Source organism: Amycolatopsis sp. NPDC004747 (assembly GCF_053601335.1).
This window is the reverse complement of the sequence record NZ_JBSGBQ010000005.1, coordinates 280,079-335,598: the sequence shown is the minus strand read 5'-3', so window position 1 is coordinate 335,598 and position 55,520 is coordinate 280,079. Positions and strand designations below refer to the sequence as shown.

Genomic DNA, 55,520 nt, shown 5'->3' with positions numbered 1-55,520 from the left:
CTGCGCGGCGACCTGCGGGAGACCATGCAGGCCCTGATCGACTGGCTGACCCACCCGCTGTTCTCGCGGATCCTGCCGGACCTGGTCGCCGAGGACGCGCGGAACCCCGAGCGCAGCCGCCGCACCCGCGAGAGCATCGGCGGGCAGCGGCGCGAGGTCGGCGAAGCGATGCTGCGCCGGGCCATCGCGCGCGGCGAGCTGCCCGCGGACCTGGACATGGAAATGGCGCTCGACGTGCTGGCCGCGCCGATCTACTGGCGTCTGGTGGTCCGGCAGGCCGAAGCCGAGCCGGACTACGTCGACCGGCTCGTGGCGTACGCCCTGCGCGCACTGGGCGCGCAGGGCGGGTGATTCACTTCCGGTCGGGTTCGCCCGCAACGCGCTTGATGTTCGCGCCCAGGCGGTTCAGGTTCTCGACGAAGTGCGGGTACCCGCGGTCGATGTGGAAGACGTCCCAGACCTCGGTGACGCCGTCCGCGCACAGGCCGGCGAGCACCAGCCCGGCGCCGGCGCGGATGTCCGAAGCCCAGACCGGCGCGCTCGAGAGCTTCTCGACGCCGCGGACCACCGCGTGGTGGCCGTCGGTGCGGGCGTCGCCCGACAACCGGATCATCTCCTCGATGAACCGGAAGCGCGCCTCGTAGACGTTCTCCGTGATCATCGACGTGCCTTCGGACACCGCAGACAGTGCCACCGCGAACGGCTGCAGGTCGGTCGCGAAGCCGGGGTACGGCAGCGTCACCCAGTCGACCGCCTTCGGGCGCTCCGGCTGGGCCACGCGGAAACCCTTGTCGCCGAACGTTTCGACGTCCGCGCCGGCCAGCTGCAGCTTGTTCAGCACCAGGTCGAGGTGGTGCGGGTTGACCCCGCGCACGGTGATGTCGCCGCGGGTCATCGAGGCGGCGAACGCCCAGGTCGCGCCCACGATCCGGTCGCCGATCACGCTGTGCGTGGTCGGGTGCAGCTGCTCCACGCCGTGCACGGTCAGCGTCGAGGTCCCGGCGCCTTCGATCTTGGCGCCCATCTCGGTCAGCATCGTGCAGATGTCGACGATCTCCGGCTCGCGCGCGCAGTTGTCGATCACCGTGGTGCCCTCGGCCAGCACGGCCGCCATCAGGATGTTCTCGGTCGCGCCGACGCTCGGGAAGTCCAGCCAGATCTGCGCGCCGACCAGCGTCTCGGCCTTCGCCACGACGCAGCCGTGCTCGATCGTGCTGGTCGCGCCCAGCTTGCGCAGGCCGTTCTGGTGCATGTCCAGCGGCCGCGAACCGATCGCGTCACCGCCCGGCAGCGCCACGACGGCCTGCTTCAGCCGGCCGACCAGCGGCCCCAGCACGCAGACGGACGCGCGCAGCTTGCCCATCGCCGCCGAGTCGGCGCGGTGCGACAGCTCGGCCGGCGTCGTGATGGTCGCCGTGTCGCCCTCGATGACGACCTCGCAGCCGACGCTCCGCAGCACGTCGCCCATCAGCGGGACGTCGAGGATCTGCGGGCAGTTCGTGATGGTCGTGGTCCCCTCCGCGAGGAGGGCGGCGGCCATCAGCTTCAGCACGCTGTTCTTGGCGCCGACCACGTCGACCTCGCCGACCAGCCGGGCTCCGCCATGCACGTCGAAGTGCTCGCTCATGGCCGCCAATCATGCCCTCTCGCCCGGATTCGGCCCGGGCGGGGGCCGCTATGGTGGGTCCATGGTCGTTCGCATCAACCGCGTGTACACGAAGGTCGGCGACGGCGGCACGACCGCGCTCGGCGACGGGTCCCGCGTGCCGAAGACGTCCCCGCGGCTGGGCGCCTACGCGGACACCGACGAGACGAACTCGGTGCTCGGCCTGGCGATCGCGGTCGGCTCGCTGCCGCCGGAAGTGACGGACGTCCTGCGTGCGGTCCAGAACGATCTCTTCGACGTCGGAGCCGACCTCTGCCTGCCGATCTCCGACGACCCGCCGTACCCGCCGCTGCGGATCACCGAGAAGTACGTCGAGCGCCTGGAAGGCTGGTGCGACGAGTTCAACGAGCGCCTGCCGAAGCTGACGTCGTTCATCCTGCCGGGCGGCACCCCGGGGGCGGCGTTCCTGCACCAGGCGCGCACGGTGGCGCGCCGGGCGGAGCGGTCGGCCTGGGCCCTGCACGAGGCGGAACCCGAGGCGACGAACCCGATCGCGGTGAAGTACCTGAACCGCCTGTCGGACCTGCTGTTCATCCTCGCCCGGCTGGCGAACCCCGAGGGTGACGTGCTGTGGCAGCCGGGCGGGCAGCCCTCCTAGATCCCCCAGCTCTCCCGCAGCGCGCCCAGCGCCTGGTGGAAGCCGGGGAACGTCTTCTTCACGCAGTCCGGGTCGTCCAGCGTGATGCCTTCGGTCAGCAAGCCCGTGATGCTGAACGCCATCGCGATCCGGTGGTCGCGGCGGCACGCCACCAGGGTGCCCGTCGGCCGGCCCGGCTGGATCTCGATCCAGTCGCGGCCCGTCTCGACCTCGATGCCCATCGCGCGCAGGTTCTCCTCGCACGCGTCGAGCCGGTCGCACTCCTTGATGCGCGTGTTGTAGACGTCCTCGATGCGCACCGGGCCGGACGCGAACGGCGCGATCGCCGCCAGGGTCGGGACGGTGTCCGAGATGTCGCGCATGTTCACCGTGATCCCGCGCAGGCCGTCCGACGGGCCCGCGACCGTCACCGAGTCCGGTGACAGCTCCACGTGCGCGCCCATCTCGCGCAGCACGTCGGCGAACTTCACGTCCCCCTGGAGGGCGTCCGAACCGAGGCCGGGGATGGTCACCGTGCGGCCGGTGACCGCGGCCGCGGCCAGGAAGTAGCTCGCCGTCGACGCGTCCGGCTCCACCGGGTACTCGCACGCCTGGTACGGCTGCGCCGGCACCACGAACGTCTGCCCCTCGCGGCGGACGTCGACGCCGAAGCGGCGCATCATCTCGAGGGTGATCTCGACGTACGGCACCGACACGAGGTCGGTCACCGTGATCCGCAGCCCCTCCGCGGTCAGCGGCCCGACCAGCAGCAACGCCGTCAGGAACTGCGAGGACAGGCCCGCGTCGAGGGTCAGCTCGCCGCCCTTGATGCCGTTCGCGCGGACCGTCAGCGGGTGGTGCCCCGGCTCGCCGCCGAACTCGAGGTCGACACCCAGCTCCTGGAGGGCGTCGGTCAGCGGCCCGAGCGGGCGGCGGCGCATCTGGCCGGACGCGTCGAAGCGGAACGTCCCGGTGCCGGCCGCGGCCAGCGCGGGCAGGAACCGGGCCGTCGTGGCGCCGTCCCGGCAGAAGACGTCGGCCTCGGTGACCCCCGGACCCGACGGCCTGCCCTCGATGGTCCACGCGTCCGCCTGCCGGTCGACGCGGTAGCCGAGCTTGACCAGGCCCTCGGCGAAGCCCTCGGTGTCGTCCGAGTGCAGCGGACGGCCGAGGGTGGTGGTGCCGTGCGCGGCGGCGGCCAGGAACAGGCCGCGGGCGGTGACGGACTTGGAGCCGGGGATCTCGACGAGGGTCACACCCCGAGTTTAGTGCGGCGAGATTTCGGCCATCGGGCCCCAGTCGGAGGCGTCCTGGACGTTGATGATCTGCGGGTTGTCGCTGATGTAGGCACCCAGGTTCTCGACCGCCCACTTGAAGTGGTCGGAGCCGACGTGCGCGACGGCCGCATCCTGGCCGTCGAAGCCCTCGACCAGCACGTACGTGTTCTTGTCCTCGAGGCTGCGGGACCATTCGAAGAACCGGTTGCCGGCCTCGGCCCGGGTGTTCGCGGTGTAGTCCGCGACGATCTCCGGCCAGTTTTCCGCGTGCTCCGCTTTGACCGGGAACTTGACCACGATGAGAATCATGCGCTCAACCGTAGGCGAAAGCGGCGGCCGCGGCTGTCTCGGAATGAGACAACCTCAGGAGGCGCGAGGCAGGCGTCGCCCGGGAGGGGCGGATTCGAGCCACGAAAGGAAGCCGGTCAGCGCGCCCGGGCCCATGGCGATCTCGATCGCTTCCTGGGTCTCCGACTCGCAGCGCAGCACGGTCGAGCCCTCGGGAACGGCGTAGGCCTCGGTGCCGGACGGGTCGCGGCGGTCGGCGATCTGCATGCTTTCCCGCTGGAAGACGCGGTCGGCGCCGGTGCGCAGGCTCCACACCCGGTACCAGACGAACTCGTCGCCCTCGTACCGGCCCAGCCCCAGGTGCCAGCTGGACCGCGGGTTGTCCGGACGCCACCGCAGCGCCACGCTCACGCCGCCACCGCGGCGCATCCGGATCCACCGCTGGCCGTACCAGGCGGCCAGCACCGCGAGCACGATCAGGAGCCCGACTACGACCACGGTGATCTTCACGGCCCGGCTCCTGCCCGTCTCGCGCTCAGGCCGTCTGGCCCGCTGCGCGGAGCTGGGCCGAGGCCCTCGCCCGCTCGGTCTCGTCGTCCCCGGTCAGGGCCGCCTTCGCCGCCTCGACGTCGATCTCGTCGGAGAGCTCGGCGCTCTCGGCGAGGATGCTCACCCCGGTGCCGGTCACGGAGAGGAAGCCACCGTGCACGGCCGCGCAGACCGTCTCACCGTCGGTGGTCGTCACCTTGACCACGCCACCCTCGACCAGCTGTCCGAGCACGGGCTCGTGACCGGCCATGATGCCGATCTCACCCTCGGTGGTCTGGGCCACCACGAAAGTGGCAGTACCCGACCAGAGACGGCGCTCGACGGCCACCAGCTCCACGGACATCTCAGCCACGTAGCACTCCTTCGCTCGGGGTGTTACCACCGAGTGTAATAGGTCTGACTCGAGTTACGAGAACGGCGGGGGCCCGAGTCCACAGTGGACACTGCCCCCGCCGCGCTCGCGAGCTCACTTCTTGGTGATTTCCTTGTACTTCTTCTCGAGGTCCTCGAGGCCACCGATACCCAGGAACGCCTGCTCCGGGTAGTGGTCGAAGTCACCCTTGGTGATGCGGTCGAACGACTCGATGGTCTCCGACAGCGGCACCGTCGAGCCCGGAATCTGCGTGAACGCCTCGGCGACCAGCATGTTCTGCGACAGGAACCGCTCGATGCGGCGCGCGCGCTGAACGGTCAGCTTGTCCTCTTCCGACAGCTCGTCCATACCGAGGATCGCGATGATGTCCTGCAGCTCCTTGTACTTCTGCAGGATCCGGATGACCTCGGAGGCCACCCGGTAGTGGTCCTCACCGACGATGGCCGGGTCGAGGATCGTCGACGTCGACGCCAGCGGGTCCACCGCCGGGAAGATGCCCTTCTGGAACACCGACCGGGAGAGCTCGGTGGTGGCGTCCAGGTGGGCGAACGTCGCGGCCGGGGCCGGGTCGGTGTAGTCGTCCGCGGGGACGTAGATCGCCTGCATCGAGGTGATCGAACGGCCACGGGTCGAGGTGATCCGCTCCTGCAGCTGCCCCATCTCGTCGGCCAGCGTCGGCTGGTAACCCACGGCCGACGGCATGCGGCCCAGCAGGGTCGACACCTCGGAGCCGGCCTGGGTGAACCGGAAGATGTTGTCGATGAACAGCAGCACGTCCTGGTTCTGAACGTCGCGGAAGTACTCCGCCATGGTCAGCGCCGACAGCGCGACGCGCATACGCGTGCCCGGCGGCTCGTCCATCTGGCCGAAGATGAGGGCGGTGTCGTTGATGACGCCGTCCTCGGACATCTCCAGGAAGAGGTCGTTGCCCTCACGGGTGCGCTCGCCGACCCCGGCGAACACCGACGTACCACCGAAGTTCCGGGCGACGCGGGTGATCATCTCCTTGATGAGCACCGTCTTGCCGACGCCGGCGCCGCCGAACAGGCCGATCTTGCCACCCTGGACGTACGGGGTGAGCAGGTCGACGACCTTGAGGCCGGTCTCCAGCATCTCGGTCTTGCCCTCGAGCTGGTCGAAGGACGGGGCGCTGCGGTGGATGCCCCAGCGCTCGAGGTCCTCGCCGTAGCCGGGCTCGTCGAGGCACTCGCCAAGGGCGTTGTAGACGTGGCCCTTGACCTTGTCGCCCACCGGGACCGTGATCGGGCCGCCGGTGTCGGTGACCTCGGCGCCGCGCACCAGGCCGTCCTGCGGCTGCAGGGAGATGGTGCGGACGAGGTTGTCGCCCAGGTGGCTGGCGACCTCGAGGGTCACCGTCTTGCGCAGCTGCTCGAACTCGATCTCGACCTTGAGCGCGTTGAACTGGTCGGGCACGGAACCGCGCGGGAACTCGACGTCGACGACCGGCCCGGTCACCGAGACGATGCGCCCCTTGGCGCGCGGGGCTTCAGTACTGGTCATCAATCATCACTTCCTGCTGCGGTGAGCGCGTTCGCGCCACCGACGATTTCGGAGATCTCCTGGGTGATCTGCGCCTGGCGGGCCTGGTTCATCTCCCGCGTCAGGTTGCCGACCAGCTCGTTCGCGTTGTCCGACGCTGCCTTCATCGCCGTCCGGCGGGCGGCCAGCTCGGACGCCGCGGACTCGAGGAGGGCCGCGTAGAGCCGCGTGTTGATGTACTTCGGCAGGAGTGCGTCCAGCAGCTTGTCGGCGCTCGGCTCGAACTCGTAGCTGGGGAGCAGCCCGGCGGGCTTCTCCTCTTCTCCCTCGGAGTACTCGACCTCGAGCGGCGCGACGCGCTTGGCCGTCGGCCGCTGGGTCAGCATCGACACGAACTCGGTGTAGACGATGTGGATCTCGTCGACACCCGTGATGCCGTCGGCGTTGCTGTGCTCGTCGTCGACGCCCCGCATGAACGACTCGACCAGGGCGTCGCCGGCCGCGACCGCGTTCGCGTAGCCCGGCTGGTCGGAGAAGCCCGTCCAGCCGTCCACGACCTCGCGGCCCCGGAACCGGTAGTAGTTCAGCCCCTTGTTGCCGGTGACGTAGATCTGCGGCTCCTTGCCCTCCTCGCGGAGGAGGGCAAGCAGTTCTTCGGTCGCGCGCAGCACGTTGGAGTTGTACCCACCGCACTGGCCCTTGTCACTGGTCACGACCAGGACCGCGGCCCGCTTCGGGTTCGGGCGCTCGACCAGCATGGGGTGGTCGAGCGTGGTGGCCGCGCCGGCCAGCGCCGAGAGCACCTTGGTGATCTCGTCCGCGTACGGCCGGGAAGCGGCGACCCGAGCCCGCGCCTTGGTGATGCGCGCGGTGGCGATGAGCTCCATCGCCTTGGTGATCTTGCCGATCGACTTGGTCGCCTTGATGCGCGACCGGAGTTCCCGGAGTTGTGCGGCCATGAGCTACCAGCTCACTTCTTCGGCGCGGGCTTGTTGACCTTGACGGTCTCCTGCCCGACCTTGTCGGCTTCCATGGCGTCCGCGTTCTCCTCGAGCGGCTTGCCCTCGGAGGTGGTGAACTCCTTCTTGAACTCGTTCACCGCGGCCACCAGCTTGTCGGCGGTCTCGTCCTCGAACTTCCCGGAGTCGCGGATCGCGCCCAGGATGTCGTCGTGCTTGCGGCGGAGCGAGTCGAGGAACTCGTGGTTGAAGCGGCGGACGTCCTCGGTCGGGACCGAGTCGTAGTGGCCGTTCGTGCCCAGCCACACCGTGCAGACCTGCTCCTCGACCGGGATCGGTGAGTACTGCGGCTGCTTGAGCACCTCGTACAGGCGGGCGCCGCGCTCGAGCTGCGCCTTCGACGCGTCGTCGAGGTCCGAGGCGAAGGCCGCGAAGGCCTCCAGCTCGCGGTACTGCGACAGGTCGATGCGGAGCGAGCCGGAGACCGACTTCATCGCCTTGACCTGCGCGGCACCACCCACGCGGGACACCGAGATACCCACGTCGATGGCCGGGCGCTGACCGGCGTTGAACAGGTCCGACTGGAAGAAGCACTGGCCGTCGGTGATCGAGATGACGTTGGTCGGGATGTAGGCCGACACGTCGTTCGCCTTGGTCTCGATGATCGGGAGACCGGTCAGCGAGCCGGCGCCCAGCTCGTCCGACAGCTTCGCGCAGCGCTCCAGCAGGCGGGAGTGCAAGTAGAAGACGTCGCCGGGGAACGCCTCGCGGCCCGGCGGGCGGCGCAGCAGCAGCGAGATCGCGCGGTAGGCGTCGGCCTGCTTGGTCAGGTCGTCGAACACGATGAGGACGTGCTTGCCCTCGTACATCCAGTGCTGGCCGATGGCCGAGCCGGTGTACGGCGCGATCCACTTGAAGCCGGCCGAGTCGGACGCGGGGGCCGCGACGATCGTGGTGTACTCCAGCGCGCCGGCGTCCTCGAGGGACTTCTTCACGGCGGCGATCGTGGAGCCCTTCTGGCCGACCGCGACGTAGATGCAGCGGACCTGCTTCTTCGGGTCGCCGGTCTCCCAGTTGGCCTTCTGGTTGATGATCGTGTCCACGGCGACGGCGGTCTTGCCCGTCTTGCGGTCACCGATGATCAGCTGGCGCTGGCCGCGCCCGATCGGCGTCATCGCGTCGATGGCGGTGATGCCGGTCTGCAGCGGCTCCGACACCGGCTGGCGCTCGACCACCGAGGCGGCCTTCAGCTCCAGGGCACGGCGGTCGGTGGTCTCGATGTCGCCGAGGCCGTCGATCGCCTGGCCCAGCGGGTTGACGACGCGGCCGAGGTAGCCGTCGCCGACCGGCACCGACAGGACCTGGCCGGTGCGCTTGACCTGCTGGCCCTCTTCGATGCTTTCGAAGTCACCGAGGATCGCGGCACCGATGGAGCGCGCGTCCAGGTTCAGTGCGACGCCCAGGACGCCGCCGGGGAACTCGAGCAGCTCGTTGGCCATGGCCGAGGGCAGGCCCTCGACGTGGGCGATGCCGTCACCGGCGTCCACCACGGTGCCAACTTCTTCCCGGCTCACGTCCGGGGCGTAACTCGAGACGTAGTTCTCGATCGCGCTACGGATCTCATCCGAGGAGATCGTCAGCTCGGCCATGTCTTTCCCGCTCTCGCTTCGTTCTTGCCAGTATGCAAAGTCTTGTGTGACCTGGGGCTATGCCCGGGCCAGCCGCCTGCGCAACGCCGCGAGCTGCCCCGCCGCGCTCCCGTCGATGACCTCGTCGCCGACGCGGACGACGAGACCGCCGCCGAGCCGGGGGTCGACCTCGACGTGCAGAGCGATCGGCCGCCCGTAGAGGGCGTCGAGCTTCGCGCCCAGCTGGGCGACCTGCTCGTCGGACAGGGCGTTCGCGCTGGTCACGTAGGCGACCGAGCGCTGGCGCCGCTCCGCGGCCAGCTTCACCAGCTTGTCGAGCCCGATGCCGACGCCACGGCCCTTGGCCCGGCGCACGACCTGCTCGACGAGGGTCTCGGTGACCACGTCCACCTTGTCGGCGAACAGCCCGCGCACCAGCGTGCGCTTCGCGTCGGCGGAACCGGTCAGGTCCGACAGCGCCTTCTCGAGCTCGGGGTGGTTGGCCACGACCCGCGCGACCTGGAAGAGCTGGGATTCGACGGTGTCGACGTTCCCGGTCTTCTCCGCCGCGGTGAGCAGGGCCGAGCGACCGAGCGACTCGAGGCCGTCGGTCAGCTCGCGGGGGCTGGACCAGCGGCTGCCCGCCACGGTGTCGAGCACCTTCAGGGCCGGCTCGGACAGCTTGCCGTCGAACAGCCGGCGCACCAGCCCGGTGCGCGCCTCCGCCGTCGCCGACGCGTCGCTCACCGCCCGGCGCAGGCCGATCTCCCGGTCCAGCAGGTCGACGACGGAGAGCAGCTCGTCGCCGACCGTGGCGGCGTCGGCGCCCGCGTCGGCCAGAACCTCGCCGAGGCGTTCCTCGGCGAGGCCGAGCGCTTCACGGCTCGCAGCATGCAGCGTCATCCTGGTCTACTTCCCCGCTCCGTTGGAGGCACCGGCGGTCTCCAGCTCCGCCAGGAACCGGTCGACGGTGCCGCGGCGGCGCGCCTCGTCCTCGAGCGACTCGCCGACGATCCGGCTGGCCAGCTCGACGGCGTTGCGGCCCATGTCGGCCCGCAGCTCCGCGATGATCTGCGCCTTCTGGGCCTGCAGCTGGGCCTGGCCCTGGGCGACGATGCGCTGGGACTCGGCCTCCGCCTCGGCCCGCAGCTCCGCCTTGATCTGCTCGGCTTCGAGCCGGGCGTCGTCGCGGATCTTCGCGGCTTCGGTGCGGGCTTCCTGCAGCTGGGCCTTGTACTTGGCCAGCGCCTCTTCGGCCTCGGCCTGGGCCCGCTCGGCCTTCTCGATGCCTCCCTCGATCTTCTGCGCACGCTCTTCGTACGCGGCCTCGAAGCGAGGGACGACGTACTTCTTGAGGATGAACAGCAGGATCAGGAAGGCGACGATGCCGAGGATCAGCTCCGACCAGTCGGGGATGATCGGGTTGTGCGCCTTACCCTCTGCGGCGAGGACCAAAGCACTGTTCAGCACGGCGTCTCCTTAAGCGAGATGAGCGAGACTCAGCCTGCGGAGGCGATGAAGTAGATGACGATGCCGATCAGGGCGAGCACCTCGGTCAGAACGAAGGTCGAGAAGCCGATGCCCTGCAGCTTGCCCTGCGCCTCCGGCTGGCGGGCGGTGCCGTTGATGACGGCGGCGAAGATCAGACCCACACCGATGCCCGGGCCGATCGCGCCCAGGCCGTAACCGATCGCGGCGAGGCCGGGGTTGAGGTTGACAGCCTGCTCCGCGGCCTGGGCCAGAACGATGTTGCTCACGTGCATTTCCCTTCACTTCGGTCCACGCGCTCGCGTGGATCGGGGGCTTGTGTTCTCAGTGCTCCGACGCCAGCGCGGCGCCGATGTACCCGGCCGACAGCAGGGCGAAGATGTAGGCCTGCAGCACCTGGATGAAGGCCTCGAGGAACGTCATCCCGATGGCGAAGATCCACGCCACCAGGGAAACCGGCTTCAGCGCCCAGCCCGAGGTCTCGGTCAGCAGGAAGGTGCCGCCGAGGGTGAACACCGCCAGGATCAGGTGACCCGCGAACATGGCGGCGAAAACACGGATGGCGAGCGTGAGCGGGTTGAGGAAGAACTTCTCCGCGAACTCGATCAGCGCGAAGAGCGGCAGCACCGGGCCCGGCACGCCCGGCGGCGCGAGTTCCTTCTTGAAGTAGCCCTTGAAGCCGTGCCGCTTGAACCCGACGTAGTGGTACACCGGGTAGACGACGAGGACCGCCAGTGCGGCCGGGAAACCGAACCGCGCCATGGTCGGGAACTGCAGGAACGGGATGATCCCGTAGAGGTTGTTCACCAGAACGAAGGTGAACAACGAGAAAACGAGCGGCACGAACGGCTTGAAATCCTTCGAGCCGATCTGCTCGCGCGCGATGTTGTTGCGGCTGAAGTCGTAGATCGACTCCGCGATGAACTGCCCCTTGCCCGGCACGACCTGTAGCTTGCGGGTCGCCAGCAGGAAGTACGTCGCGATGATGACAACCGAAAGCACGACGAGCAGCATCGGCTTGGTGACTCCGCCGAACAACGCCGGCAACTCGAAGCTTTCGGCGCCGGGCGGCGCGAACGTCGCACCCTCGGCCAATACCAGCGCGCCCACTGGGCTCCTTCCGGTTCTCCCGGCCGGCGTTCACTCCGCCGGGGGAATCGTCACGATCTGGACTTAACGTACCCGATACGTATCGGGACGTCGGAGGCGGCTACCCCACCGTCCGCAGAACACACCTTCACGTTCTGCACACGGGGTTGTCTCGCGTGAACACTGCCCTGCGGTCTACTTCGGACCAGCGGCCGGACGGCGGACTACACGGTCGCCACACTGCTGATCGCGGTTCGTCTCGGGAAGCGCGCGGCCGAGGCCGCCACCCTTGACGCGGACCATACCAGCAGGTCAATCCGTGCCGGACAGCTGTACTCCTAACCAACCGATCAGCCCAGGACTTAGGTCCCGGGTCATCCCGGGACCCAGGTCCGGCGCGGGCCGGGACCCGCTCGGGATCACCGCAGGCGACGGGTCCCGGTCACCGTCCGCAGCGCGCACGAAAGCGCACTGGTGTGGCACCGGTCACACTCAAGCGGCCGCAGGCGAGTGCACGAAGAGTAACGGAAGTCCGCGGCAAAACGGACGGCGTCAGGAGGGGATGATCGTCGGGATCTTGGTCTTGCGGAACGCGGCGAACTCGGCCGCGGCGGCGAGCATGATCGCCACGATCATCGTGATGCCGAGCGACATCGGGTGCAGCGCGGTGACGCCCTTCAGCAGCGTCAGCGCCCCGAAGAGCAGGACGACCTTCACCACGTACCCGCCGAGCGCGATGACCATGACAAACATCGGATCCTGGCCCGCGCTGAACTTCATCATGCCCAGTGTGGACAGCGAAGCCAGCATCGCCAGCACGCCGCCGACCAGCGAACCGAGGAAGCCCGGCAGGCCGTTGAGGATGCTGAACAACGCGATGCAGACCAGCACGGCGGGCGGGGTCACCAGCAGCGAAGCCTTCGTCATCGCGCGGGCGGCCTGCAGCACCACCTTGGCGTGCGGGTTCTCCTGCTCGTGCGTTTCGGCTTCGCTCACACCTGGCTCCCTGCTCGGTTGCCCCCGAGTGTAGAGAACCCCGCGGGTCAGGTCCCCGGCTGGTTGCGCGAGCGCAGCCGCGGGACGATCGAGACGACCACCGCGAACACCAGCCCGGCACCGATGATCCACAGCGCCGCGGCGTCGTTGAACAACGTCACCGAGACCGCGCCGAAGGCGAGGATGCCGGCCCACAAGTAGATCAGCAGGACCGCGCGGCGCTGGGAGTGGCCGATCTCCAGCAGGCGGTGGTGCAGGTGCATCTTGTCCGCGGCGAACGGGCTTTCGCCGCGGCGCGTGCGCCGGACGACGGCCATGATCAGGTCGAGCATCGGCACGAACAGCACCGCCGCCACGACCACGAGCGGCGAGAGCAGCGCGATCGCGTCCTTGCCGCTGAACTGCGGGTACGGCACGCGCCCGGACGCCGACGTCGTCGCGCCGGCGAGCATCAGGCCGATCATCATCGAGCCGGAGTCGCCCATGAAGATCTTCGCCGGCTGGAAGTTGTACGGCAGGAACCCCAGACAGGCACCGGCGAGCGTGGCCGCGATCAGCGCGGGCGGGTAGGTGCCGACGTCGCCGCCGGAGCTGTCGAGCAGGCCGAGCGAAAACGCGCAGGTGGCGGCGGCCGCGATGAAACCGAGGCCGCCGGCCAGCCCGTCGAGGCCGTCGACGAAGTTCATCGCGTTGACCATGACCACGACCATCACGACGGTGAGCAGCGCACCCTGGTTCTTGTCGAGTACCAGCACCGAGCCGAACGAACCGCCGGTGCCGCCCCACGGCACCCAGAACGACACCCACTGCACGCCGAAGATGACCAGGATGCCGGCGCACATGACCTGGCCGGCCAGCTTCGTCCAGGCGTCCAGCTCGAACCGGTCGTCGAGCGCGCCGATCAGCGAGATGACACCGGCGGCGAGCAGCACGCCGACCGAGTCGAACGAGGCGTCGAAGCCGTGCGACAGCGCGGGCAGCTGGTGGGCCAGGCCCATCGCGCCGGCGACGCCGAGGTAGATGCCGACCCCGCCCATCCGCGGGATCGGGGCGACGTGCACGTCACGCGCACGCGGGTTGGCGATCGCGCCGACGCGGATCGCGACCCGGCGCACGACGCCGGTGAGCAGGTAGGTCACGGCCGTCGCGGTCAGCGCGACGAGGATGTATTCCCGGATGGGGAGGAGACCGGATGTGGGCGGCACGGGGACGTCACGCTCGCGGGGTCGGGGTCACCCGCGACACGCTATCGTGCCGCGGATCCGCCCGTGATCCGGCTTCAGGCCAACGATTCCGCGGGCACACCGAGCACCTCCGCGATGGCTTCCTTGCCGACGGCGCCCTCGCGCAGCACGACCGGTTCGGTGCCGGTGAGGTCCACGATGCTCGACGCGACGGCCGCCCCGCTCGACCCGCCGTCGAGGTACACCGCGACCGAATCGCCGAGCTGTTCCTGGGCTTCCTGAGCGGTGCTGGCGGGCGGGCGGCCGGAGACGTTCGCGCTCGAGACGGCCATCGGGCCGACGTCGCGCAGCAGCTCGAGGGCCACGGGGTGCAGCGGCATCCGCAGCATGACGGTGCCGCGGGCGTCGCCGAGGTTCCACTGGAGGCTCGGCGCGTGCGGCAGCACGATGGAGAGATCGCCGGGCCAGAAGGCTTCGATGAGCGCCCGCGCCTGCGGCGGCATGCCGAGCACCAGTCCGTCCACAGTGGACCACGAGCCGACGAGCACGCCGACGGGCATGTCCGGGCCGCGGTTCTTGGCGCGCAGCAGAGCTTGGACGGCCCCGGCGTCGAAGGCGTCGGCCCCGATGCCGTAGACGGTGTCGGTCGGCAGGACGACCAGCCTGCTGGACCGCACCGCCCCGGCCGCGGCGGCCAGCCCGTCGGCCCGGGTCTCGCGCTTGCTGCAGTCGTAGACCACGCTCATGGGGGCCAAGCGTAGTCCCGCCGGTCAGGAGGGCGTTCGCGGCGTCACACCGGCGCGGGCCGCGGGCCTCACCGCGCGGGCTGCGGGGCCGATTCTCCGGGCGGGCCTTGGGGCGCCCCCCGTCTTCCACGCTACCGGTGGGCACCGACGGTTTCCGGCGCTCCCGGCCCCTGCGGCCGGAGTTGTCCACAACGCTCGCCGGGCTGACAACCGGTCAGACTTTCGTCGTGGGGCAAGCGGGTAAACCTCGCCGCGAGGCAGAACCGCGACAGCGGGGCTCAATACGGTCGATCTTCGGGAACCACCACCCCCGTGGGTTCCCAGTGAAGGAGCCGCACATGCGCCCCAGAACCCCGAAAGCGCTCGCCCTGCTCGCCGCCGTCGCCGTCCTGACCGGGCTCGGTACCGGGACCGCCGCCGCCGAGCCGCTCACCCGTGGCTGGCCCGCCCCGATCGATGCCGCCCACTGGGAGAACCAGGACCACATGACCTGGTCCGACTACCGCAAGGTCCCCGGCACGAACTGGGCCGATCCGAACCTGAAGCCGACCCAGCGCACCTTCAAGGGCGCCGTCGTCCTCGCCGACTACCCGGACCAGGACTTCGTCGTCACGAAGCCGGCGAAGTCGACCATCTTCGGCAACCCCGGCCCCGCCGCCGCGAACATCCCCCGCGCCCAGGTCGCGCAGTACTACCAGGACTTCCTCAACAAGCCCGAAGCCCTCAACAACGGCCACACGATCAACGAGTACTGGATGGAGGACTCCGGCGGCCGGTTCGGCGTGCAGCTGACCGCGTTCGGGCCGTACCGGATGCCCGGGAAGTCCTACGAATACGGCATGGAGTTCCAGCCGAGCGCCTGCCCGCCCGGCGCGAACTGCTCCCGCGACATCCGCAAGGACGCCGGCGACGCCTGGCGCGCCGACGTCGGTGACACCGCGAAGCAGTTCGACTTCGTCTTCTACCTCTCCGCCGGCCAGGACGAGAGCTCGACCTGGCAGGAGTTCGGCGAGATGAAGTTCGGAACCAAGGAGAACGTGCCGGACAGCTTCGGGCCGCCGAACCACGACCTGCCCAACTTCGCGGCGACCCGGTACGTGCCGTGGACGTCGTGGGCGTCGGCCGCCAGCATCTGGCCGAACGCCCAGGACGGCAGCTCGGTGCAGGCCGAAAGCTCCGGCCAGTCGACCTACGCCCACGAGTTCAGCCACATCCTGGGCATCGGCGACAACTACAACAACCCGTTCGGCAACCCGCCGTCGCGCAGCTACAGCGGGCCGTGGGACATGCTGTCGCGCGGGACGTTCAACGGGCCGGGCGGACCGCACACGCGCTGGCAGATCCCGGCGACGCAGGGCAGTTCGATGGGGGCCCAGCACCAGCTGCGCAACAAGCTGAAGCTCGGCATCGTCGACCCGGCGGACGTCCTGCAGCTGGACCGGAACGAGCTGGCGTCGACGGGCCCGGTCTCGGCCCGGTTGACCGCCCGCGAGACCGAAGCGCAGCCCGGCGCGTTCACCGGCCTGAACATCAAGCTGACCGGCGGCGACAAGGCGCCGGCGTGCGACCGGTCGAAGGACCCGTTCTGCGACGGCGGCGGCTACGACAACTACACGGTCGAGGTCGTCGACCGGATGGGCGCGGACTCCTTCGCGCCCGACTCCGGCGTGCTGATCACCAAGACGAAGAACAAGGACAACGCGCCCTTCGACTGGGTGATCGACGCGAATCCGCAGGACATCGGCATCACCGACTACACGAAGCCGGACGGCACGCCGGTGAAGATCACCATCGGTGACTACCGCCAGCTCAACGACGCCCTGTTCAAGGCGGGCACCGAGGCCTCGAGCCCGTACGAGTACACCGACCAGGCGAACCGGCTGCGGTTCCTGATCACCGACCTGGCCCGCGACCGCCGGGGAGTCCTGTCGTACACGGTGACAGTGGCCTCGCTGGACGGCGCGGGCAGCCAGGCCCGCGGCGCGGCGCTGACGCCGGCGCTCCCGGCCATCGCCCGCGGCGGCCTGGCGACGTGCGACTTCGGCCTGCTCAACACGGGCTCGGCCCGCGGCGCGCGGGCACCGTACGACACGGACACCTACCGGCTGAGCGTGTCGACGGACGCCCGCGGCTGGGAGGTCCGCCTGCCGAACGAGCTGGCGACGGCGAAGTTCGGCGGCCAGGTGAAGGTGCCGGCGTACGCGAAGCGCGGCCAGGGCGGTGACCTGGCGGCCAGGGTGAAGCTGACGGCGACATCGGTGAGCGACCCGTCGAAGACCGCGACGGCGAGCTGCACGGCCTTCGGCTTCTAGCGAGTGGCCCGGAGGGGTTGTGGACAACTTGGTCCGCGCCCCTCCGGGCCGCCGGAAACTGTCGGTGGCTGCCGGTAGCGTGGAAGACGGGGGGCGCCCCCAAGGCGGCCCCTCAACGCGGCTGACACGGCGGCTCCGCACGGCGGCCCCCAACACGGCCCCGCCCGGCGGCCCCCAACACGGCCCCACGGCGGCTCACACGCAGCCGAGGCGGCCCCCAACACGGCTCACACGCAGCCGAGGTGGCCCCTCGCTCAGCCCAGCCGGCGCGCCGTCACGAATCGTGCTCGTCCGGTCAGGTCCGCGTGGTCCTCGACGCCCGTCAGCACCCGCCGGGCCCGGACCAGCGCCGGGACCGCCGAACCGTGGGTGTCGTCGTGCTCGATCGCCAGGCCGCCTCCCGGGCGCAGCAGGCGGGCTCCCGCCGCGATCGCGTGGCGGATCACCGCCAGGCCGCTCTCCTCCGCGAACACCGCGCGCGGCGGGTCGTGCTCCGCGACCTCCGGGGGCACCGGGGTGCCCTCCGGGACGTACGGCGGGTTGCACAGCACCAGGTCGACCAGGCCGTCGAGCTCGGCGAACATCGTCGGGTCGCCGATGTCGCCCGAGTACAGCCGGATCGGGGTGTTGCCCGCGTCGGCGTGGACGTCCGCGTTGTGGCGGGCCCAGGCCAGCGCCTGCGGGTCGATGTCCACCGCGTAGACCACCGCGTCCGGGCGGGCGTTGGCCACCGCCAGCGCCAGCGCGCCGGAGCCCGTGCACAGGTCCACCACCACCGGGAACTCCCGGCCCTGCAGGAACTTGATCCCCCACTCGAGCAGCAGCTCGGTCTCCGGCCGCGGGACGAACACGCCGGCGCCGACCGCGACCGTGATGTCGCCGAGCGCGGCCCAGCCGGTCAGGTACTGCAGCGGGATGCGCTTGGCGCGCTGCTGGACGAGCTGGCCGATGGCCTCGATGACCGGCGGGTCGACCAGCGGCACCATCGGCAGCCTGCCGCGTTCGACCCCGAGCACGTGCGCGGCGATCACCTCGGCGTCGAACCGCGGGGAGGCGACGCCCGCGCGCTCGAGGATCCGGGTGGCCTCGATGATGGCCAGGCGCAGCGGCTGCCGATTCACTCGTCGTCCTTCACCTCGTCGAGCCTGGCACACCAGGCGGAACTCCCCCGTGAGGACACGCGCCGGTCCTACGCCGTCCAGCGTATCGAGGCACCCCCGCGGCCGGGCCGACAACTACCCCGCCGGCGCGGCCGCGGCGTCCCGGTCCGGCCGTCCGCTCGCGGCGCGGCCCGGCCGGCTGACCGGGCCGCGGAACCCGGCCGGGCCCGATCTTCTAGGATGCAGGGCACCGGGACGGGGATTCGCCTGCTCGACGGCGTCGCCCGAGCCCTTCACACCGAAACTCCGGGGAGCCCAGCAGTGCCCACAGAGCCGATCACCCGCCGGGTGGCGTTCATCTTCCCGATCTACAACGAGGAAGAGAACATCGACCTGCTGCACCGGACCGTGGACGAGGTGACCGCCCCCCTCGCCGGGAAGTACGACTTCAGCTTCCTCTACGTCGACGACGGCAGCCGGGACGGCTCGCTGGCCAAGCTCACCGAGCTCAGCGCCCGCGACGAGCGCGTCACCGTGGTCGAGCTGTCCCGCAACTTCGGGCACCAGATGGCGGTCACCGCCGGGCTGGACCTGGTCGACGCGGACGCCGTCGTGATCATGGACAGCGACATGCAGGACCCGCCGCGGGTGGCGCTCGAGCTGATCGAGAAGTGGGAAGAGGGCTTCGACGTCGTCTACGCGCAGCGCCGCTCGCGCCAGGACTCGGCGTTCAAGAAGCTCACCGCCGGCGGCTTCTACTGGTTCCTGCGGAAGATGGCCGCGGTCGACATCCCGAAGAACACCGGCGACTTCCGGCTGATCGACCGCAAGGTGGTCGACGAGCTGCGCAAGTACCGCGAGCGCGACCGCTTCCTGCGCGGGCTGGTCAGCTACATCGGCTTCAAGCAGACGGCCGTGCTGTTCGACCGCGACAAGCGGCACGCCGGCGTCACGGGCTACCCGCTGCGCAAGATGCTGCGCTTCGCCGCCGACGGCATCCTGGGCTTCTCGGTGACGCCGCTGCGGATGATCACCCGCATGGGCTACCTGATCTCGTTCCTGAGCTTCCTCGGGATCCTCTATGTCGGCGGCGTCAAGCTGTTCGCCCCGGCCACGGCGGTGCCCGGCTGGGCGTTCCTCGGGATCGCGATGTTCTTCCTCGGCGGGATCCAGATCATCATGCTCGGCGTGCTCGGCAGCTACATCGGCCGCACGTACTCGCAGGTGCAGAACCGGCCGCTCTACGGCGTCGCGTCGGTCCGCACCGGCCCCGGGACGCCTGCGGAAGCCCGTGAAAGCGCCGAAGCGGGAAGAAGCGCCCGGTGAAGCTGATCTCGGCGACCCAGCTGCGCTTCGGGATCGTGGGCGTGGCGAACACCCTCGTCGACGCCCTAGGCTACGCGCTGCTGGTGACGCTGGGCGTCCCACTGTTCGTGGCGAACTTCATCTCGACGACCACCGGCATGCTGCTCAGCTTCACGCTGAACCGGAACTTCACGTTCCGCGCCAAGGACGGCGACGTCCGCCGCCAGGCGCTGCTGTTCTTCGCCGTCACCGCGTTCGGGCTGTGGGTCGTGCAGGCGGCGATCATCTTCGCCGTCACCGCGGCGTTCCCCGGGGTGAACGTGCTGATCCCGAAGTTCGCCGGGATCGCGGTCGGCCTGGTCTGGAACTACGTGCTCTACAACAAGGTCGTCTTCCGGCACCGGCCCGCCGTGGTCGAGCCGCCGGTCGCCGAGGCCACGCATGACTAGCACCGCCGTGCCGTCCCGGGTCGCCGAGCAGGTCGAGCCGGAACGCACGGAGGAGGCCCGCGCCGGTCGCTGGGCCTGGGTGAACGGCGACTACGCCCGCGTGTTCGCCGTGGTGCTGGCCTGGAACGTGGTGCTGATCGCGCTCGCGTACCTGTTCGCGCCGTCCAGCCCGGTCGACGAGGGCATCCCGAAGACCGGCATCGGCTCGACCATGAGCCTGCTGGCGCACACCTACCGCTGGGACGCCGGCAACTACGGCGAGATCGCCGTGCACGCCTACACCGGCAGCTACGCCCCGACACGGGCGTTCTACCCGGTGTTCCCGCTCCTGGTGTGGCTGGTGCAGACGGCCAGCTTCGGCACGCTCGGCCTGCTCGCCGCCGGGTTCCTCGTCAACCTGGTGGCCACCTGGCTGGCCGCGGTCGCGCTGCTGAAGATCGGCCGTCACTTCTTCGACGGCGAGCGGGCCCCGTGGCTGGTCGTCGCGGCGTTCCTCACCGCGCCCGCCGCGTTCTTCCTGCACTCCTTCTACAGCGAAGCGGTGTTCTGCGCGCTGGGCTTCTGGGCGTACCTGTTCGCCCTGCGCCGCCAATGGCTCTGGATGGGCCTGACGCTCATCCCGCTGACGGCCTCCCGCATCACCGCGGCGGTGTTCGTCGGCCTGTGCTTCCTGGAGTTCTGGCGGTCGAAGGACTGGAAGCCGCGCGGCCTGCTGTCGTGGCACCTGCTGTGGTTCCCGGCGGCGTTCGCCGGCCTCGGCGCCGTGATGGTCGCCATGAAGATCCAGACCGGGGACTTCTTCGGCAGCTTCAACGCGCTCAAGGGCGTGCGGGAGTGGTCGTACCACAAGTTCAACCCGGACATCTTCGAGACGCTCTGGTTCGAAGCCAAGCTCAGCGGCCACGCGCTGCTCGGGGACACCCCGATGGACGCGTGGACGCTGATGAGCCACGTGCTGCCGATGATCGGCCTGGCGCTGCTGTTCGCGTCCTCGGTGTACGTCCTGGTGGCGCTGCGCGCGAAGGGCGTCCCGCTGGCGCTGTTCGGGTTCGCGTCGATCGTGATGCTGACGATGAACAGCAACGTGGTGTCGGTGCACCGCTACCTGCTGCCGTGCCTGGTGATGTACGTGGCGCTGGTCCTGTTCGGGGAGCGCCGCCCGAAGCTGCGCGGCGCGGTGCACCTCGTGCTCTACACGAACGCGCTGGTCTGCGGAATGATCTACCTCCGCTTCATCACCGGCTTCTGGTCCGGCTGAGGCCCGGGGAGCGGCATCGCCGGCCCCCGGGCGCTCGACGTCAGCCTGACTGGGCCGCCAGGCGCTCTTCGCGGTCCGCGGTGGCCAGCGCGTCCAAAACGCCGTCCAGCTCGCCGTCCAGGACCTGGTCGAGGTTGTACGCCTTGTAGTTCACCCGGTGGTCCGAGATGCGGTTCTCGGGGAAGTTGTACGTCCGGATGCGCTCCGACCGGTCGACCGTGCGGACCTGGGACTTGCGGGCGTCCGACGCCTTCGCCGCCGCCTCCTCCTCCGCGATCGCCTGCAACCGGGCCTGCAGCACCTGCAGGGCGCGGGCCCGGTTCTGGATCTGGGACTTCTCGTTCTGGCAGGACACCACGATGCCCGTCGGCAGGTGGGTGATCCGGACCGCCGAGTCGGTCGTGTTGACGCTCTGGCCGCCCGGGCCCGAGGAGCGGAACACGTCGATGCGCAGGTCGTTCGGGTCGATCTCGACCTCGACCTCCTCCGGCTCCGGGTAGATCAGCACGCCGGACGCCGACGTGTGGATCCGGCCCTGCGACTCGGTCGCCGGCACGCGCTGGACGCGGTGGACGCCGCCCTCGAACTTCAGCCGGGACCACACGCCGTCGACGTCGGCCGTCTTGCTCTTGATCGACAGCGTGACGTCCTTGAAGCCACCCAGGTCGGAGTCGACCGAGTCGAGGACCTCCGCCTTCCAGCCGTGGCGCTCGGCGTAGCGCAGGTACATGCGCAGGAGGTCGCCGGCGAACAGGGCCGACTCCTCGCCGCCTTCGCCGGACTTGATCTCCATCACGACGTCAGAGCCGTCGTACGGGTCGCGCGGGAGCAGCAGCTCGGTGAGCTTCGACTCCAGTTCGGGGATCTTCGCAGCCAGCTCTTCGGCCTCCGCCGCGAACCCGGCGTCTTCGGACGCCAGCTCGCGGGCGGCCGCGAGGTCGTCCCGCGCCGTGTCGAGCTCGTGGACCGCGCGGACGACCGGCGTCAGCTCGGCGTACCGGCGGCCGAGCTTGCGGGCGCGCGCCTGGTCGGCGTGCACCGCGGGGTCCGCCAGCTGCTGCTCCAGCTCCGCGTGTTCGGCGAGCAGCCCCTTGAGCGAGCTCGAATCCACCTCTGCCACCTCTCAGCCCGGGAAGAACCACAAAAAACGACGCCCACCCGCGCGTGCGGGTGGGCGTCGTCGGAAAAGCTACTTGGCGTCGGCGTCCTTCTTCTGCCGCTTGCCGTAGCGAGCCTCGAAGCGCGCGACCCGGCCACCGGTGTCCATGATCTTCTGCTTGCCCGTGTAGAACGGGTGGCAGTTCGAGCAGATCTCGACGTGGATGTTGCCGCTGGTCTTGGTGCTGCGCGTGGTGAAGCTGTTGCCGCAGTCGCAGTTCACGTTCGTGACCACGTACTCAGGGTGAATACCGCTCTTCATGGTGTCCTCTCTCGTTGGCTCCGGGTCCCCAGTCGTTCCACGGGGTGAACCGGCGCCGGACTTCAGCGGGTAATTCTGCCAGACGGGCAGACGCTCACTGGAACGCACCCCGCTGACCAGCTATTCCCACCGCGAAGGGGGCCTCCCCGGCGTACCGGGAAGGCCCCCTTCGAGACGGGACTCAGTCGTCTTCGCCGCCGCCGAGGGCGGTCTTCGAGACCTGCATCAGGAACTCGACGTTGGTCTTCGTCTTCCGCAGGCGCGAGATCAGCAGGTCGATGGCCTGCTGCGAGTCGAGCGCGTGCAGCACCCGGCTCAGCTTCACGGTGACCGCGAGTTCGTCCGGCGAGAGCAGCAGCTCGTCCTTGCGGGTGCCGGACGGGTTGACGTCGACCGCCGGGAACACGCGGCGCTCGGCGATCTTCCGGTCGAGCTTGAGCTCGGCGTTGCCCGTGCCCTTGAACTCCTCGAAGATGACCGTGTCCATCGTCGAGCCGGTCTCGACCATCGCCGTGGCGAAGATGGTCAGCGAGCCGCCGTTCTCGATGTTGCGCGCCGCACCCAGGAACCGCTTCGGCGGGTACAGCGCGGTCGAGTCGACACCACCGGACAGGATCCGGCCGGACGCCGGGGCCGCCAGGTTGTACGCGCGGCCGAGGCGGGTGATCGAGTCGAGCAGCACGACGACGTCGTGGCCCATCTCGACCAGGCGCTTGGCCCGCTCGATCGACAGCTCCGCGACCGAGGTGTGGTCGGACGGCGGCCGGTCGAAGGTCGAGGCGATGACCTCGCCCTTCACCGAGCGCTGCATGTCGGTGACCTCTTCCGGACGCTCGTCGACCAGGACGACCATCAGGTGGCACTCGGGGTTGTTCGTGGAGATCGCGTTCGCGATGTCCTGCATGATCGTGGTCTTGCCGGCCTTCGGCGGCGACACGATCAGGGCGCGCTGCCCCTTGCCGACCGGCATGATCAGGTCGATCACGCGGGTGGTGAGCTTGTGCGACTCGGTCTCCAGGCGCAGGCGCTCGTTCGGGTACAGCGGGGTCAGCTTGGTGAAGTCCGGACGCCGCTTGGCCTCGTCCGGCTCCAGGCCGTTGATCGAGTCGACGCGCACCAGCGGGTTGAACTTCTGCCGCTGCTGCTCGCCGTCACGCGGCTGGCGCACGACACCGGTGATGGCGTCACCGCGGCGCAGGCCGTACTTGCGGACCAGCGACAGCGAGACGTACACGTCGTTCGGGCCGGCGAGGTAGCCGGAGGTGCGGACGAACGCGTAGTTGTCCAGCACGTCCAGGATGCCCGCGACGGGCAGCAGGACGTCGTCCTCGCGGATCTCGGTGTCCGGCGAACCGCCTTCGCCCCGGCCGCCACCGCTGCCCCGGCGACGGCGGTCGCGGAAGCGACGGCCGCGACGGCCGCCTTCCTCGTCGTCGTCCGGCTGCTGGTTGCGGTTGTCACCGCGGTTGCCGTCGCCGCGGTTGCCGTCCTGCTGCTGGTTGCGCTGGCGGTCGCCGCGGTTGCCGTCCTGGCGGTTGTCACCCCGGTTGTCGCCGCGGTTGCCACCGCCCTGGCGCTGCTGGTCGCGGTTGCGGTCGCCCTGCTGGCGGTCGCCCTGCTGACCCTGCTGGCGGTCGCCGCCCTGCTGGCCGTCCGGGGCGCCGGCGGCGCGGTTGGCGCCGCGGCGACGCCGGCTGCGGCCGCCTTCCTCGGGCTGGCCGTCCTGGCCCTGGCCGCCGTCCTGCCGGTCCTGCTGCGGGCGCTCGGCCTGCGGCCGGTCGTCCGACGGCGCGGAGGCGGGCGCCTCGGCCTTGGGCTCCGGCTTGGTCTCCGCCGGGGCAGCGGGCGCTTCGGCCTTCGCCTCGGCCTTGGGGGCCTTCGGCGGCTCGCCGACACCCTCCAGTGGCAGCGTCTCGGCCGCCGCACGCGGCTTGCGGGACTTGCCCTGGCGCTCGCGGATCGCGGCGATCAGGTCGCCCTTGCGCATGCCCGTCGTCTCGCCGACGCCGAGCTCCCCAGCCAGCGAACGCAGCTCCGCGACGGTCTTACCGGTCAGCCCGCCGACCGTCCGCTTGGGAGCGGGGGCGGTGCCGTTCGTCTCGGCCGTGCCGCTCACGTCGCTCAAAAGATCGGTGTTGCTCACACATGTCCTTCCTGACCGATCCACGCCTCCAGGTGGATCAGCGGACTGCCGCTCGCTTCTGATCGCGAACCGGCGTAGTTGCCCCCCGATACGCGAGATGAGCTCTTCGGCCGTGCGAAACACAGCTGGAGCGCCTCCACCACAGGGGTTTGCGTCCTCCAAACGGAGGACGCGGAATTCGGCACCGCCGAGACCGGAAACCCGCCTGCGTCCCTCCGCGTTACCCCGCGTGCCAGGCGGTGCGGATTCGGCGGATCGACGAAGGATGCGATCCGGGGATTCCCCGGGACCGGCATCGGGTGCGGAAACGCACGGTGATCGAACGCCCCCGAGGGTAGACCGCAGCGGTGCCGGGTGCAACAACCACCCCCCGCGTGGCGGCTACCCCGTCGGCCACGTGACCCAGCCTTTACTGAGCCGCAACCTGCACGCCCGTGAGATCCACGGGCAGCTCCAGGACGTCGAAACCGTCAACGCCGGCGTCCGGCGGGAGTATTCCCGCGGTCGTCAGCGCGAGCACCGTGGGACCGGCGCCGGAGATCGCGGCGGCCACTCCCCGTGCACGGAGCGTCGCCACCAGCTCCGCGCTCGCCGGGTACGCGGGCGCGCGGTAGTGCTGGTGCAGCCGGTCCTCGGTGGCCGTGAGCAGCAGCTCCGGCTTCGCCGTCAGCGCGTGGACGGCGAGCGCGGCGCGCCCGGCGTTGTGCGCGGCGTCGGCGTGCGGCACGGTCGAGGGCAGCAGGCCGCGCGTGGTCGCGGTGGCCGAGCGCACCGACGGCACGGCCACGACCGGCCGGATCGACGGGTGCGGCGTGAACCGCTCGGCGTGGAAGCGGTCGCCTTCGCACCAGGCCAGCACCAGCCCGCCCAGCAGGCTCGCGGCGGCGTTGTCGGCGTGGCCTTCGAAGCCGGCGGCCAGCTGCAGCGCGTCGAACGCGTCGATCTCCCGGCCGGCCAGCGCGTACCCGGCGGCCACGCCGGACACCACCGCGGCCGCGGACGAGCCGAGGCCGCGGGCGTGCGGGATCGCGTTGAAGCAGCGCAGGTGCAGGCCGGGCGGCTCGAAGCCGAGGTGCGCGCAGGTCTTGCGGATCGCGCGCACCAGCAGGTGCGTCTCGTCGGTCGGGACGTCCTCGACGCCACCGGCGCCGGCGTCGATGACCTCGACCTTGAGCCCGGTGTCGGTGACCCGCACCTCGACGACGTCGTACAGGCTCAGCGCCATGCCGAAGGCGTCGAAGCCCGGCCCCAGGTTCGCCGTCGACGCCGGGACGGTGACCTTGAAGGCCTTCACCGCAGGTCCAGCGCCGCCGCGACGGCCGAGGGGTCCACGGCGAGGGGTTCGACCTCGACGTTGCCCGCCAGGGCCGTCTGCGGGTCCTTCAGGCCGTGCCCGGTGACCGTGCAGACGACCCGCGACCCGCGCGGGAGCCGTCCGTCGGCCGCCGTGGCCAGCAGGCCCGCCACGCTGGTGGCCGACGCCGGCTCGACGAACACGCCTTCGCGGCCCGCGAGCAGCCGGTACGCCTCGAGGATCTTCTCGTCGGTGACGGCTTCGAAGAGCCCCTCCGACTCGTCCTTCGCCTTCACCGCGGCCGTCCACGACGCCGGGCTGCCGATCCGGATCGCGGTCGCGACCGTCTCCGGGTCCGCCACCGGCTCGCCGTGCACCAGCGGCGCCGCGCCGGCCGCCTGGAAGCCGAACATCCGCGGGGTGTTCTTCACCACACCGTCGGCCGCGTACTCCGCGTACCCCGCCCAGTAGGCGGTGATGTTGCCGGCGTTGCCGACCGGCAGGCAGTGGATGTCCGGCGCCGCGCCGAGCACGTCGCAGATCTCGAAGGCCGCGGTCTTCTGGCCCGCGATGCGCACCGGGTTCACCGAGTTGACCAGCGTGACCGGGTAGTCGGCCGCGGTCTTGCGGGCCAGCTCGAGGCAGTCGTCGAAGTTGCCGTCGACCTGCAGGATCCGCGCGCCGTGCAGCACGGCCTGGGCGAGCTTGCCCATCGCGATCTTGCCCTGCGGCACCAGCACCGCGCAGGTGAGCCCGGCGCGGGCGGCGTAGGCGGCGGCCGAGGCGGAGGTGTTGCCGGTCGACGCGCAGATCACCGCCTTGAGGCCGCTGGCCAGCGCGTGCGTGATGGCCACGGTCATCCCGCGGTCCTTGAACGAGCCGGTCGGGTTGGCCCCCTCGACCTTGAGGTAGACCTCGCAGCCGGTCAGCTCGGACAGGTGGTGGGCGGGCAGCAGCGGCGTGTTGCCCTCCCCGAGCGTGACGACCCGCGCGCCCTCCGGGACCGGGATGCGGTCCCGATAAGCCTCGATGATCCCCGGCCAGGCCTGGCTGCTCATGCGATCGCCTCGCTCCGCGAGACAGTGTCTGATTCTTTTCGGCGCATGATGTCCATGGTTCGCTCGCAAGCGTCGCTCACTGGTCTTCGCCTTCCACCCGCATCACGCTGACAACTTCGTGCACGACGTCGAGCCGCGCGATCTCGTCCACAGTGGACTGCAGGGCGGCGTCCGGCGCCTGGTGCGTCACCACGACCAGGCTCGCGCGGTCGCCGACGTCGCTCTGCCGCACCGCCGCGATGCTGACGCCGTGGTCGGCGAACGCCTGCGCCACCTGCGCGAGCACACCGGCGCGGTCGGCGACGGAAAGGCTGACGTGGTACCGGGTCGGCGTCTGGCCCATCGGCCGCACCGGCAGGGCCGCGTGCGCGGATTCGCGCGGGCCGCGGCCGCCGGCCACCCGGTTGCGGGCCACCGCGACGAGGTCGCCGAGCACCGCGCTCGCGGTCGGCGCCCCGCCGGCGCCCTGGCCGTAGAACATCAGCTCGCCCGCGGCGTCGGCCTCGACGTAGACGGCGTTGAACGCGCCGCCGACGCCGGCCAGCTGGTGGCGGCGCGGGATCATCACCGGGTGCACGCGGGCGGAAACCGACTCGACGCCGTCGTCGTCGGTGACTCGCTCACAGATGGCCAGCAGCTTCACCGTGCGGCCCAGCATCCGGGCCGCCGCCAGGTCCGCGGCGGTCACGTCGGCGATGCCCTCGCGGTGCACGTCCGACGCCGTCACGCGGGTGTGGAAGGCGAGGGAGGCGAGGATCGCGGCCTTCGACGCGGCGTCGTAGCCGTCGACGTCGGCGGTCGGGTCGGCCTCGGCGTACCCGAGCCGGCTGGCTTCGTCGAGCGTCTCGGCGTAGCCGGCGCCGGTGGAGTCCATCGCCGACAGGATGTAGTTCGTGGTGCCGTTGACGATGCCCATCACGCGGGTGATCCGGTCGCCGGCCAGTGATTCCCGCAGCGGGCGCAGCAGCGGGATGGCCCCGGCCACCGCGGCCTCGAAGTACAGGTCGGCGCCCGCGGCGTCGGCCGCCTCGAACAGGTCCGCGGAGTGCTCGGCCAGCAGCGCCTTGTTCGCCGTGACGACCGACTTCCCGGCCTTCAGCGCGGCGAGCAGCCAGCCGCGCACCGGCTCGATCCCGCCGACCAGCTCGACGACGACGTCGACGTCTTCGCTGGTCACGAGCTTCTCGGCGTCGGCGGTCAGCAGCTCCGGCGGCAGCTCGGGGTGCTTGTCCGGGCGGCGGACGGCGATGCCGGCCAGCTCGACCGGCGCGCCCGCCCGCGCGGCCAGCTCCTCCGCCTGCTCGGTGAGCAGCCGGGCGACCTCGCCGCCGACGGTCCCGCAGCCGAGCAGGGCGACCCTGATCGCACCTCGTTCTGGGGCAGACACGGTGTTTCAGACCTCCAGGCGCAGCATGTCGTCGGTCGTCTCCCGCCGCAGCAGCAGCCGGGAGCTGCCGTTGCGCACGGCGACCACGGCCGGGCGGGGCATCCGGTTGTACGTGCTCGCCATCGAATAGCAGTACGCGCCGGTCGCCGCGACCGCCAGCAGGTCGCCGGGAGCCAGCGTGTCGGGCAGCCAGCAGTCTCGTACGACGATGTCGCCGGACTCACAGTGTTTTCCCACGACCCGGGACAACACGGCCGGTACCGGCTGATCGTTGTCGCCCGCGGAACGGGAAACCAGCCGGACGTCGTACACGGCGTCGTAGAGCGCGGTGCGGATGTTGTCGCTCATCCCGCCGTCGACGCTGACGTACCGCCGCGCCGACTCGTCGCCGAGCGAAACGTCCTTGATGGTGCCGACCTCGTAGAGCGTGATCGTGCCGGGACCGGCGATCGCGCGGCCCGGCTCGCCGGCGATCCGCGGCACCGGCAGGCCCGCGTACGCGCACTCCTTGCGGACGATCTCGCGGATCTGCGTGATCATCTGCGCGGGCGGCGGCGGGTTGTCCTTTTCCGTGTAGGCGATGCCGAAGCCGCCGCCGAGGTCGACCAGGCTCAGCTGGTCGAGCAGCTCGGTGCCGTGCTCCTTGGCCAGGTCGGCGAGCAGGCCGACCACGCGGCGGGCGGCGACCTCGAAGCCGTCGGCGTCGAAGATCTGCGAGCCGATGTGGCTGTGCAGGCCGACGAGCTTGAGCGACCGCGCGTTGAGCACCCGGCGGACCGCCTCGGCGGCGTCGCCGCTGGCCAGCGAGAACCCGAACTTCTGGTCCTCGTGGGCGGTCGCGATGAACTCGTGCGTGTGCGCCTCGACGCCGACGGTGACCCGGATCAGCACCGGCTGCACGACCTCGTGGCGCGCCGCGATGTCGGCCAGCCGGGCGATCTCGAAGTAGGAGTCGAGCACGACCGTGCCGACCCCGGCGACGACCGCGGCCTCCAGCTCGGCGGGCGACTTGTTGTTGCCGTGGAAGGTGATCCGCTCGGCCGGGAAGTCCGCGCGCTGGGCCACGGCCAGCTCGCCGCCGCTACAGACGTCCAGGCTCAGCCCCTGCTCGGCCACCCAGCGGGCGACCTCGATGGAGAGGAACGCCTTGGACGCGTAGTGCACGAGCGACGGGTCGTCGAACGCCTCGGCGTAGTCCGCGCAGCGCGACTTGAAGTCGGCTTCGTCGACCACGAACAACGGCGTGCCGTGCTGCTCGGCGAGCTCTCGGACGTCGACGCCGGCGATCCGGACGACGCCGTCGGCCGCGCGGAAGGTGTTGCGCGGCCACACTTTCGCGGGCAGCTTGTCGAGCTCCTCGACCCCCGACGGCTGCAGCCCGGAGGTGTCGGCGTGGGGGTAGACGTCGGCGTGCCTTGGGCCCGCGGGGTGCGCCATCTGTTACATCCGTTCCGGAGCGGAGACACCGAGGAGGGCGAGGCCGTTCGCCAGCACCTGGCGGGCGGCTTCGCACAGCGCGAGCCGGGCGAACGTCAGAGGGGTCGCCTCTTCGTCGCCCATGGGCAGCACGCGGCCGACGGTGTAGAACTTGTGGTAGGCGCCCGCGAGTTCTTCGAGGTAGCGCGCGATCCGGTGCGGCTCCCGCATTTCGGCGGCGCGGCGCACGGTTTCCGGGAACTCGCCGATGGTGCGGATCAGGTCGCCCTCGGCGGGCAGCGTGAGCAGTCCGAAATCGACGTCCGAAGTGGACTTGAGGCCGAGATCGGCCGCGTTGCGCTGCAGGGACGCCAGCCGCGCGTGGGCGTACTGGACGTAGTAGACCGGGTTGTCGTTGGAGTGCTTGCGCAGCAGGTCAAGGTCGACGTCCAAAGTGGAGTCCACCGAGTACCGGATCAGCTCGTAGCGGGCCGGGTCGACGCCGACGGCCTCGACGAGGTCCTCCATGGTGATCACGGTGCCCGCGCGCTTGGACATCCGCACCGGCTTGCCCTCGCTGACCAGGTTGACCATCTGGCCGATCAGCACCTCGACGGTCGCCGGGTCGTCGCCGAACGCCGCGGCCGCGGCCTTGAGGCGGGCGATGTAGCCGTGGTGGTCCGCGCCGAGCATGTAGATGCACAGGTCGAAGCCGCGGTTGCGCTTGTCCTTGAAGTAGGCCAGGTCGCCGGCGATGTAGGCCGGGTTGCCGTCCTGCTTGATGACGACGCGGTCCTTGTCGTCGCCGTACTCCGACGACTTCAGCCACCAGGCGCCTTCGTCGAAGTACAGGTTCCCGGAGTCCTTCAGCTGCTGGACGGCGGCGTCGACCGCGCCGGACTCGTGCAGCGAGTTCTCGTGGAAGTAGACGTCGAAGTCGGTGCCGAACTCGTGCAGGCTCTGCTTGATCTCGGAGAACATCAGCTCGATGCCGATCCGGCGGAACGTCTCGTGCCGCTCGGCCTCGGGCAGCGACAGCGCGCTCGGCTCCGCCTTGATGACCTCGGCGGCGATGTCGTTGATGTAGCCACCCGCGTAGCCGTCCTCCGGCGCGGGCTCGCCCTTCGCGGCGGCGATCAGCGACCGGACGAACCGGTCGATCTGCGCGCCGGCGTCGTTGAAGTAGTACTCGCGGGTGACGTCGCCGCCCTGCGCGGCCAGCACGCGGCCCAGCGCGTCGCCGACCGCCGCCCAGCGGGTGCCGCCGAGGTGGATCGGGCCGGTCGGGTTCGCCGAGACGAACTCGAGGTTGATCTTCGTGCCGGTCAGCGCGTCGCCGCGGCCGTAGGAGGCGCCGGCGTCGAGGACCTGGCGCACGATGTCGCCCTGCGCGGCGGCGGCGAGCCGGAAGTTGAGGAAGCCGGGGCCTGCCACCTCGGCCGAGGCGACGCCGTCGTCCGCCGAGACCGCCTCGGCGAGCGCTTCGGCGAAGTCACGCGGCTTGAGGCCGGCCTTCTTGGCCACCTGCAGGGCCAGGTTCGTCGCGTAGTCGCCGTGTTCGGGGTTGCGCGGGCGTTCGATGGTCACCTGCTCCGGCAGCACGGCGTCGTCGATGCCGCGTGCGGCGAGCACCTGCACGGCGGAGCTGCGGACCAGGTCGGCGAGAGCGGCGGGAGTCACTTGCCGAATTCTAGGTGTGCCCAGGTCGGGCGCTTGCATCGGTCTCGGTCACGTCACGACGGGTGGGTCAAGTGGGCTTTTCGGGGGCTCCAGGTGGCGGAGCCCCCGGCCCGAGGCGGAGCCTCGGTCGGGCACTGCGAGGTGTTAACCGTGACCAGACGGGTGGCCCCTAGACTGGCCCCGGCGGGAATCCGTCCGCAGCCACCAGAGGGAGAACGCGGAAGCCATGGCGAACGGGACAACTCGGAAAAAGGGGTCGGCGGTGAAGGCGGCCCGCGGTTCCGTGGTGAGCAAGAAGGGCACGCCGTGGGGGACGATCATCGCCGTCGTCGCCATCGTGGCGCTGGCCGCTTCGGTGATCATCTACTACATGGTGCAGTCCGCGCCGAAGCGCGCGCAGGCCGACCGCGAGGCCGCGGCCGCGTCGTTCGCGCCGTCCGCGCAGGACCCGGACCCCTCGAAGCGCATCCCCGGCGTGGTGACCGCGACCTACACGGGCAGCGTCCACGTGCTCCCGACCGAGCGCGTCGCCTACGACAAGACCCCGCCGTTCGGCGGCCCGCACGACCAGACGTGGGCCACCTGCACCGGCACCGTCTACCCGACCGCCGTCCGCACCGAGAACATGGTGCACGCGCTCGAGCACGGCGCCGTCTGGATCGCCTACAACCCGCAGCAGGTCTCGGGTGACGCGCTCAACCTGCTGAGCGTCCGCGCCAAGGGCAAGCCGTACACGATGCTGTCGCCGTACCCGGGCCTGGACAAGCCGATCTCGCTGCAGTCGTGGGGCCACCAGCTGAAGCTGGACGACGCCAACGACCCGCGGATCGACGAGTTCATCGCGGCGCTGCGCAGCAACCCGAACGGCGTGTACCCCGAGGTCGGCGCGTCCTGCGACGCGGTGCCGGGCCAGTTCGACCCGGACAACCCGCCGCCGTTCGACCCGGCGAAGCCCGGCCCCGACGCGAAGCCGATGGACTACAAGGGCAGCACCGCCGCCCAGGGCGAGAACGGCATGCCGGCGCCCTCCGCCCCGGCGTCCTCGGCCCCGGCCTCCGCCCCCGCCTCCCCCACGCCGACCAAGTGATGTCCGAAGCCGACCTCGATCCCGAAGAAGTCACCGAGCAGCCGACCTGGTCGCGCTGGGTGATCATCGGCGGGACACTGCTCGCGGTCCTGCTGATCGGCGCGACGGCGGGGATGTTCCTCACCCGCGCCGTCGACGACGAGCCGGCCGCCGCTCCGGCGGCAGGCTCGGTCGAGGTCGGCTTCGCCCAGGACATGTCGACGCACCACCTCCAGGCGGTGACGATGGCGGGCATCGCCCGCGACCGCACGACCGACCCGGAGATCAAGCAGCTGTCGTTCGACATCGAGCGCACGCAGCTCGAGCAGGTCGGCCGCATGAAGGGCTGGCTCATGCTGTGGGACCGGCCCGAGCAGCCGATCGGCGCGCCGATGCAGTGGATGACGGAACCGATGCCGGGCCACGGTGACATGCCGGGGATGTCGATGGCCCCGTCTTCGGTCAACCCCGCCGGCGGCCCGCTGATGCCGGGCATGGCGACGGACGAGGACCTCAAGAAGCTGCGTTCGCTGTCGGGCCGCGAATTCGACGTGTTCTTCCTGCAGCTGATGCTCCGCCACCACCAGGGCGGGACGTCGATGGCCCAGTACGCGGCGGCGCATTCGACGCTGCCGGCGTTGAAGGCGCTGGTGAACAGCATCCTGACGTCCCAGGGCGCGGAGATGGACCAGATCAAGCTGATGCTTTCGGGCCGGGGCGCCCAGCCGCTGCCCGCTTAGGGCCTCACCAGGACAGCTCCTGGCAGCGGCGGGCGCACTGCGGCGCCTCCACCTGCAGCGTCGCGTGTTCGATCGCGTACCGCGAAGAGAGCAGGTTCTGCGCCTCCGTCAGCACGTCCGACTGCTTCGCCGGCGGTGCCAGCGTCAGGTGCGCCGAAGCCACCTCCATGCCCGAGGTCAACGTCCAGACGTGCAGGTCGTGCACGTCCGCCACGCCCGGCAGCGCCGAGAGCTCCGCGTTGATCGCGCCGACGTCGACGCCCTGGGGCGCGTGCTGGAACAGGATGCGCAGCGCCCGGCGCGCCAGCGTCCACGTGCGGGGCAGCACCCACAGCCCGATCGCGACACCGATGATCGGGTCGGCGTAGCGCCAGCCCGTCAGCAGCGTCACCGCGCCGCTGACCAGGACGCCGACCGAGCCGATCAGGTCGGCCAGTACCTCGAGGTACGCGCCGCGGACGTTGAGGCTCTCCTTCGCGCCCGCGCGCAGCACCGCGAACGACACCAGGTTGGCCACCAGGCCGGCCGCCGCGGCCAGCAGCACCGGCAGGCCCGGCACCGTCGGCGGGTCGCCGATGCGGCCGATGGCCTCGATCAGGACGTACCCCGCGACGCCGAACAGCAGCACCGCGTTGGCCAGCGCGGCCAGCACCTCCGCGCGGTAGAGCCCGAACGTGCGGCCGACGGTCGGGCCGCTGCGCCGCGCCAGGATGATCGCGGTCAGGGCCATGCCGACACCGAGGACGTCGGTGAACATGTGCGCCGCGTCCGACATCAGGGCCAGTGAGCCGGTCGCCAGGCTGACGACGAACTCGAGCACCATGAAGCCGGCGCCGACGCCCAGGGCGATGGCCAGACCCCGCACATGGCGCCCCGACGCGCTCGCCGGCGCGATCGCGTGCCCGTGGCCGTGTCCCTGACCCATTCCGCCTCCGTTCCCGGTTCACCGTCGGGTCAAACATATAGTCGGATGCGCATATGTACAACAGAGGGCAGCCCAAGATCACTCACCGGCAAGCTACCGCGCGCGGCAGAGCCACCCAATCCACCAGGCGGGGTTTCCCGCCGGGCGGACTCGTCACGCTTCGGCGTCGACCATGCGCCCGAGCAGGTCACGCAGCCGGACGCGCTCCTCCGGCGCCAGCGCGGCCAGCGGCTCGGCCGCGAACCCCAGCGCCTGGCGGAAGTTGCGCGCCAGCTCGGCACCCGCGGGCGTGGCCACGATGTTCTTGATCCGCCGGTCGCGTTCACCCGGACGGCGCTCCACCAGGCCGCGGGCTTCGAGCCGGTCGATGATCCCGGTCACGTTGGACCGCTCGGACTTCAGCTTCTCGGCGATCCGGTGCATGGGCAGCGGTTCGTCGAGGGCGGCGAGCACCTTCGCCTGCACCGTGGTCAGCCCCTGCGCCGCCGCCGCGGACTCGTACGACCCGACGAACCGGTCGACGATCCGCGCCAGCAGGGCGACGACGTCTTCGGTGACCGGGTCAGCGCTCATGCGCCGAGTGTATGCCGATAGTTGACTGCATGAACCATCCATGCCTATAGTCATTTTAGTTCACTACATTAACCATCACACTGCTGAACAGATCGAGGTTCCCGATGAGCAACGACCGCGTCGCCCTGATCACCGGCACGTCCACCGGGATCGGCCTGGCCACGGCGGTGCTGGCGGCCCGGCGGGGCTTCCGCGCGGTCGCCACGCTGCGCGACCCCGGCCGGGCGGACCGCCTGCGCAAGGCCGCCGCCGACGCCGGGGTCGAGCTGGACGTCCGCCCGCTCGACGTCACCGACGCCCGCTCGGTCGGCGCGGCGGTCGAAGGCGTCCTCGCCGACCACGGCCGGCTCGACGTCCTGGTCAACAACGCCGGCGCCGGTCACCTCGGCACGCTCGAGCAGGAGCCGCTCTCGGCGGTCCGCGAGACCATGGAGGTCAACTTCTTCGGCGTGGCCGAGACGACCAGGGCCGCACTGCCGGCCCTGCGCGCGAGCGGCGGCCGCGTGATCACGGTGACCAGCGTCGGCGGCGTCGTCGGGCAGCCCTTCAACGAGGCTTACTGCGCGGCGAAGTTCGCCGTCGAGGGCATGATGGAGTCGCTGGCGCCGGTCGCCGCGGCCCAGGGCGTCACGGTGTGCGTGGTCGAGCCGGGCGCGGTCGCGACGGAGTTCGTCAACAACGTCGGGGTCGACGAGCGGCTCTTCGCCTCGGCGGGCCCGTACGCGGAGTCGCTGAACAAGTACATCGCCAACGTCACGAAGTCGTTCCGGGGCGCGCAGACGGCCGACGAGGTCGCCGAAGTGATCCTGGCCGCGATGACCACGGAGACGCCGGCCTTCCGGATCCAGACGTCGAAGTGGGCCGAGGACTTCACCGCCGCCAAGCTCGCCGACCGCGACGGCTCGGCCGTGCAGCGGATGACCAGTGGCTGGCTCGCCTAGCGCACCAGCCGGAAGAACCCGCGCACCTGCTCGACGAACAGCTCCGGCTGCTCCAGCGCGGCGAAGTGCCCGCCGGCGGGCAGCTCCTCGAACCAGCGCAGATCGGTGTAGCGCTGCTCGGCCTGCCGCCGCGACGGCCGCACGATCTCCTTCGGGAACACCGAAACACCGGCCGGGACCTCCACAGTGGACAGATCGCGGTCGTTGTTCTCCCAGTACATCCGCGCGGAAGAGGCCGCGGTCGCGGTGAACCAGTAGACGGAGATCGCGTCCAGGATCCGCCGCCGGTCGACGGCGTCCTCCAGGTTCCCCTTGTGGTCGGTCCAGGCCCAGAGCTTCTCGGCGATCCAGGCGGCCTGGGCGGCGGGCGAGTCGGTGAGGCCGTAGCCGAGCGTCTGCGGCCGGGTGCCCTGCTGGGCGGCGTACCCGCTGCCGCTGCGCCGGAACTCCTCGAGATCGGCCAGTGCCCGCCGCTCCCCGGGCGTCGGATCGGCGGTGTCCATCCGCACGGGCGCGAAGTTGACGTGCACCCCGGCAACGTGTCCGGACCGCGCCAGGGCGTTCGCGACGGCGGCGCCCCAGTCACCGCCCTGGGCGCCGTAGCGGTCGTAGCCGAGCGACGTCATGAGCTGGTCCCACAGTTCGGCAACCCGCCGGATCTTGAGGGCGGGCTTGTCACTCCACCCGAACCCGGGCAGCGACGGCACGACGACGTGGAAGGCATCGGCGGGATCACCCCCGTGCCCGGCGGGATCGGTGAGCGGCCCGAGGACGTCGAGGAATTCGAAAACGGACCCGGGCCACCCGTGGGTGAGAACGAGCGGAAGAGCATCCGCCTCGGGCGACCGGACGTGCAGGAAGTGCAGGCCCACGCCGTCGACGGTGGCCCGGAACTGCGGAAAGGCATTGAGCCGGCGGGCGAACCCGAAGTCGTACTCCTCGCCCCAGTCACGGCAGAGTTCGCGCACGTAGGCGAGCGGCACCCCCTGCGACCAGTCATCGACGGTCTCGGCCTCCGGCCACCGCGTCCGCCGCAACCGCTCCCGCAGATCGGCGACATCACCCTCGTCGAGAGCTACCAGGAACGGCTCGGCCATCTCGGCTCCTTCGGGTGGGCTTCCCACGCTAGCGACGTCCGCCCGAATCGATCAACTTCCCCGCCCTGACCAGGGCGGTTGGGTGTTGGACCACCTGCGGGAGGGGGGTTGCGGGGCATGCGCTAAGCTTTCGGAGTCGCCCAGCGATGGGCCCTCGTAGCTCAGGGGATAGAGCACTGCCCTCCGGAGGCAGGTGTCGCAGGTTCGAATCCTGCCGAGGGCACTCTCTTTGAACACGCAAAACCGGCCCCTACCAGCGAGAACGCGGTAGGGGCCGATTCACGTCTTACCCGGCCAACCCCGGCGGACCACGGCCGGATCCGGGCGTCTGTGTGCGATGCGTGTGCGCGCTCACCGCGGCGGACTGCCGAGCGCACGCTCGATCTGCCGCTTGGCAGCCTCCTCCCCGCCGTCGAGGAAGCTGGCGTAGACCTCCAGCAGCACGGCGATCGACTGGCCGGCCCACTCGGCGACCGTTGCGGCCGGCACCCCGGCAGCCAGCCAGGTGCTCACCGCGGCGTGGCGGAGGTCGTACGGTCGGCGCGCCAGCGGACCCCGCGCTACTTCGGCCGTAAACGTCGCCTCCCGGGCCGCACGGAACACCTTGGTGTAGGTGACCTTCGAGACCGGTCCCCCGCGCTCACCGACGAACAGGCGGCCATCCGGACCGTAGCCGAATTGCTCGATGTGGCGCCACAGGATCGCGGTCAGCTCGGGTGCGCAGGGCACCGGCCGCACCTCCCCCGCGGACCGCGACTTCAGCGGCCGGTCCTCCCCCACCGTGCCGCCGTCCGTCCACAGAGCATCGATGTACGGCCTTGCCGTTTCGAGGTGCAGCGTCCCCCAGTCGTACTCAAGCTCCCCGTTGTCGGGGTTCTTTTGAGGGGCGGGCAGCGTCAGCTGCTCCTTGCGGAGGTTCGTCGCCTCTTCCGGGCGGAGCGCAGCGAAGTACATGAGCGCGAAAAAGGCTTCGAGGTGCGGCCCGCTGCGCGCGGTCTCTCCCAGGATCCGCAACAGGGTGCGGGCCTGGACTGGGTTGGGAACGGCACGCCGATCGACCTTGCGCTTGCCCTTCGGCATGTTCGTCCATTTCGTGCCTGGCAAAGGGTTGCTATCAAGCACCTTGAGTTCCTTCGCGGCGTAGTCGAGCGTGTTGGACAGCACCGAACGGGTTCGACGGGCGACCGTGGGCGCGTAAGGCTCGCCGTCGAGCCTTTTCGTGACGGCCCGCTGCAAGCTGCGCAGCGTCTCGGCCTCTGCGGCCGTCGAGACTGCCGCGGTGTGGCGAGAAAGCCAGTCGAGGACTCGCGCCGCGTCGGCGGGCAGCGCGCCCGACGCGCGCCGTGGCGTGTTGTACCCCCATTGGCGAACCGCCGACCGAATGGTCTCCGGGTCGGGCCGCCCCGGCTTGTCTGGCACGAAGACCGGCAGCACTCGAATCAGCGCCTCAGCAGTGGTTTGGCGTGCTGTGGCGGCAAGATCCGGCCACTTCATGTCCAGGTACTTGCACGTCATCACGAACCACGACATGCGCTCAACCGGCTTGCTGTGTTCCACCGGCAGGCCGGTGCTCAGGTCGAACGGAGTACCGGCCCGCTGTGCCAAGATCAGCTCCGAACGGAAGCTGTCCGCCTGTGCGGCAACCTTGAATGTCTTCCAGAAACGGGACTTCTCCACCTGCCACCGCACCGCGTGTGCCGTGAACTTGCCCTGTCGGTTCTTGCGCGGCGTGATGCCGAAAACCCGCACCTGATAGCTCGTGTTCACGCTGCCTCCAAACAGGACTCAAGCCAGACGTCGACGTCGGCACGTCGGATGCGCAATTGGCGGTTGGGGAGCTTCAGGCAGCGCGGCGCGCGTCCCTTGGCACGCCAGTCATCAAAGGTCGACCGGGCGATATCGAACTCTTCGCAGAACTCGTCAACGGTGAGGTGTTCACGTGCAGCCATGTCAGTGTCTCCAGAGCTAGGCGGGCAGACGGCGACGCGACGAACATGGGGACTCCTCTCGGTGGGTGTCACACCTGGTGTCACACCTGTTTGCGCTGGTCAGGGTGGGTTGAGTGACGGAGTGACAGGTGTGACACCGGTGGGGTGGTCGCTGGTGTCACACCTGCCGGGGACGTGACAATGTGCAGGTCAGGCCGCTACGGAAGTCCGCGGCGCTTCTGCTCGGCCCGGATCTCGTCGTAGGTCTGTGATGAGATGAGCGGGTCCCGCAAAGCTTGCGCGAGGTCATCGGCGTTGGCGTTACCGATGCCGGCGGCCTGCACGCGGTCCTTTGCGCCGGGGTCGCGTGGGCGCTCGATGGCGATGTAGTGCTGGGGTTCCCCGCTGTAGTGCACTGCGGCGTCGTGATGCTCTTGCTTCAACGCCTTGCGGTTGTCCTCCATTGTGAGGTGAACGTTGGGGTTCGCGCGGGCCATTTCGCGCAGGGCGCGGCTCACTTCGTCGTGGTCGACGTTCCCGAGCATCTTGCGGAGTTCCACGAAACCGACCCAGCCGCCTTCCTCCCGAGCCAGCTTGGCGACGGCGTCGCGGATGCGGTCCTCGGTCGGCGCGTTGGTCGGTTCCGGCTTGCTGGGGCGGGGTTTCTCGGGTTTCGGCATGGGCTTCTCCGGCGTGATCGGTTCGGGTGTGGTGGGCAGCTGTCCGGCGAACGCACCAGCCTCGGGCGGGGGCGGCGGGGTGCCGGCGACGGCGGTGTACTTGGTTTCGGCGGCGGCGATCCGGTCCGGGTCGCCGGTGATGCGGGCGGCTTCGAGGTTGGTGCGGGCGCGGCAGCGGGCCTGCCGGGCGCGGGCGCCGGCTGCTCCGCAGCTGCGTCCGTTGCACCGGCGACCACCTTCAACGGCTGAGCGGCACATCCGGGTCTCCTCTCGGTGCGGTGAGCTGGTAGTTGTCACATCCCCACCTGGTGGGCGGGGTCGGACGCGGCGTGACGGCGGGGTGTGACAGGTCCTCCGGGTGTCACTCCTGCTGTCACACCTGTTTGCGCTGGTCAGGTGACGTCGAGAGACAGCGGTGACAGGTGTGACACCTCGGGGGTGTCCCCCTAGTCCCTGGAGCCCGGGGCGCTGTAGATGCCGGCGGGTGTCTTGTGCAGCTGTCCCGCGTCGGCCATGCGCGAGCAGGTCTTGCGGACGTTGTCCGGAGCAATGTCGAGCGCTTCGGCGATCCGTGCGGGCTTGAGCGGCCCGTGTTCGCGCAGCAGGCGCAGGATCTCGGCGCGGGTGTCGGCGACCAAGTGGTCGGAGGCGGGGCCGTCGAGCTTGGTCCAGGCGCCGGCGGTCGCGTCGAAGGTCATCGCGTAGTCGGTTTCTTCGACGTCGCGGCCGGTCATGTGCAGCACGCCATCGGCTTGCCCGCGGGCGCGTTCGAGCACGAGAGTGGCGTCCATGGCGCCGGTGAGCCCGGCGGTGCCGGAAACCATGTTCTGCCAGTCGTCAGCGTCCTGCTTGCGGACGTGGTGGATCAGCAGGAACGGCACGCCGTAGTGGTCAGCGATCTCCTTGAACCGGGCGCCCGCGGCGTAGTCGGAGGCGTAGGCGGACGCCCCGGGCAGGACCGGGCCGCGGATCTTCTGCAGTGTGTCGATGATGACCAGCCGCGCTGTTGGGTTCTCCTCCAGCCACTCCCGGAGCACCTCGTCCCCACCGGCGTTCATGGTGGGGCACGAGGTTTCCAGGGTCAGCAGCGGCGACGGGCGCCCGCCCGCGGCGATCTGCTGCCGCCGCCGGCGCTGCAACCGGCGGCCGGTGTCCTCCAGCGCGCAGTAGAGGACCGGGCCGCGCTCCACGTCGATCGAGCCGAGCGCGGGTTCCCCGTTCGCGATGGACGCGGCGAGCCCGAGGGACATCCACGACTTCCCCAGCTTGGGCGCGCCAGCCAGCAGGTTGACCCCTTCGGCGAGCAGGCCGGGAACGGCCCACTTGACCGGCGGGAACTCCTCTCGCATCAGCTCCGCATCCGTCCACCGGGTGCGGCGGGCGGGCGGTGTTGGCACGGCGGCCAGCGGACGGGGCGTGGTCATGGCGTGGACCTCCAGGGACGTGACAACGTGCAGGTCAGGCGACCTGGCGGGGGCGCTTCGCTCCGGCCCGCAGACCGGACGTGATCGTGGCTTCGGCCTCGCGGGCGGTGAAGTGCCGCGTCCCGATGTGCCGGCCAGCCGCGGTCATCAGCGCGGCGCGCACTTCCTCTTCGGTGAGCGCGTCACCTTCGACCAGTTGCCCGAGGGCGATCGCAGCGGCGTAGAGGGTGGCGTTGCGGTTGGTTTTGGCGTCGGCGACCTTCCCAGCCTCTGCCCGTATCGCGGCGATGAGGTAGCGGGAGCGCCGGTCACCGGCCGGCCGGATCGGTCGCACCGGCGCGGCCGGCAACGGGGCGGGGGTGAGCCGGTCGACCAGCCAGCCGGGCAGCTCCGCCACCGACCCGTCCCACACGTAGCCGTAGCGGCCGGTGCCGCTGAGCGTGCCGGGGCCGACGACGTATCCGCCCCACGCTCGGGTGTCGACCTTCCATCCGAGCCCCTGACCGCGGTCCCCGCTGGTGTTCCGGAGTGTCGTGTCCCCCGGAACCCGGTAGTACAGGTGCAGCCCACCGGAGGGCGTCCGGACCGTGAGCGTGTCCCCGGGCAGCTCCTGCCCGGCTTCGGCGGCGAGGACGGCGAGCACGTCTTCCCCGCACCGGGCGCCGGCCGCTGCCCACCGCTGGGGCACGGCTTCGCCGGGCTTGAGCGTGTCGAGGTCGATCACGCACAGTCCGGACGGGCCGGTGGCGATCCCGATCCCGTACGGCGCGTGGGTCCACGCGGCGCGGATCTTGCCGGGGTCGGTGGTGGCGCGCTGCTCCCAGGTGCGGTGTCCGCCGGCGCACCGGCCGGTGCCGGGACACCGGTCCTCGGCGTGCCCGGCCGGGCGCTTGCTGCCCGGTCGGAGCGGGAAGACGTGCCAGCCGCGGCGGGCCGCGTCGAGTGCGGCGTCCACTGTGGTCGTATCCATCTCGGGCTCCTCTTTCAGTACAGCGACGTGGTCACGGGGACGGCGCCGGGCGTGCCGGCCGGGACGGGCTCGTAGATCACGTCCCCGTCGGGGATGCCGGGTACCGGGTTGCGTGCCCACCAGCAGTCGAGGTGCTCGGGGGCGAGGGCGTTGGGCCCGTGGCTGTCCTCGAGGTAGGCGGCGTGGTCGCGCATCAGGGCGAGCGCGTGTTCGCGGGTGCACGGGCCGACGACGTGGTAGTTGCCGTCTTCGTCGGTGAACACCTCGATGGCGGCGGGGGCGGTGGTCATCAGGCGTCCTTTCGGGTCAGGGTGGAGGCGGCGTCGGCGAGGATGTCGGCGTGGTCGAAGGCGATCGCGTCGCGGTTGCGCAGCAGCCAGGGCACCGGCAGCCACGCCGCGGCCGCGGCGTCGTCGCCGGCGGTGGGCCGGACCGGGGCGGGCAGGACGGCGAAGAATGCGACGGTGACGTACCGGCCGCGGGGGTCGCGGTTCGGCTGGTCGTAGATGCCGAGCTGGCGCAGGTCGGTCAGGTGCAGCCCGGTTTCTTCGGTCAGCTCCCGGGCGGCGGCGGCGCGGAAGGTCTCGCCGGGGTCGACGTGCCCGCCGGGGAACGCCCACTGGCCGCAGAAGGGGTCCCAGCGGCGCTGGATCATCAGGATGTGCCAGACGCCGCGGAAGCGGGCGAAGGTGAGCACGTCGGCGGTGAGCCGGACCGTTTCGTGGGTGTCGTGGGTGTGGTCCATCGCGCGGTGTCCTTTCCGGACGGTGGTGTGGGGTGTCGTGTCCCTGCTGTGAACTGGGGTTTGGCTGGGTGCTCAGGTGTTGTCGCGGCGGTGGACGGTGCCGACCTGGAACGCGACACGTTCGCCCGCGCCGGCGGTGTTGGTGCCGGGACCGGGTTCGGTGATGTCGTCGCTGTGGTGGGCGGTGTAGCGGCCGGCGGCCATGGCGGACTGCACCCGCCCGTGCAGGTTGCGCACCTGGTCCGGCATGCCGGCGGGGGCCGGGCCGCCGCCCATGACGACGGTGGCTCCGGTGACGGTGTGGGCCTGCAGGCCCACGGTCGCGCCGGGAGCGGCGTAGTTGGTGAACGTGGTGCTGTTAAGTCCGATGTGGCTGGTGGTCTGGGCTGTCGTGTCCCTGTGGTGAGCTGCGGTTTCGTTGTGGGCCGCGTCGGTAGCTGAGCCGGTGTCGGCGGTGGTGTCCTCGGGCGTGGCCGGGGCCTCGCCGGTGTCGTGTCCCTGGGGCTGACCTGCGGCGGGGGTGTGGGGGTGGGCGGCGCGGGTGTCGTCGAGGTGTTGCTGTGCGGCGGTGAGCTTGGCTTCGGCCGCGTTCACGGCGGCCGGGTCGCCGGTGGCGCGGGCCTGGTTGAGGGTGTGGCGGGCGCGTTCGACGGCTTTGCGGGCGGTGCCGAGTGCGCGGGCGCGGGCCTTGCTGCTGCCGGTGCAGCGGCGGCCGCCGTCCGATGTGGAGCGACACATAGCGATTCCTTCCCGTCGTGGCGGTGTCGTGTCCCCGTGCCGACCAGCGCGGTTACTTGGCTTCCTGGGCGGCCTGCACGGCGGCGCAGCCGGGGCAGGTCTTGATGAAGATCGGGAACCACGGGGATTTGGCCTCGCCGGGCGGGATGATCAGGCCGCAGAGGGTCTTGACGTTGCCGGACCACCAGGACTTTTTGCCGATGTGCGCGTACTGCGTCGCCATCTCGATGCCTTTCGGTCGGTGACGGTGTGTGCCTGTTTTTGGGTAGGAGGTGCCGGCGCGAGCACCCTGGGGCGGTGTCGCGTGGCGGTGAAGTCGGCGGGTTAGGTCGCGAATTTCGGGTTAGGTTTCTAACCCGGCGGGTTAGCTGGGCCGCGTGGCGCCTGGCCTGCGGAAAGTGAGCCAGGTTAGGTCGGTTAGCCGGTCGGTCGGCGCCGGGTTTCCGGTCGGATTCGGTGGTGCGTGGGAGTCGGCGAGCGGCTAACCGGGCTAGTTGTCGTCGTCGAGGTCGGCGGTGGCCTGCCCGGCCAGAGCTTCACGGATCGTGACCGGGTCGACCGGGTAGCGGTTCTGTGAGCTGGGGACCTTGACCCCGATGGCGGCGAGGTCGGCGCACAGCTGCTTACCGGTCAGTCCGCTGTAGTCGGTCGCGAGCGCGATCAGCAGCGGCGCGGCTTTCGCGGCCGGCACCGGCTCATCGCCGAGGACCTCGCAGAGGTCTTCGAGCAGGTTCCGCGGCGCCGCCGGCGCCTCCGATCCGTTGTTGTCCCTGGTGGTCCAGGGGACGCGACCACGCTTGGCGATCGCGGCGAGGCCGCGTTCGATGATCGGGGTGACCTGGTCGTGGTCCTTGGAGACGTCGAGGAAGTAGACCTGCACGATCTCCGAGCGTTCCCCGGAGAAGCCCTTGACCACCGCGGTTCCCTTGTCGGTGCCGGGAATCAGCTCCGTGGCGCGGTGCCCGGCGGAGTAAGCACCCTGCCCGAGCAACGCGTCATTGGCGACGTGGTCCCCGACGGCGAACGCGATCCCGTTGGAGCAGTTGCGGGTCACGTCCCGGGGCATGGAGTCCTTGGTCGGGGCCTGGGTGGAGACGATCAGGTGGATGGCGCGCTTGCGTCCCAGGCGGACGATGTCCACCAGCAGTTGACCGATGTCCTCGCCGTACTTCTTGTGCTGGATCGCCACGTGCGCTTCCTCCAGCAGGCCGAAGATCGGGTGCAACCCGACGTTCTTCGACGCCAGTTCCCGCGTGACTGCTGGGATTTCGTGCTTGACCAGCAGGTCACCGCGGCGCTGCACCTCCGCGTGCAGCTCCCGCAGGTCCGCGAGAATCTGCGCGATCTTCTCGTCTTCGGCGCCCATCACGTAGCGGGAGCAGCGCGGCGCGAACACCTCGAAATCGAAGTTCGCATCCGGGACCCAAATCCGCAGCTCAGCCGTGGGATCCAGGGCAGCGCCGGCCATGATGACCCGGGCCGCGGAGGACTTGCCCTGACCGGGCATGCCCCCGCAGATGGTGTTGCGCTCCAGCAGCGGCGCCATCATCGGCTCCCCGCGCAGCGTCCGTCCGAACGGGACACCCTTGAACACGTCCACCGCGCCGTCTTCCAACAGCGGGTAGTCCCCGGCGCCTTCGGACAGGGCGCCCTTGTCGGCCACCCACAGGTCCAGGATCCCGGCTTCGCTGCCGGTGGTCGGCCACACCTCTTTGGACAGCCGGTGCAGGCCGGTGGCCAGGTCCGCGCGGCGGCGGGCGACCTTCTCGGCGGTGACCCCCGCGGGCAGGCGCACTACGGCGTGGGTGCCGCGGCCGTCCCGGCGCGCCGGGGTCAGGTACTGCATCGGCAGACCTTCCTTCAGGTAGTTGGTGATCTGCGGAATCCGCAGTGCGGCAAGGGCTTGCGCGATCGTCGTCTCGTCGATCGCCACGTCGGAGTCCTGCGTGGACGTGGCGAGCCAACCGGGGACCTTGCCCCGCTGCCGGCCCTCACGCCACGCCGCGAGCACCACACCCACGCTGACCACGTAGGGCGCGACCAGCGCCAACGGCGTCCACGCCCACGCGATGGCGGTGAAGACGAACCGCAGGGCGTCCATCACCCCGCCCACCACGCGGGTGAACTCGCCGGCGCCGGACAGCTGCACCAACAGCCCGATCAGCAGCACGATCACCACCAGCGCCGCCAGCCCGATCACGCCGGCTTTGACCAGGCCGACCAGCAGTTTCGGCAGGTCCATCAGCCGGCGGTGCCGGGCGTCCTGCACCCGGGCCTTGCGCTCCAGCCATTCCGCGACCAAAGCCTGATCGCCCATCGCTTCGGCGGCCTTGATCTGGCGCCGGTAGACGCCCATCGTGCTCGCGTCCCACATCCGGCCGCGCCACGAGTCCAGGCCCTGAATCACCGTCAGGCCGTGGTTGAGCACCGTCTTGGTGGTCTCGTGCGTCGCGGCCTTCTTCGCGACGGTGGCGGCCAGCACGACATCCCGCCGGTAGCCCTCATAGCGGGCCAGAGCGCGGGCCTTCTGCGACGTGCGCGCCGCGTACTCCTCCGCGGTCAGGATCTCGTCCGGCTCGATCGCCTCCCCCTGCTCCGGGATGGGCAGGTGGTGGACGGTGGCCAGCTCCCCGGTGTCCGGGGTGGTGTCGGTGCTCATGGTGGTGTCCTCCCGGGTCACTGGTTCGGGTTCTTGTGCTCGTTGCGCAGCTGACGCGCGGACTTGATCGCGCAGCGCAGCGTCTTGCGGATCGACTCCGCCGACGTCGGGTCGATCGGCACGTCGGGGTCGGCGATCGCCGCCGCGAACTCGGCGCGCAACTGGTCGAGCGTGCGCGTCTTCGGCGCGGGGATCGTGCCCCGGGTCGGGGTCGACTTCCGCTGGTCGGCGGGGTGGTCGAGGGTCAACACCGGCGCGTCGACGATCGGCCCGTCGCCGTCGGTCGGGGCGGTGCCGGCGTGGGTGGTCAGGTAGGCGGCCACCTCATCGGCCAGGATGTCCCCGGCGTGCCGGTCCGGCTCCACCACCGCGGCCAGCCGGCGCCCGTCGAGGGTGTAGCGGCCCGGGGTGAACACCAGCCGGGCGGTGCCGTCGGCGGCCAGTTCCGCGACCGCGGTGCGGACGGCGGCCCGCTGCACCCGGGCGACCTTGCGCAGCGTCGTGCGCTCGATCCGGGCCGCGGCCCGCTCCGCCGCCGACCGCGGCGGGGACGCCACGGCGAGCTGGTGGGCGATGACGCCGGCGACGGACACGATGCCCATCACCACCGCCGCGTCCCACCCACGCCCGAGGCCGTGCAGCACGTTCAGCGCGAACCCCACCGCGGCGAACACCCACACCCCGAGCTGCAGCGCCCACACCGGCCGCTGCGGGTGGCGGTGCCGGGACACCTCCACCGCGAAGGCGAACGCCCACATCCCCAGCTCCGACAGTGCCGGCAGCGCCGCGCCGGTCGCGTCCCCGTAGACACCCACGCCGTAGCCGGCCATGGCGGGGACGGCCATGCCCGCCGACACGAGCGCGAGCAGGTAGATCGGCAGCCGGACCCGGTTCGCCGACAACCACCCGGCGACCCGGGCGAGGGTGGCGGCCCGGCGCGCCTGGCGGGCCTTGCGCTGCTGCTCGGCCAGCTTGGCGGCGGCCGCGGTGTCAGCGCGGCGCTGCTCGGCCACGGCGCTCCGCGCCCGCAGCTTGCGGTCCAACGCGGCGGCGGCGTCCTGGCGGCGCTGCTCCGCGGTAGCCGCGTGGTTGGCGCGGCGCTCTTCGGCCCACGTGCTCATCGGGTCACCTCCCGGCCCTGGTGGTCGGTCGTCTCGTCGTCGGTCGCGGCCGGGGTCGCCGGCAGCTGCTTGCGGTCGGTGGTGCCGGCGCGCAGCTGGGCCTGTTCGCGGTGGTCGCGCACCTCGTGCACCGCCCACCTGGCCGCCACGACCGCGGATACCAGGGCGAACCAGGGGGTGAACATCCACGCCAGGACCAGCGGCCCGAGGACGCCGGCCAGCTCACCGAAGTGCCACACCACCCACTCCATCGCCAGCTCCAGCCGGGTCCGCTGCTCACGCTGCGGGTTCATCGGGGCACCTCCTGCCCAGCGGGGAAGTCGAGGGGGAAGAACTGGTTCACTCGCCGCGGCGGGCGCGACGCCTGCCGGGTCGCGGCCTGGTCCAGCCGGACCAGCACCCCGGCCAGCACGCGTTCGCCGACGACCAGCGGGATCCGCAGCAGGTGCAAGACCAGGAACAACAACACCGTCCCGACGAACCGGATCAGCGCGAGGGTTCCACGCTGCTGCAATACCTCGAACGTGTTCACGTGCGCTCACGCCCCTTCGCCGCGTTGAAGTCGGCGGCCCACCGCTCACACCACGCCGTGAGCTGCTCGAACGGCGCGGACCAGGTGATCGCCGGGTCTGCCTCGAACGCGCGGGCCGAGGCAACAGCGACGGCCTGGCTGGGGGTACTCAGCGGCAGGACGGTGACCGGCCCGCTGTGGCCGAAGTTCATCGCGGTCCACACGTCCAGGCGAATGCGGATGCCGTTGCCATCAGCGGACAGGCCCGGGATAACCGCAAGGTTCGGGCCGATCTGGACAAACGGCCGCGTAATCGACACCCGGGTGCCATTGACGTCGAGGTCGCAGTTCACCGCGGCAAGGCCGGAGCCGTCGAACACGTAGGTGTCGAGCTTGAGGTAGCTGGTCATCGGTTCCCCTCCTTGGCCGCGACCTCACGGCGCGCCTTGTCGATGGCTTCCTGTTGGCGCTGCAGCTCCGCGTGCCAGGCGCCGGAATCGTTCTGGCTCACGCGGCCACCTCCACCCGGTCAGCCTGCTCACCCTCGAAGCAGCCCCAGCACTGACGGGTGCTGGTCGGCACGCAGTACTCCTGGATCTCGCCGCAGTCGACGCAGGTGCGGCGGGCCTCCATCGCGTGGTCCAGCTGCCCCGGCACGGCGTCGCGCTTGGCCGCGGCCCGCTCCACGGAGAACAGCTCCGCCACGGTCTCCCGGGCGTAGGGGCGGTGGTGGCGGAACACCAGCAGCGCCAACGGGTCCTGCCCGTTGGGCCGCAACCCGGCCTCCCTCAGCTGCGAGCGAGTGAGCAGCGTCGAGGGGGCCTCGCCCCACCCGAACACCGGCAGCCCGTCCCGCTCGCCGCGGCACAGCGCCACGTGGTGGGTGCGGCCGTCGAACACCGTGGTCACCGCCTGCCGGCGGTTGCGCGGGTTCACAGCGCCTCTCCGCACCACGAGCAGGCGATCCCGGCCGTCTCCAGCTCGAACGCCGCGACCGCGCGCAGCTGAGAGGCCACGTCCCGGTACGTCTGCGCCCGCACCGCGAACGCGCCGACGTAGGTCCCGGCCAAGACCAGCCGGGTGAACAGGTCGCCCACGATGTCGGCGTTGGTGGTCAGCGTGTCGGCGACCTCGCGCAGGCGGCCGGCGATCTCGCGGGAGATCAGGCGGTTCAGCTCGGCCGGGGTGTAGGCCACGGCGGCGATCTCGCGCACCGGGGCGGTGGTGTCTACCATCTGGGTTTCCTCCGTACGGTTTCGCGACTGCTCGGTGGAACCCGGCGCGGTCGGCACGTTCTTGCCGGAAGGGGCCGCCGCGTCGGGGCTGAAGAACACACGGGCCGCCATCACGCGGCCTCGCCGTCGGATGCCCAGGTCGCCGGCACCCGAGCCGGCAGCGCCCGCAGGGCCTCGCGACCGGCACGGCGACGCGCCCGGCTCACCCGACGCTGGTCGTTGAAGTCGAAGCGGTAGGCCGCCTTCGCGGCGCTCTCGTCCGCGGCCAGCTCGCCGTAGACGTCCTGCAACATCGCATCGATCGCTGCTTCGGTCAGCCCGTCCGGGTAGACCGCCTCGCCGGCGAACTCATCGGCGGTCGACACGGTGGCGTCGATACGGCGGCGGTAGATGTTGGTGTCCATTGCGAAGTCCCTTCAGAGAAAGTTGCTGGTCAGGTGCGCTCAGAACGAGCGAAAGAAGGTCACGAGGCTCTGCACGATGTGCCGAACAAGCGCGGCCGTTTCCACCGGCGACGACACGACGAACACCAGCACCACGACCGCCACGACCAGGCCAAAGAGCTTCCGGCCGAACCCCGAACCGGTCTTCAAGACCGGGAATCCCTGTTGCTTCGCCATGAGGTCTTCTCCCTGTTCGATCGGCGGGCGATCGCCTCGCCCGGTCGGTGTGACCCCGACCACCAAGAAGCTAACAGTTGAATGGAATACTGGTCAACTGTTAGGCATCAAGTTCTTCAAAACTCCCCCCTGACCTGCGTAAACAGACCAGTCAGATGATCGCCATCTGATAGGCATCTGGTATGGTGCCGATCAGATGACCCGATCGGGCCGCATGGCCCGGCTAGGAGTACCGATGAGTCGTCCGCGCTCGGGTGTGGCCCGGCAAGAACCGCTGCACCAGCAGGTGGCCAGGCACATTCGCAACGACATCGCAGCGGGGCGCCTACGCCACGGGCAGCGCCTGCCGTCGTCGCGCGACCTAGCGAAGGAGTGGGACGTCAGCGTCTTCACGATCAACGAAGCGATGGACTTGCTGATCAAGGAGGGACTCGTGACCAGCAAGCCGCGAGCAGCGCGGACCGTGAACGCCCCCGACCAGGAAGCGCACCACCAGCTGCGTTCGACTACCCCCCAAGTGATCATGATCGGGGGATACGCCGGCAGCGGAAAGACCGAGCTAGGCCGGATCATCGCCCGCGAAACCGGATGGCCGATGCTCGACAAGGACACGTTGACGCGGTACGTCGTCGAAGCCGCCCTTGAGCTACAGGGAATTTCGCGAAACGACCGCGAATCAGACGTCTACATGAAAAAGATTCGCCCTGGCGAATACGCCTCACTACTAGAGGCAATGTCCGAAAACGTGCAATGCGGGAACAGTACGGTTGTGACCGCGCCGTTCATACGCGAGTTCTCCGATGAGGCATGGCTCACCAAGATTCAGGCGACCTGCAGGAACCTGGGCGCCAATCTCACCGTCGTGTGGGTGTACTGCGATGCGGACACCATGCACTCGTACGTGCGCCATCGAGACGCGGCGCGCGACAGCGTAAAGCTGGCCAACTGGAACGAGTACATGCAAAATGTGGATGTCAATTTCCGACCTAGCGCCCCTCACGTCGTTGTCGACAACTCCGCAAGCGGTGGCCTACTGACCGAGCAAGCAAGGAGTCTGCTTACCCGCATTACCGAAGCCGAAAGCAGCAAGTGACAGGGGGATCTGCGATGCGCATTCTAATAAGCAACGAACAGGACGACAGGCAATCTCGGGAGTTACTGGAGACCCTGCCTGGCGTGAACGTCTCATTCTATGACCCGAACTCGGATTCATTGCCTGAAGAGCTGCGCGCAGCAGAAATTCTGATTCCTCCGTATCGGGGAACACATCGCGGACTTCCCCTCATTTCGCAGCTTCCCAACCTCAAGATGGTCCAGCTACCATCCGCGGGCGTCGACGAGTGGATTGCCGAAGTCCCATCGGATGTCGTATTGGCGAGTGCTCGGGGTGCACACGCGCGCCCTGTCTCCGAGTGGGTTCTTTCAGCGATTTTGACGCAGCTGCGTCACTGGCCAACCTTGGTGCGTTTCCAGGATGCGCACACCTGGGCACACCGCAGGTTCGATCCAGACACTCTCTTCGGAATGCGCGCCCTGATTATCGGCGCCGGGGCGATCGGCAAAGCCGTTGCACGCAGGCTGGAGCCGTTCGACGTCACAACGACGCTTGTGGCCGCGAACGCGCGTCCGGGCGTTCATGCGGCCAGCGAAATACCAGACCTGATCTCGGGCCATGAGTTGGTGATCATCACTGCGCCTATCAACAACAAGACGTGTGGTCTTGTCGATAAGGATTTCCTTGCCGCAATGGACGATGGCGCCCTTCTCGTAAACGCCGGTCGCGGGCAAATCGTGGTCACGGACGCACTTGTGGCAGAGCTGCAGTCGGGACGCCTACGTGCCGCTTTGGATGTCACAGACCCCGAGCCTCTCCCGGATGACCATCCACTGTGGAACTGCACGAACGTGATCATCAGCCCGCATGCCGCACGGACGGTGCCGGGAACCAACACCTTGGTACACCAGGTCCAGGTCGACCAGATCGGCGCGTTTATCCGTGGCGAGACGCCATCGAACGCGGTTCTGGCGACAGGAAGCCGCGCGTAGCGGCAAGCGCTTACCGAACACCTTCAAGCCGTTACCGGCGCAGTGAGCGCCAGTAACGGCCCAAATTTTGCCCCCTGAGGCGGCCATACGCGCCCGAACGCGGGTGCGCTGGTGCCTTCACCCAGCCGACTCGCACACCGGCCCTCAGGGCATGTTTTTTGGGCGGTGCCCTGGCTGCTCGCCCGTCGAGGTGCGACACCTGCGGGGTGTCGAGGGTGTCACACCTGTCACTCCGTCACTCAACCCCGCCTGACCTGGGGTTTTGGGTGTGACAAGAGAGTGACAGCGGTCGTCGGCACGATCTTCCCACTCTAATTCTGTGTCTCCCCTGCCACCGAAAAGCGGCTGAAACAGGGGGCCCTCGCGGAACCGCGATCCTGTTCCAGCCGCTTTCCCTTGCGCCGGAGCGCAAGCGGTATGCCCCTCAGGCGCTGCCCACAGATGGCCCACGGATGGCCGCACACGGCTGCATACCGCCGCACACGGCTGCACACGCGGAGAAGCCCCGTGCCCGGCATACGCCGTGGTCACGGGGCTTCTCCACTGGTGTGGCGGGTGAGGGATTCGAACCCCCGTAGGCAATGCCAACTGGTTTACAGCCCGTCCTCGGACGATGCATGCATCGGGAACTCCCGCTTTGAGATCTCGTTCAAGCCAGGCGGCGGTGGTTAGGTGGGTTTGCGGACGAGGCCCGTGTAAGCGGCGATGGCGAGGGTGGCCAGGCCCCAGAGGAGGGCTTGGAGCACCCAGAGGGTGGCGGTGAAGGTTTGGCCCCAGCCGGTGGTGGTGTCGAGGTCGCAGTGGGTGCGGATGCCGGTGGCGCCGAGGGGGAGTCCGCGGTCGATGCCGAGGCCGATGAGTTCGACGGGTGAGCAGGGTGTGCCGGGGTCGGTGGGTTTGGCGGTGGCGGGTGGGACGCGTTCGGCGGCGTGATGGCCGGGGTGGGTGGTGACGTGTCCGGCGAGCAGGCTGAGGGTGGCGGCGAGGGTGAGGACGGCGGCGAGGGCGGTGACGAGGCGGTGGGCTCGGTAGCCATAGCGGCCGAGCCAGCCCCACAGCGCATGTCGCCCGCGTGCCAGCCGATTACCCAGAGCCTCAGGGGTGCGCCGACGAAGTTCGTGTTGTTGGGTGATCAGGACTTCGCGGGCGTTGTTGTCGTGGCCGGCGGCGCGCTCAGTCGCGGCGAGTTGCTGGAAGGGTTGGGGCCGATAGCGGGGGGTGTGGTGGACCAGCAGGTGTAACCATTGACGCCACAAGATCGCGTTCAGGGTGGGATAGATCAGTCCGTCGGTTGTGATGGTGCGCTCGCTGTCTGGGCAGCCATGGCGGTTTGGCCTCTCTCGGCCGTCCGGGCACACCACCTTCGCCGGGAACAGCAAAGCCCCGGTGATCTGCGCCTCAGACATCACCAGGAGCGGACCTGAGTTGTTGTCCAGCCTGGACAATTGCAAGTCAGTTTGGCTGCCGATGTGGGCACTGTGCAGTCGGATCGCGCCGAGTTCTCCGGCGCCGGCGATAGTGGCCATTTGCATGAACAGGCTGCTGTCGGCGTGGAGGCCGTCGGCATTCAGTGCGGGGCCGGCGGTGTTGGTGATAGTGGCTCGTACGAGTTCGAGTTGGCCGCCGATGTGGGCACTGTGTAGTCGGATCGCGCCGTGTTCTGTTGTGCCGGTGATGGTGGCGTCTTGCGCGAACAGGTGGCTTTGGGTGTGGAGACTGTTGGCGTTCAGTGCGGTACCGGTGGCATTGGTGATGGTGGCTCGGTTGAGGCTGAGTTGGCCGCCGATGTGGGCAGTGTGCAGTCGGATCGCGCCGTGTTCTGTTGTGCCGGTGATGGTGGCGTCCCGCATGTACAGGTTGCCGTCGGTGTGGAGGCCGTCGGCATTCAGTGCGGGGCCGGCGGTGTTGGTGATAGTGGCTCGATCGAAGCTGAGTTGGCCGCCGATGTGGGCGCCGTCCAGCCGAATCGCGCCGTGTTTTGCTGTGCCGGTGATGGTGGCGTCTTGCATGTGCAGGTTGCCGTCGATGCGGAGGCCCTCGGCGTTCAGAGCGGTGAGCAGGCTGCCAGTCAGTTGTAGGTGGCGAAGGCGCGCGTGGCGGCAAACGATGTCGTCCGGCAACGCGCATCGGAACAAGCGCAGACCGGTGACGGCGGTGACGTGATCGAGGTCGAGTTGTCCGACGACCCGCGCACCCACGATCTGGATCCCGCGGGGGTCGAGGTCACCGTGCAGGCCGCGTAGCAGATCGCGGAGCAGATCGGCCCGTACCCGCAGGTCGGGGTCGTCGGTGACCGCCAGCTCCTCCACCGTCATCGTGGTGGCGGTTTTTGCGACTTCCCCGCAAAGGGAGGTGTCGACCACCTGCCGCTCGAACTTGGTCAGGCCGGTCAGCACGGGTAAGGGCTGCGTCTCGTCCACACCACCATAGTCGATGACACGCTACGCAATGTGACAGCTGATAGCGCGGCTCAACTGGAATGTGACAGTTATGGCATGTCGAGGCTGTCACACCTGTCACTCAACATCTTCTGAACTGCGGCTTTGGGTGTGACAGGTGGGTGACACCTTCGGGGACAGTACTTTGCCCCCTCTATTTCTATGTCTCTGTAGTCACGGGGAGACCGAAAGCGGCTGAAACATCGGTGATGTGTCCACCAGCGCGTGTTTCAGCCGCTTGTGCCCCCGCGTGCCCCACGCGTGCCCGTTGCGCGAGGGATGGGCGGGGAACCACGGGGAATCTCGGTTTGAAAACGCCCCTGACCAGGCGGTACAGGTTCCGCAGGTCGGCGGCGAAACTGGTTCGCACCTTTGCAAGGCGGTGGTCATCGCGATGAGCTGCGGTGATCAGGTTCAGCTCACAGGAGAGCTTGCTGGGTAGCCGACGTAGTTGTCGCCGTCGCGGTAGATCAGGGCAATGCCCGCGCTAGCGATGAGCTCTTCGAGGTCGTCGAGGGGCTTGCTGGGGAGCAGGATCGAGACGGTGGGGTTCGATGGCGTCACGTGGCGACGGTAGTCCAGAAGTTGGCCGATGGCTTCGCGTACAGCCTTACGGGAAGCGCTGCCTTTGGCCTCGTGGAGGACGTGCGCGGTCTGATCGTAGATGTCGGTGAGCAGCGTGGTCGTCGTGCCCTTGATGTTGATCTGGAACCGGCCGAACGCGTGACCGCGCTTCGCGAGGAAGGCCTGGTAGTGGTCGGTGAGTTCGGCTTCCCGGCGCTCAGCTGTGGTGACCGCTGAGCCGGAGCGTTTGCTCGACTTCGTCTTGGCGCGTTCGGTCGGGACGATTGAGCTGGTGGTTACGTCGGCCGGGACCAACACGGCGGTGGTTGTGGGGGCTGGCGGGATCCGGTCGTTAGCGTTAGGGGGGCGGCCGTCGGCTGCCCGCATGCGGAAGACGATGACTTTGCGCTGGTTGCCGGCCTCGTCCCGGGATTGCCGGACGTAGTACGGCCGGTCGTCGTCGAGGGCCATCTCGCCGACGTACCGGTGCATCTTCCTGACAGTGTTTGGCACCTTGCCCACGGCTTTGAAAAGGTGCAGGGCGCGGCCCGTAGCAGCGTGGTTGAGAACGGCTTTGTTCATGGCGCCTTCCCCGCCGGCGAAGGTCTGATCGCCGTGTCGGCCGGCGCCGGTGTACTCGAAGATCGCGCCGTTTGCGTCTTCTTCGTCGAGCCATCCGTCGAGGTAGCCGTATCTCTTGCCGACCTCATCGTCGGAGTAGATCAGGATGGTGTTCGAGCGGTTAGCAGTGACGATGCCACCCATGCCAGACCCGCCCATCAGGATCTGGACCATGGCGCGGGTGTAGATCTCATCCGGCTTAAGCTCGGTCAAGTTGGTCAGCACGGGCTGCGTCTCGTCCACAGCACCATAGTCGATCACACGCTATGAAATGTGACATCTGACCCCACCTCGCCCCCGCCGCGTCCGTCCCCGAGGGCACGCGAGGAGCCCGTTGCGGCTCGGTGTGACACCTGCGGGGTGTCGAGACTGTCACACCTGTCACTCTGTCGCTCCACCTAGCCTGACCTGCACATTTAGGTGTGACAGCGGAGTGACACCTCCGGCGACAGCTTCTCTCCCACACTAATTCTCTGTCTCAGTAGTCACAGAGCAGGAAAAGAGGCTGGAACAGCGGAAAGTGGAGGCCCTCTCCACCTAAATGCTGCTTCAGCCTCTTTGACCACGGGTGTGCAATGCGTGTGCAAGTCGACGACTCGACCACCGCAGGGACGTGACAACGCGCAGGTCAGAGCGATGCCGCAGCCTGTCCTGCCCCATCCCTCCGGAGGCAGGTGTCGCAGGTTCGAATCCTGCCGAGGGCACCGCAAGGATGGGAACGGGAGAGATGTCGGAC

59 protein-coding genes and 1 tRNA gene (2 of these 60 running past the window's edge) are annotated in these 55,520 nt (G+C 69.7%); 12 read left to right on the top strand and 48 right to left on the bottom strand.

Annotated features, from left to right (window positions below):
- Positions 1-351, top strand: the 3' portion of a protein-coding gene (locus tag ACWEGE_RS10505) for a TetR/AcrR family transcriptional regulator (RefSeq protein WP_449660169.1). It extends 243 nt beyond the left edge of the window; only the last 351 of its 594 coding nucleotides appear in the window; its start codon lies off the left edge, out of view; the stop codon is at positions 349-351.
- A gap of 1 nt (position 352) precedes the next feature.
- Here the strand turns inward: ACWEGE_RS10505 and murA are convergent, their stop codons facing one another.
- Positions 353-1,627, bottom strand: a complete 1,275-nt coding sequence (gene murA, locus ACWEGE_RS10500; RefSeq protein ID WP_176175206.1) for a UDP-N-acetylglucosamine 1-carboxyvinyltransferase — start codon at positions 1,625-1,627, stop codon at positions 353-355.
- A gap of 61 nt (positions 1,628-1,688) precedes the next feature.
- On the opposite strand from murA, the gene ACWEGE_RS10495 reads away from it, so the two are divergent.
- Positions 1,689-2,264 carry a cob(I)yrinic acid a,c-diamide adenosyltransferase gene (locus ACWEGE_RS10495; protein WP_449660168.1) on the top strand — a complete coding sequence of 192 codons (576 nt, stop codon included), beginning with the start codon at positions 1,689-1,691 and terminating at the stop codon, positions 2,262-2,264.
- Here ACWEGE_RS10495 and aroA read toward each other — a convergent pair.
- The 14 genes from aroA to ACWEGE_RS10425 all read right to left on the bottom strand — a co-directional run bounded on the left by aroA (position 2,261) and on the right by ACWEGE_RS10425 (position 14,320).
- Positions 2,261-3,499 carry a 3-phosphoshikimate 1-carboxyvinyltransferase gene (gene aroA, locus ACWEGE_RS10490; RefSeq protein WP_449660167.1) on the bottom strand — a complete coding sequence of 413 codons (1,239 nt, stop codon included), beginning with the start codon at positions 3,497-3,499 and terminating at the stop codon, positions 2,261-2,263. The two genes, ACWEGE_RS10495 and aroA, sit on opposite strands and share 4 nt — an antisense overlap.
- Before the next feature lie 9 nt (positions 3,500-3,508).
- The gene (locus ACWEGE_RS10485) at positions 3,509-3,829 is read right to left on the bottom strand and encodes a putative quinol monooxygenase (protein WP_449660166.1); all 321 of its coding nucleotides are present in this window, start codon (positions 3,827-3,829) and stop codon (positions 3,509-3,511) included.
- Positions 3,830-3,883: 54 nt separating this feature from the next.
- On the bottom strand, positions 3,884-4,318 hold the full coding sequence (locus ACWEGE_RS10480) for a DUF2550 domain-containing protein (RefSeq protein WP_003102655.1): 435 nt from the start codon (positions 4,316-4,318) through the stop codon (positions 3,884-3,886).
- 25 nt (positions 4,319-4,343) lie between these two features.
- Positions 4,344-4,709, bottom strand: coding sequence for a F0F1 ATP synthase subunit epsilon (locus tag ACWEGE_RS10475; RefSeq protein WP_013229521.1), 366 nt, complete (start codon positions 4,707-4,709; stop codon positions 4,344-4,346).
- Positions 4,710-4,823: 114 nt separating this feature from the next.
- Positions 4,824-6,251, bottom strand: coding sequence for a F0F1 ATP synthase subunit beta (gene atpD / locus ACWEGE_RS10470; RefSeq protein ID WP_086840690.1), 1,428 nt, complete (start codon positions 6,249-6,251; stop codon positions 4,824-4,826).
- Complete coding sequence (locus tag ACWEGE_RS10465) at positions 6,251-7,189, bottom strand: F0F1 ATP synthase subunit gamma (protein ID WP_449660165.1); 939 nt, start codon at positions 7,187-7,189, stop codon at positions 6,251-6,253. Before ACWEGE_RS10465 ends, atpD begins: the two co-directional genes overlap by 1 nt.
- Before the next feature lie 11 nt (positions 7,190-7,200).
- A complete protein-coding gene (gene atpA / locus ACWEGE_RS10460) occupies positions 7,201-8,838 on the bottom strand; it encodes a F0F1 ATP synthase subunit alpha (protein ID WP_449660164.1) in 1,638 nt (545 codons plus the stop codon).
- Positions 8,839-8,895: 57 nt separating this feature from the next.
- Positions 8,896-9,720, bottom strand: coding sequence for a F0F1 ATP synthase subunit delta (locus ACWEGE_RS10455; protein ID WP_449660163.1), 825 nt, complete (start codon positions 9,718-9,720; stop codon positions 8,896-8,898).
- Between the two features lie 6 nt (positions 9,721-9,726).
- Positions 9,727-10,287 carry a F0F1 ATP synthase subunit B gene (locus ACWEGE_RS10450; protein WP_449660162.1) on the bottom strand — a complete coding sequence of 187 codons (561 nt, stop codon included), beginning with the start codon at positions 10,285-10,287 and terminating at the stop codon, positions 9,727-9,729.
- A gap of 29 nt (positions 10,288-10,316) precedes the next feature.
- A complete protein-coding gene (locus tag ACWEGE_RS10445) occupies positions 10,317-10,574 on the bottom strand; it encodes an ATP F0F1 synthase subunit C (protein WP_449660161.1) in 258 nt (85 codons plus the stop codon).
- A 55-nt stretch (positions 10,575-10,629) separates the two neighbouring features.
- The gene (atpB, locus tag ACWEGE_RS10440) at positions 10,630-11,415 is read right to left on the bottom strand and encodes a F0F1 ATP synthase subunit A (protein ID WP_449660160.1); all 786 of its coding nucleotides are present in this window, start codon (positions 11,413-11,415) and stop codon (positions 10,630-10,632) included.
- 531 nt (positions 11,416-11,946) lie between these two features.
- Positions 11,947-12,390, bottom strand: coding sequence for a hypothetical protein (locus ACWEGE_RS10435; RefSeq protein ID WP_086840678.1), 444 nt, complete (start codon positions 12,388-12,390; stop codon positions 11,947-11,949).
- Positions 12,391-12,437: 47 nt separating this feature from the next.
- Positions 12,438-13,595: a glycosyltransferase family 4 protein gene (locus ACWEGE_RS10430; protein ID WP_449660159.1), complete on the bottom strand. Its 1,158-nt coding sequence runs from the start codon at positions 13,593-13,595 to the stop codon at positions 12,438-12,440.
- Between the two features lie 74 nt (positions 13,596-13,669).
- On the bottom strand, positions 13,670-14,320 hold the full coding sequence (locus ACWEGE_RS10425) for an L-threonylcarbamoyladenylate synthase (protein ID WP_449660158.1): 651 nt from the start codon (positions 14,318-14,320) through the stop codon (positions 13,670-13,672).
- Between the two features lie 338 nt (positions 14,321-14,658).
- Between ACWEGE_RS10425 and ACWEGE_RS10420 the strand changes: the two genes are divergently transcribed.
- Positions 14,659-16,632 (top strand): M6 family metalloprotease domain-containing protein, encoded by a 1,974-nt coding sequence (locus ACWEGE_RS10420; protein ID WP_449660157.1) that lies wholly within the window; start codon positions 14,659-14,661, stop codon positions 16,630-16,632.
- A 254-nt stretch (positions 16,633-16,886) separates the two neighbouring features.
- Here ACWEGE_RS10420 and prmC read toward each other — a convergent pair whose 3' ends face one another.
- Entirely contained in the window at positions 16,887-17,753 is an 867-nt protein-coding gene (prmC, locus tag ACWEGE_RS10415) for a peptide chain release factor N(5)-glutamine methyltransferase (protein ID WP_449660156.1), read from the bottom strand.
- A 300-nt stretch (positions 17,754-18,053) separates the two neighbouring features.
- Between prmC and ACWEGE_RS10410 the strand changes: the two genes are divergently transcribed.
- Genes ACWEGE_RS10410 through ACWEGE_RS10400 form a run of 3 tightly spaced genes read left to right on the top strand, consistent with a single transcriptional unit; the run spans position 18,054 to position 20,744 of the window.
- On the top strand, positions 18,054-19,058 hold the full coding sequence (locus ACWEGE_RS10410; protein WP_449660155.1) for a glycosyltransferase family 2 protein: 1,005 nt from the start codon (positions 18,054-18,056) through the stop codon (positions 19,056-19,058).
- A complete protein-coding gene (locus tag ACWEGE_RS10405; RefSeq protein ID WP_449660154.1) occupies positions 19,055-19,486 on the top strand; it encodes a GtrA family protein in 432 nt (143 codons plus the stop codon). The genes ACWEGE_RS10410 and ACWEGE_RS10405 overlap by 4 nt, the downstream gene beginning before the upstream one ends.
- Positions 19,479-20,744 (top strand): mannosyltransferase family protein, encoded by a 1,266-nt coding sequence (locus tag ACWEGE_RS10400; RefSeq protein ID WP_449660153.1) that lies wholly within the window; start codon positions 19,479-19,481, stop codon positions 20,742-20,744. Before ACWEGE_RS10405 ends, ACWEGE_RS10400 begins: the two co-directional genes overlap by 8 nt.
- A gap of 40 nt (positions 20,745-20,784) precedes the next feature.
- Here the strand turns inward: ACWEGE_RS10400 and prfA are convergent, their stop codons facing one another.
- The 8 genes from prfA to argS form a co-directional block, all read right to left on the bottom strand.
- Positions 20,785-21,855 carry a peptide chain release factor 1 gene (prfA, locus tag ACWEGE_RS10395; RefSeq protein ID WP_449660152.1) on the bottom strand — a complete coding sequence of 357 codons (1,071 nt, stop codon included), beginning with the start codon at positions 21,853-21,855 and terminating at the stop codon, positions 20,785-20,787.
- Between the two features lie 78 nt (positions 21,856-21,933).
- The gene (gene rpmE / locus ACWEGE_RS10390; RefSeq protein ID WP_086840656.1) at positions 21,934-22,164 is read right to left on the bottom strand and encodes a 50S ribosomal protein L31; all 231 of its coding nucleotides are present in this window, start codon (positions 22,162-22,164) and stop codon (positions 21,934-21,936) included.
- Between the two features lie 181 nt (positions 22,165-22,345).
- Positions 22,346-24,307 (bottom strand): transcription termination factor Rho, encoded by a 1,962-nt coding sequence (gene rho / locus ACWEGE_RS10385; protein ID WP_449660151.1) that lies wholly within the window; start codon positions 24,305-24,307, stop codon positions 22,346-22,348.
- 409 nt (positions 24,308-24,716) lie between these two features.
- Positions 24,717-25,601 carry a homoserine kinase gene (gene thrB, locus ACWEGE_RS10380; protein ID WP_449660150.1) on the bottom strand — a complete coding sequence of 295 codons (885 nt, stop codon included), beginning with the start codon at positions 25,599-25,601 and terminating at the stop codon, positions 24,717-24,719.
- On the bottom strand, positions 25,598-26,659 hold the full coding sequence (gene thrC / locus ACWEGE_RS10375) for a threonine synthase (protein WP_449660149.1): 1,062 nt from the start codon (positions 26,657-26,659) through the stop codon (positions 25,598-25,600). The genes thrB and thrC overlap by 4 nt, the downstream gene beginning before the upstream one ends.
- A 76-nt stretch (positions 26,660-26,735) precedes the next feature.
- On the bottom strand, positions 26,736-28,046 hold the full coding sequence (locus ACWEGE_RS10370) for a homoserine dehydrogenase (RefSeq protein WP_449660148.1): 1,311 nt from the start codon (positions 28,044-28,046) through the stop codon (positions 26,736-26,738).
- A gap of 6 nt (positions 28,047-28,052) precedes the next feature.
- Positions 28,053-29,483 carry a diaminopimelate decarboxylase gene (gene lysA / locus ACWEGE_RS10365; protein ID WP_449660147.1) on the bottom strand — a complete coding sequence of 477 codons (1,431 nt, stop codon included), beginning with the start codon at positions 29,481-29,483 and terminating at the stop codon, positions 28,053-28,055.
- A gap of 3 nt (positions 29,484-29,486) precedes the next feature.
- Complete coding sequence (gene argS, locus ACWEGE_RS10360; protein WP_449660146.1) at positions 29,487-31,142, bottom strand: arginine--tRNA ligase; 1,656 nt, start codon at positions 31,140-31,142, stop codon at positions 29,487-29,489.
- Positions 31,143-31,404: 262 nt separating this feature from the next.
- Between argS and ACWEGE_RS10355 the strand changes: the two genes are divergently transcribed.
- Together ACWEGE_RS10355 and ACWEGE_RS10350 are read left to right on the top strand one after the other, a co-directional pair.
- Positions 31,405-32,229, top strand: coding sequence for a DUF3105 domain-containing protein (locus ACWEGE_RS10355; RefSeq protein ID WP_449660145.1), 825 nt, complete (start codon positions 31,405-31,407; stop codon positions 32,227-32,229).
- Entirely contained in the window at positions 32,229-32,948 is a 720-nt protein-coding gene (locus tag ACWEGE_RS10350; RefSeq protein WP_449660144.1) for a DUF305 domain-containing protein, read from the top strand. The genes ACWEGE_RS10355 and ACWEGE_RS10350 overlap by 1 nt, the downstream gene beginning before the upstream one ends.
- A 4-nt stretch (positions 32,949-32,952) precedes the next feature.
- Here ACWEGE_RS10350 and ACWEGE_RS10345 read toward each other — a convergent pair whose 3' ends face one another.
- Both ACWEGE_RS10345 and ACWEGE_RS10340 read right to left on the bottom strand, forming a co-directional pair.
- Entirely contained in the window at positions 32,953-33,873 is a 921-nt protein-coding gene (locus ACWEGE_RS10345) for a cation diffusion facilitator family transporter (RefSeq protein WP_449660143.1), read from the bottom strand.
- Positions 33,874-34,026: 153 nt separating this feature from the next.
- Positions 34,027-34,446, bottom strand: coding sequence for a MarR family winged helix-turn-helix transcriptional regulator (locus ACWEGE_RS10340; RefSeq protein ID WP_449660142.1), 420 nt, complete (start codon positions 34,444-34,446; stop codon positions 34,027-34,029).
- A 104-nt stretch (positions 34,447-34,550) separates the two neighbouring features.
- Between ACWEGE_RS10340 and ACWEGE_RS10335 the strand changes: the two genes are divergently transcribed.
- Positions 34,551-35,387 (top strand): SDR family oxidoreductase, encoded by an 837-nt coding sequence (locus tag ACWEGE_RS10335; protein ID WP_449660141.1) that lies wholly within the window; start codon positions 34,551-34,553, stop codon positions 35,385-35,387.
- On the opposite strand, the gene ACWEGE_RS10330 is transcribed toward ACWEGE_RS10335, so the two are convergent.
- Positions 35,384-36,484 carry an epoxide hydrolase family protein gene (locus ACWEGE_RS10330; protein WP_449660140.1) on the bottom strand — a complete coding sequence of 367 codons (1,101 nt, stop codon included), beginning with the start codon at positions 36,482-36,484 and terminating at the stop codon, positions 35,384-35,386. The genes ACWEGE_RS10335 and ACWEGE_RS10330 overlap by 4 nt on opposite strands.
- 150 nt (positions 36,485-36,634) lie before the next feature.
- Here ACWEGE_RS10330 and ACWEGE_RS10325 point away from each other — a divergent pair.
- Positions 36,635-36,707, top strand: a tRNA-Arg gene (locus ACWEGE_RS10325).
- A gap of 128 nt (positions 36,708-36,835) precedes the next feature.
- Here ACWEGE_RS10325 and ACWEGE_RS10320 read toward each other — a convergent pair.
- From ACWEGE_RS10320 to ACWEGE_RS10235, 18 genes are all read right to left on the bottom strand, one after another.
- Entirely contained in the window at positions 36,836-38,251 is a 1,416-nt protein-coding gene (locus tag ACWEGE_RS10320; RefSeq protein ID WP_449660139.1) for a tyrosine-type recombinase/integrase, read from the bottom strand.
- Positions 38,248-38,433 (bottom strand): helix-turn-helix transcriptional regulator, encoded by a 186-nt coding sequence (locus ACWEGE_RS10315; protein WP_449660138.1) that lies wholly within the window; start codon positions 38,431-38,433, stop codon positions 38,248-38,250. The genes ACWEGE_RS10320 and ACWEGE_RS10315 overlap by 4 nt, the downstream gene beginning before the upstream one ends.
- A gap of 197 nt (positions 38,434-38,630) precedes the next feature.
- Positions 38,631-39,350, bottom strand: coding sequence for a hypothetical protein (locus ACWEGE_RS10310; RefSeq protein ID WP_449660137.1), 720 nt, complete (start codon positions 39,348-39,350; stop codon positions 38,631-38,633).
- A gap of 188 nt (positions 39,351-39,538) precedes the next feature.
- Positions 39,539-40,516, bottom strand: coding sequence for an AAA family ATPase (locus ACWEGE_RS10305; protein ID WP_449660136.1), 978 nt, complete (start codon positions 40,514-40,516; stop codon positions 39,539-39,541).
- Positions 40,517-40,550: 34 nt separating this feature from the next.
- A complete protein-coding gene (locus ACWEGE_RS10300; RefSeq protein ID WP_449660135.1) occupies positions 40,551-41,486 on the bottom strand; it encodes a bifunctional DNA primase/polymerase in 936 nt (311 codons plus the stop codon).
- A gap of 14 nt (positions 41,487-41,500) precedes the next feature.
- Positions 41,501-41,776: a hypothetical protein gene (locus tag ACWEGE_RS10295; protein ID WP_449660134.1), complete on the bottom strand. Its 276-nt coding sequence runs from the start codon at positions 41,774-41,776 to the stop codon at positions 41,501-41,503.
- A complete protein-coding gene (locus ACWEGE_RS10290; protein WP_449660133.1) occupies positions 41,776-42,231 on the bottom strand; it encodes an NUDIX domain-containing protein in 456 nt (151 codons plus the stop codon). The genes ACWEGE_RS10295 and ACWEGE_RS10290 overlap by 1 nt, the downstream gene beginning before the upstream one ends.
- Before the next feature lie 72 nt (positions 42,232-42,303).
- Positions 42,304-42,969 carry a hypothetical protein gene (locus ACWEGE_RS10285; protein ID WP_449660132.1) on the bottom strand — a complete coding sequence of 222 codons (666 nt, stop codon included), beginning with the start codon at positions 42,967-42,969 and terminating at the stop codon, positions 42,304-42,306.
- A gap of 52 nt (positions 42,970-43,021) precedes the next feature.
- A complete protein-coding gene (locus ACWEGE_RS10280) occupies positions 43,022-43,192 on the bottom strand; it encodes a hypothetical protein (protein WP_449660131.1) in 171 nt (56 codons plus the stop codon).
- A gap of 267 nt (positions 43,193-43,459) precedes the next feature.
- Positions 43,460-45,628 carry a cell division protein FtsK gene (locus ACWEGE_RS10275; RefSeq protein ID WP_449660130.1) on the bottom strand — a complete coding sequence of 723 codons (2,169 nt, stop codon included), beginning with the start codon at positions 45,626-45,628 and terminating at the stop codon, positions 43,460-43,462.
- Positions 45,629-45,645: 17 nt separating this feature from the next.
- A complete protein-coding gene (locus ACWEGE_RS10270) occupies positions 45,646-46,749 on the bottom strand; it encodes a hypothetical protein (RefSeq protein WP_449660129.1) in 1,104 nt (367 codons plus the stop codon).
- The gene (locus ACWEGE_RS10265) at positions 46,746-47,042 is read right to left on the bottom strand and encodes a hypothetical protein (RefSeq protein ID WP_449660128.1); all 297 of its coding nucleotides are present in this window, start codon (positions 47,040-47,042) and stop codon (positions 46,746-46,748) included. The genes ACWEGE_RS10270 and ACWEGE_RS10265 overlap by 4 nt, the downstream gene beginning before the upstream one ends.
- Positions 47,039-47,281 (bottom strand): hypothetical protein, encoded by a 243-nt coding sequence (locus ACWEGE_RS10260; RefSeq protein WP_449660127.1) that lies wholly within the window; start codon positions 47,279-47,281, stop codon positions 47,039-47,041. Before ACWEGE_RS10260 ends, ACWEGE_RS10265 begins: the two co-directional genes overlap by 4 nt.
- Positions 47,278-47,670: a hypothetical protein gene (locus tag ACWEGE_RS10255; protein ID WP_449660126.1), complete on the bottom strand. Its 393-nt coding sequence runs from the start codon at positions 47,668-47,670 to the stop codon at positions 47,278-47,280. The genes ACWEGE_RS10260 and ACWEGE_RS10255 overlap by 4 nt, the downstream gene beginning before the upstream one ends.
- A gap of 97 nt (positions 47,671-47,767) precedes the next feature.
- Positions 47,768-48,196: an RRQRL motif-containing zinc-binding protein gene (locus tag ACWEGE_RS10250; RefSeq protein WP_449660125.1), complete on the bottom strand. Its 429-nt coding sequence runs from the start codon at positions 48,194-48,196 to the stop codon at positions 47,768-47,770.
- Entirely contained in the window at positions 48,193-48,495 is a 303-nt protein-coding gene (locus ACWEGE_RS10245; RefSeq protein WP_449660124.1) for a hypothetical protein, read from the bottom strand. Before ACWEGE_RS10245 ends, ACWEGE_RS10250 begins: the two co-directional genes overlap by 4 nt.
- A gap of 110 nt (positions 48,496-48,605) precedes the next feature.
- Positions 48,606-48,899 (bottom strand): hypothetical protein, encoded by a 294-nt coding sequence (locus ACWEGE_RS10240; RefSeq protein ID WP_449660123.1) that lies wholly within the window; start codon positions 48,897-48,899, stop codon positions 48,606-48,608.
- A 39-nt stretch (positions 48,900-48,938) separates the two neighbouring features.
- A complete protein-coding gene (locus tag ACWEGE_RS10235) occupies positions 48,939-49,115 on the bottom strand; it encodes a hypothetical protein (protein WP_449660122.1) in 177 nt (58 codons plus the stop codon).
- A 235-nt stretch (positions 49,116-49,350) separates the two neighbouring features.
- On the opposite strand from ACWEGE_RS10235, the gene ACWEGE_RS10230 reads away from it, so the two are divergent.
- A complete protein-coding gene (locus ACWEGE_RS10230; protein WP_449660121.1) occupies positions 49,351-50,208 on the top strand; it encodes a GntR family transcriptional regulator in 858 nt (285 codons plus the stop codon).
- Positions 50,209-50,291: 83 nt separating this feature from the next.
- Complete coding sequence (locus tag ACWEGE_RS10225; RefSeq protein WP_449660120.1) at positions 50,292-51,161, top strand: NAD(P)-dependent oxidoreductase; 870 nt, start codon at positions 50,292-50,294, stop codon at positions 51,159-51,161.
- A 668-nt stretch (positions 51,162-51,829) separates the two neighbouring features.
- On the opposite strand, the gene ACWEGE_RS10220 is transcribed toward ACWEGE_RS10225, so the two are convergent.
- The 3 genes from ACWEGE_RS10220 to ACWEGE_RS10210 all read right to left on the bottom strand — a co-directional run.
- A complete protein-coding gene (locus ACWEGE_RS10220; RefSeq protein ID WP_449660119.1) occupies positions 51,830-53,581 on the bottom strand; it encodes a hypothetical protein in 1,752 nt (583 codons plus the stop codon).
- 432 nt (positions 53,582-54,013) lie between these two features.
- Positions 54,014-55,027 (bottom strand): hypothetical protein, encoded by a 1,014-nt coding sequence (locus ACWEGE_RS10215; RefSeq protein WP_449660118.1) that lies wholly within the window; start codon positions 55,025-55,027, stop codon positions 54,014-54,016.
- Between the two features lie 306 nt (positions 55,028-55,333).
- Positions 55,334-55,520 carry the final stretch of a recombinase family protein gene (locus tag ACWEGE_RS10210; RefSeq protein WP_449660117.1) on the bottom strand. It continues 1,889 nt past the right edge of the window, so the window shows 187 of its 2,076 coding nt (coding positions 1,890-2,076); its start codon lies off the right edge, out of view — the gene reads right to left on this strand; its stop codon occupies positions 55,334-55,336.

Excerpts from the sequence above, each read along its gene's own strand:
- murA (WP_176175206.1), bottom strand. The coding sequence starts at position 1,627 with ATGAGCGAGCACTTCGACGTGCATGGCGGAGCCCGGCTGGTCGGCGAG.
- ACWEGE_RS10495 (WP_449660168.1), top strand. The coding sequence starts at position 1,689 with ATGGTCGTTCGCATCAACCGCGTGTACACGAAGGTCGGCGACGGCGGC.
- ACWEGE_RS10485 (WP_449660166.1), bottom strand. The coding sequence starts at position 3,829 with ATGATTCTCATCGTGGTCAAGTTCCCGGTCAAAGCGGAGCACGCGGAA.
- atpD (WP_086840690.1), bottom strand. The coding sequence starts at position 6,251 with ATGACCAGTACTGAAGCCCCGCGCGCCAAGGGGCGCATCGTCTCGGTG.
- ACWEGE_RS10465 (WP_449660165.1), bottom strand. The coding sequence starts at position 7,189 with ATGGCCGCACAACTCCGGGAACTCCGGTCGCGCATCAAGGCGACCAAG.
- atpA (WP_449660164.1), bottom strand. The coding sequence starts at position 8,838 with ATGGCCGAGCTGACGATCTCCTCGGATGAGATCCGTAGCGCGATCGAG.
- ACWEGE_RS10455 (WP_449660163.1), bottom strand. The coding sequence starts at position 9,720 with ATGACGCTGCATGCTGCGAGCCGTGAAGCGCTCGGCCTCGCCGAGGAA.
- ACWEGE_RS10425 (WP_449660158.1), bottom strand. The coding sequence starts at position 14,320 with ATGAGCGTGGTCTACGACTGCAGCAAGCGCGAGACCCGGGCCGACGGG.
- ACWEGE_RS10420 (WP_449660157.1), top strand. The coding sequence starts at position 14,659 with ATGCGCCCCAGAACCCCGAAAGCGCTCGCCCTGCTCGCCGCCGTCGCC.
- ACWEGE_RS10400 (WP_449660153.1), top strand. The coding sequence starts at position 19,479 with ATGACTAGCACCGCCGTGCCGTCCCGGGTCGCCGAGCAGGTCGAGCCG.
- rpmE (WP_086840656.1), bottom strand. The coding sequence starts at position 22,164 with ATGAAGAGCGGTATTCACCCTGAGTACGTGGTCACGAACGTGAACTGC.
- thrC (WP_449660149.1), bottom strand. The coding sequence starts at position 26,659 with ATGAGCAGCCAGGCCTGGCCGGGGATCATCGAGGCTTATCGGGACCGC.
- lysA (WP_449660147.1), bottom strand. The coding sequence starts at position 29,483 with ATGGCGCACCCCGCGGGCCCAAGGCACGCCGACGTCTACCCCCACGCC.
- ACWEGE_RS10350 (WP_449660144.1), top strand. The coding sequence starts at position 32,229 with ATGTCCGAAGCCGACCTCGATCCCGAAGAAGTCACCGAGCAGCCGACC.
- ACWEGE_RS10345 (WP_449660143.1), bottom strand. The coding sequence starts at position 33,873 with ATGGGTCAGGGACACGGCCACGGGCACGCGATCGCGCCGGCGAGCGCG.
- ACWEGE_RS10340 (WP_449660142.1), bottom strand. The coding sequence starts at position 34,446 with ATGAGCGCTGACCCGGTCACCGAAGACGTCGTCGCCCTGCTGGCGCGG.
- ACWEGE_RS10335 (WP_449660141.1), top strand. The coding sequence starts at position 34,551 with ATGAGCAACGACCGCGTCGCCCTGATCACCGGCACGTCCACCGGGATC.
- ACWEGE_RS10330 (WP_449660140.1), bottom strand. The coding sequence starts at position 36,484 with ATGGCCGAGCCGTTCCTGGTAGCTCTCGACGAGGGTGATGTCGCCGAT.
- ACWEGE_RS10315 (WP_449660138.1), bottom strand. The coding sequence starts at position 38,433 with ATGGCTGCACGTGAACACCTCACCGTTGACGAGTTCTGCGAAGAGTTC.
- ACWEGE_RS10310 (WP_449660137.1), bottom strand. The coding sequence starts at position 39,350 with ATGTGCCGCTCAGCCGTTGAAGGTGGTCGCCGGTGCAACGGACGCAGC.
- ACWEGE_RS10305 (WP_449660136.1), bottom strand. The coding sequence starts at position 40,516 with ATGACCACGCCCCGTCCGCTGGCCGCCGTGCCAACACCGCCCGCCCGC.
- ACWEGE_RS10300 (WP_449660135.1), bottom strand. The coding sequence starts at position 41,486 with ATGGATACGACCACAGTGGACGCCGCACTCGACGCGGCCCGCCGCGGC.
- ACWEGE_RS10295 (WP_449660134.1), bottom strand. The coding sequence starts at position 41,776 with ATGACCACCGCCCCCGCCGCCATCGAGGTGTTCACCGACGAAGACGGC.
- ACWEGE_RS10290 (WP_449660133.1), bottom strand. The coding sequence starts at position 42,231 with ATGGACCACACCCACGACACCCACGAAACGGTCCGGCTCACCGCCGAC.
- ACWEGE_RS10285 (WP_449660132.1), bottom strand. The coding sequence starts at position 42,969 with ATGTGTCGCTCCACATCGGACGGCGGCCGCCGCTGCACCGGCAGCAGC.
- ACWEGE_RS10280 (WP_449660131.1), bottom strand. The coding sequence starts at position 43,192 with ATGGCGACGCAGTACGCGCACATCGGCAAAAAGTCCTGGTGGTCCGGC.
- ACWEGE_RS10275 (WP_449660130.1), bottom strand. The coding sequence starts at position 45,628 with ATGAGCACCGACACCACCCCGGACACCGGGGAGCTGGCCACCGTCCAC.
- ACWEGE_RS10270 (WP_449660129.1), bottom strand. The coding sequence starts at position 46,749 with ATGAGCACGTGGGCCGAAGAGCGCCGCGCCAACCACGCGGCTACCGCG.
- ACWEGE_RS10265 (WP_449660128.1), bottom strand. The coding sequence starts at position 47,042 with ATGAACCCGCAGCGTGAGCAGCGGACCCGGCTGGAGCTGGCGATGGAG.
- ACWEGE_RS10255 (WP_449660126.1), bottom strand. The coding sequence starts at position 47,670 with ATGACCAGCTACCTCAAGCTCGACACCTACGTGTTCGACGGCTCCGGC.
- ACWEGE_RS10245 (WP_449660124.1), bottom strand. The coding sequence starts at position 48,495 with ATGGTAGACACCACCGCCCCGGTGCGCGAGATCGCCGCCGTGGCCTAC.
- ACWEGE_RS10240 (WP_449660123.1), bottom strand. The coding sequence starts at position 48,899 with ATGGACACCAACATCTACCGCCGCCGTATCGACGCCACCGTGTCGACC.
- ACWEGE_RS10235 (WP_449660122.1), bottom strand. The coding sequence starts at position 49,115 with ATGGCGAAGCAACAGGGATTCCCGGTCTTGAAGACCGGTTCGGGGTTC.
- ACWEGE_RS10230 (WP_449660121.1), top strand. The coding sequence starts at position 49,351 with ATGAGTCGTCCGCGCTCGGGTGTGGCCCGGCAAGAACCGCTGCACCAG.